This is a genomic window from Streptomyces adustus (assembly GCF_009377175.1).
GTDB lineage: Bacteria > Actinomycetota > Actinomycetes > Streptomycetales > Streptomycetaceae > Streptomyces > Streptomyces adustus.
Genome location: NZ_VJZD01000063.1, coordinates 1 through 40,433, shown reverse-complemented (window position 1 = coordinate 40,433; position 40,433 = coordinate 1). Strand labels below are relative to the sequence as shown.

At 72.0% G+C, this 40,433-nt stretch carries 31 protein-coding genes, 1 tRNA gene and 1 pseudogene; 16 read left to right on the top strand and 17 right to left on the bottom strand.

The genetic code is table 11. The features are described from left to right. The 3 genes and pseudogenes from FNH09_RS17930 to fxsA all read right to left on the bottom strand — a co-directional run. Window positions 1-1,685, bottom strand: a pseudogene (locus FNH09_RS17930) (FxSxx-COOH system tetratricopeptide repeat protein); the annotation flags it as partial. Between the two features lie 22 nt (window positions 1,686-1,707). Further along, window positions 1,708-1,872, bottom strand: a complete 165-nt coding sequence (locus FNH09_RS46715; RefSeq protein ID WP_156110822.1) for a hypothetical protein — start codon at window positions 1,870-1,872, stop codon at window positions 1,708-1,710. A 126-nt stretch (window positions 1,873-1,998) separates the two neighbouring features. Beyond that, window positions 1,999-2,217 (bottom strand): FxSxx-COOH cyclophane-containing RiPP peptide, encoded by a 219-nt coding sequence (fxsA, locus tag FNH09_RS17925; RefSeq protein WP_152889053.1) that lies wholly within the window; start codon window positions 2,215-2,217, stop codon window positions 1,999-2,001. A 279-nt stretch (window positions 2,218-2,496) separates the two neighbouring features. On the opposite strand from fxsA, the gene FNH09_RS17920 reads away from it, so the two are divergent. Continuing rightward, window positions 2,497-3,744: an FxsB family cyclophane-forming radical SAM/SPASM peptide maturase gene (locus FNH09_RS17920; RefSeq protein ID WP_152889051.1), complete on the top strand. Its 1,248-nt coding sequence runs from the start codon at window positions 2,497-2,499 to the stop codon at window positions 3,742-3,744. Further along, on the top strand, window positions 3,741-5,108 hold the full coding sequence (locus tag FNH09_RS17915) for an HEXXH motif domain-containing protein (RefSeq protein WP_152889049.1): 1,368 nt from the start codon (window positions 3,741-3,743) through the stop codon (window positions 5,106-5,108). The genes FNH09_RS17920 and FNH09_RS17915 overlap by 4 nt, the downstream gene beginning before the upstream one ends. A 66-nt stretch (window positions 5,109-5,174) precedes the next feature. Here FNH09_RS17915 and FNH09_RS17910 read toward each other — a convergent pair whose 3' ends face one another. From FNH09_RS17910 to sucC, 5 genes are all read right to left on the bottom strand, one after another. Then, window positions 5,175-5,969, bottom strand: coding sequence for a GDSL-type esterase/lipase family protein (locus FNH09_RS17910; RefSeq protein ID WP_162468737.1), 795 nt, complete (start codon window positions 5,967-5,969; stop codon window positions 5,175-5,177). 243 nt (window positions 5,970-6,212) lie between these two features. Then, window positions 6,213-6,297 (bottom strand) — tRNA-Leu (locus FNH09_RS17905). Between the two features lie 198 nt (window positions 6,298-6,495). Beyond that, window positions 6,496-8,163, bottom strand: a complete 1,668-nt coding sequence (locus FNH09_RS17900; RefSeq protein WP_238426747.1) for an aldehyde dehydrogenase family protein — start codon at window positions 8,161-8,163, stop codon at window positions 6,496-6,498. A gap of 246 nt (window positions 8,164-8,409) precedes the next feature. Beyond that, entirely contained in the window at window positions 8,410-9,351 is a 942-nt protein-coding gene (sucD, locus tag FNH09_RS17890; RefSeq protein ID WP_152889045.1) for a succinate--CoA ligase subunit alpha, read from the bottom strand. A 14-nt stretch (window positions 9,352-9,365) separates the two neighbouring features. Then, window positions 9,366-10,496, bottom strand: coding sequence for an ADP-forming succinate--CoA ligase subunit beta (gene sucC / locus FNH09_RS17885; protein ID WP_152889043.1), 1,131 nt, complete (start codon window positions 10,494-10,496; stop codon window positions 9,366-9,368). 334 nt (window positions 10,497-10,830) lie between these two features. On the opposite strand from sucC, the gene FNH09_RS17880 reads away from it, so the two are divergent. The 5 genes from FNH09_RS17880 to FNH09_RS17860 all read left to right on the top strand — a co-directional run bounded on the left by FNH09_RS17880 (window position 10,831) and on the right by FNH09_RS17860 (window position 18,818). Continuing rightward, a complete protein-coding gene (locus FNH09_RS17880) occupies window positions 10,831-12,516 on the top strand; it encodes a thiamine pyrophosphate-binding protein (RefSeq protein ID WP_152889041.1) in 1,686 nt (561 codons plus the stop codon). Between the two features lie 11 nt (window positions 12,517-12,527). Continuing rightward, window positions 12,528-13,760, top strand: coding sequence for a formyl-CoA transferase (gene frc / locus FNH09_RS17875; protein ID WP_152889039.1), 1,233 nt, complete (start codon window positions 12,528-12,530; stop codon window positions 13,758-13,760). Between the two features lie 4 nt (window positions 13,761-13,764). Continuing rightward, window positions 13,765-15,915 carry an acetate--CoA ligase family protein gene (locus tag FNH09_RS17870; protein ID WP_152889059.1) on the top strand — a complete coding sequence of 717 codons (2,151 nt, stop codon included), beginning with the start codon at window positions 13,765-13,767 and terminating at the stop codon, window positions 15,913-15,915. A gap of 118 nt (window positions 15,916-16,033) precedes the next feature. Beyond that, entirely contained in the window at window positions 16,034-17,422 is a 1,389-nt protein-coding gene (locus FNH09_RS17865; RefSeq protein WP_152889037.1) for an OFA family MFS transporter, read from the top strand. A 1-nt stretch (window position 17,423) separates the two neighbouring features. Then, on the top strand, window positions 17,424-18,818 hold the full coding sequence (locus FNH09_RS17860) for an OFA family MFS transporter (protein ID WP_152889035.1): 1,395 nt from the start codon (window positions 17,424-17,426) through the stop codon (window positions 18,816-18,818). 88 nt (window positions 18,819-18,906) lie between these two features. Here the strand turns inward: FNH09_RS17860 and FNH09_RS17855 are convergent, their stop codons facing one another. From FNH09_RS17855 to FNH09_RS17845, 4 genes are all read right to left on the bottom strand, one after another. Next, a complete protein-coding gene (locus FNH09_RS17855; RefSeq protein ID WP_152889033.1) occupies window positions 18,907-19,584 on the bottom strand; it encodes a GntR family transcriptional regulator in 678 nt (225 codons plus the stop codon). 236 nt (window positions 19,585-19,820) lie between these two features. Beyond that, the gene (locus FNH09_RS17850; RefSeq protein WP_152889031.1) at window positions 19,821-20,768 is read right to left on the bottom strand and encodes a beta-ketoacyl-ACP synthase III; all 948 of its coding nucleotides are present in this window, start codon (window positions 20,766-20,768) and stop codon (window positions 19,821-19,823) included. Between the two features lie 164 nt (window positions 20,769-20,932). Further along, window positions 20,933-21,070, bottom strand: a complete 138-nt coding sequence (locus FNH09_RS47665) for an MFS transporter small subunit (RefSeq protein WP_202919685.1) — start codon at window positions 21,068-21,070, stop codon at window positions 20,933-20,935. Further along, window positions 21,036-22,406, bottom strand: a complete 1,371-nt coding sequence (locus tag FNH09_RS17845; RefSeq protein ID WP_152889029.1) for an OFA family MFS transporter — start codon at window positions 22,404-22,406, stop codon at window positions 21,036-21,038. The genes FNH09_RS47665 and FNH09_RS17845 overlap by 35 nt, the downstream gene beginning before the upstream one ends. 222 nt (window positions 22,407-22,628) lie before the next feature. Between FNH09_RS17845 and FNH09_RS17840 the strand changes: the two genes are divergently transcribed. Genes FNH09_RS17840 through fdhD form a run of 5 tightly spaced genes read left to right on the top strand, consistent with a single transcriptional unit; the run spans window position 22,629 to window position 29,068 of the window. Continuing rightward, window positions 22,629-23,600 (top strand): 2-dehydropantoate 2-reductase, encoded by a 972-nt coding sequence (locus tag FNH09_RS17840; protein ID WP_162468736.1) that lies wholly within the window; start codon window positions 22,629-22,631, stop codon window positions 23,598-23,600. Next, complete coding sequence (locus FNH09_RS17835; RefSeq protein WP_152889027.1) at window positions 23,597-25,510, top strand: molybdopterin oxidoreductase family protein; 1,914 nt, start codon at window positions 23,597-23,599, stop codon at window positions 25,508-25,510. The genes FNH09_RS17840 and FNH09_RS17835 overlap by 4 nt, the downstream gene beginning before the upstream one ends. Before the next feature lie 9 nt (window positions 25,511-25,519). Beyond that, complete coding sequence (locus FNH09_RS17830) at window positions 25,520-27,355, top strand: NADH-ubiquinone oxidoreductase-F iron-sulfur binding region domain-containing protein (RefSeq protein ID WP_162468735.1); 1,836 nt, start codon at window positions 25,520-25,522, stop codon at window positions 27,353-27,355. Beyond that, window positions 27,352-28,212 carry a 2Fe-2S iron-sulfur cluster-binding protein gene (locus FNH09_RS17825; protein ID WP_152889025.1) on the top strand — a complete coding sequence of 287 codons (861 nt, stop codon included), beginning with the start codon at window positions 27,352-27,354 and terminating at the stop codon, window positions 28,210-28,212. Before FNH09_RS17830 ends, FNH09_RS17825 begins: the two co-directional genes overlap by 4 nt. Window positions 28,213-28,219: 7 nt before the next feature. Then, a complete protein-coding gene (gene fdhD, locus FNH09_RS17820; RefSeq protein WP_152889023.1) occupies window positions 28,220-29,068 on the top strand; it encodes a formate dehydrogenase accessory sulfurtransferase FdhD in 849 nt (282 codons plus the stop codon). Window positions 29,069-29,182: 114 nt separating this feature from the next. On the opposite strand, the gene FNH09_RS17815 is transcribed toward fdhD, so the two are convergent. After that, window positions 29,183-29,623, bottom strand: a complete 441-nt coding sequence (locus FNH09_RS17815; RefSeq protein ID WP_152889020.1) for a MarR family winged helix-turn-helix transcriptional regulator — start codon at window positions 29,621-29,623, stop codon at window positions 29,183-29,185. Window positions 29,624-29,932: 309 nt separating this feature from the next. Between FNH09_RS17815 and FNH09_RS17810 the strand changes: the two genes are divergently transcribed. Next, window positions 29,933-31,816: a sialidase family protein gene (locus tag FNH09_RS17810; protein WP_152889018.1), complete on the top strand. Its 1,884-nt coding sequence runs from the start codon at window positions 29,933-29,935 to the stop codon at window positions 31,814-31,816. A 137-nt stretch (window positions 31,817-31,953) separates the two neighbouring features. Here the strand turns inward: FNH09_RS17810 and FNH09_RS17805 are convergent, their stop codons facing one another. Continuing rightward, complete coding sequence (locus FNH09_RS17805; RefSeq protein WP_202919688.1) at window positions 31,954-32,964, bottom strand: bile acid:sodium symporter family protein; 1,011 nt, start codon at window positions 32,962-32,964, stop codon at window positions 31,954-31,956. Between the two features lie 169 nt (window positions 32,965-33,133). Between FNH09_RS17805 and FNH09_RS17800 the strand changes: the two genes are divergently transcribed. From FNH09_RS17800 to FNH09_RS17790, 3 genes are all read left to right on the top strand, one after another. Then, a complete protein-coding gene (locus FNH09_RS17800) occupies window positions 33,134-34,045 on the top strand; it encodes a LysR substrate-binding domain-containing protein (RefSeq protein WP_162468734.1) in 912 nt (303 codons plus the stop codon). A 439-nt stretch (window positions 34,046-34,484) separates the two neighbouring features. After that, window positions 34,485-36,311 (top strand): AMP-dependent synthetase/ligase, encoded by a 1,827-nt coding sequence (locus FNH09_RS17795; RefSeq protein WP_152889014.1) that lies wholly within the window; start codon window positions 34,485-34,487, stop codon window positions 36,309-36,311. A gap of 108 nt (window positions 36,312-36,419) precedes the next feature. Then, entirely contained in the window at window positions 36,420-37,256 is an 837-nt protein-coding gene (locus FNH09_RS17790) for an aldo/keto reductase (RefSeq protein ID WP_162468733.1), read from the top strand. Between the two features lie 18 nt (window positions 37,257-37,274). On the opposite strand, the gene FNH09_RS17785 is transcribed toward FNH09_RS17790, so the two are convergent. From FNH09_RS17785 to FNH09_RS17775, 3 genes are all read right to left on the bottom strand, one after another. After that, complete coding sequence (locus tag FNH09_RS17785) at window positions 37,275-37,976, bottom strand: SDR family oxidoreductase (protein ID WP_152889010.1); 702 nt, start codon at window positions 37,974-37,976, stop codon at window positions 37,275-37,277. Between the two features lie 122 nt (window positions 37,977-38,098). Then, window positions 38,099-38,989, bottom strand: a complete 891-nt coding sequence (locus FNH09_RS17780; protein WP_152889008.1) for a class I SAM-dependent methyltransferase — start codon at window positions 38,987-38,989, stop codon at window positions 38,099-38,101. Window positions 38,990-39,141: 152 nt separating this feature from the next. After that, the coding region (locus FNH09_RS17775; protein ID WP_152889006.1) for a glycoside hydrolase family 6 protein at window positions 39,142-40,433 on the bottom strand (1,292 nt) is incomplete at its 5' end.

The following is a 40,433-nucleotide window of genomic DNA, read 5'->3' as shown; positions in this document are numbered from 1 at the left end:
GGTTCGGGGCCGGTGAGGGCGTGGGGGCCGGCGGCGGACGGATCGGCCGGAGTCCCGCGCGGCGAATCGTCCGCATGCTCGGCGGCCGGGCCGGGGACAGAGGTCTCGGCGCCCGGCTCGGGCCGCGGTGGCTGCCGGCTGGTGATCAGGACGTGTCCGCGCTCGTGCGGTACGGGCAGCAGCCCGTGCAGGGAGGTGGGGTCGGTGACTCCGTCGTAGACGAGCAGCCAGCTGCCCAGTTCGTCGTCGGGGCGCGACAGTCGGGTCAGCAGCCGGGAGACACCGGCGTCGTCGCCGCCGGTGGCGAGCCGCTCCTCGGTGCTGCCCAGGCGGACGGCCAGCCGGGCGAGGCCGCGCTCGACGCGCTGCCGTTCCCAGGAGCGCACCCACCACACCACGTCGTAGCCGGCGCCGTAGCGGTGGCACAGCTCGTGCGCGGCCTCGCTCTTGCCCCAGCCACTGGGCCCGTGCAGCACCAGGCAGGCCCCGTCGGCGCCGGCGTCGCGCAGCGAGGAGTCGATCCGGGCGAGCAGTTCGCCGCGGTCGACGGAGCCGACGCCGCGCGCGGCGACGTTGGTGGTCTCCGGCAGGCGTGGGAAACGCGCCGCGGCACGGGGGGCGGCGTGCTCGGCTGCACCGAGTCCGAGACCGGTGTACAGCAGCCGCAGCGCTTCTTCCTCGGTGGTGCCGCGCAGGTCGATCCGCTCGTGGTGGGCGGCCTCGGTGTGCGGGAACGGCTCGTCGACCAGCACGATGCGCACGTCCGTGTGGGAGAGCGCCCCGATCTGGGCGAGGAGCGTGTCGTCGGCGTCGTCGGGCGACACGAACAGCAGGGCGCCGCCGGGGTCGGGGCGTTCACCCGTGTAGGTGTCGGCGCGCCGCAGTTCGGTGCGCACGCCCTGCGCGGCGAGCCGGTCGCGCAGCCAGGCCGCCCAGGGCGCGTGCCGGGTGGAGTGCACGACGGTGACATCGGTCAGCCGTTCGGTACGGCGGTCGCGCAGCCAGTCGGCGAGCCGCTCGTAGTAGGGGCGCAGCCCGGTGACGGTCCCGGCGTCCTCGGCCTCGACGGCGAGGCTGCGGCTGTCCTGGTACATCGGGTTGTACGGAATCTCCAGGAAGGGGATGTCGCCGCCGCCGAGGTTGCGGGCGATCGGGCCGAACTTGCGGCGCACCCGCTCGCGCGCGTTGCGCAGCCGGTCGTGGACGGCGACGTCGCTCTTGAGGCCGAGGGTCAGCAGTCGTGCGGCGCGGCCGCCGGTCCGGCGCACCGTCAGGACCTCGGCGAGGGCGGCGGCTCCGTCGATGGACCAGGCGGTCATCGCGAAGCAGACGACGAGCGCGTCGGCGTACGCGGCCGGCCGGGTCGCCTCCACCGCCTCCGGCGTGTCGGGGACCGGCGCCTCGATCAGGACATGGTCGTAGGACGCGGCGACGGGGTCGGCGGCGAGGGCCAGGAGCGCGGGGCCGCCGACCCTGACCGCCCGGACCATGCCCGGTTCGGGCGGGAGCAGCGGGACGGAGGGGCCGTCGGCGGTGCGGCGGCCGTTGACGAGCAGGACGCTGCGGTTGGCCTCGGCGAGGATGTCGGCGGCGTTGCGCAGGGTGGTGCTCAGACCGAGGTTCTCCGAGGTCGCGAGGAAGACGGCGAAAGGACCTGGGCGGTCGAGGGGGTTGACGTCTGACATGACCTCTCCGCTCGGCGCGGCGCTACAGGGACGGCGGCAGGAACGACAGGTACGGCAGGTACGACGGCAGGTACGGCAGATACGGCAGGTACGACGGCAGATACGGCAGATACGGCAGGTACGACGGCAGGTACGGCAGATACGGCAGATACGGCAGATACGGCAGATACGGCGGGTACGAAGGCAAGAGCGACTGGTGCGGCGGCGGATGGAACAGCGTGGACGGTGGCCGAAGCGGACGGAACCAATCGGAAATGCCAACAAAACGGACACGCGTGGATGTCAGTATAGGGCTGCTCCACACACCGGGCGGTCATGCGGTTTCTTTGTGCCCGGTGACGAACGGATCGCCCTCGGCGCAGCCCGCCTTCACCCGGCGCACCACCGCGCCGAGCACGGAGTCCGGCAGGGCGGCGAGGTCGTCGGGCGCGAGCGCGGCCAGGTCCAGCACGACGGACTCCACGTCGGGCACCGGTGCGGCGCCCCCGCCGGCCCCGGCCTCACCGGGGGTGACGCCTTCGGCTGCTGCCATGGTGTCCGCTCCATGAGGTCTCGTGGACCGCCGCGGCGGTCCTCCGGGCGCCGGCCGCTCCGGCTGGCTACGGGAATGCCTTTTCAGCGTAACGCCGAGGCCCGCTCCGGCGGCAGCGGCCGGGGCGGGCCGGAGGGCAACAACTGCGCTCCGCAGGAGCCCCGTTGACTCATTCGTGATGTTGACGCTGACCGCACCGCGAACGAATACTGGTCGAACAGAGTGCGCCGCCGACCGTGCCGGGCCTGGTCCGCGGCGTACGCCTTCGGGGGGAAGCGGATGAGTCGACCGCCACTGCTCCATGCCGAGCCGCCCTGGCCGAGGGACGCCGACGTGGCGGCCTCGCGGGCCGCGGGCTGGGTGCCGTATCCGTTCCACTCCTTCGTCCTGAAGGTGCACAGCCGCTGCGACCTCGCCTGCGACTACTGCTACATGTACCGCTCGCACGACCAGAGTTGGCGCGCCCAGCCGCGCAGCATGACCCCGGCGACGCTGGCCCGCACCGCCGAACGCATCGCCGCCCACCTGTCCGCGCACGGCACGACGGAGGCGGGTGTGGTGCTGCACGGCGGCGAGCCACTGCTCGTCGGGGACGCCGAACTCGCCCGCACCGTAAGAGTGTTGCGCGAGACGCTCGGTGAGGGAATACGCCTGCACCTGTCGTTGCAGACGAACGGGATCCGACTCACCCGGCAACGTCTCGACCTGTGCGGCGAGTTGGGACTGCGCATCGGCGTGAGCACCGACGGGGGGCGGGCCGCGCACGACCGGCACCGGCGCGGCGCGGACGGCCGCGGCAGCCACGGCCGGGTCCGAGCGGCACTGCGGCTGCTCGCCGAGGACACCTACCGCCCGCTGTTCGGCGCGCTGTTGTGCACGATCGACCTGCGCAACGACCCGGTGCGCACCTACGAGGACCTCCTCGCCCACCGGCCGCCCGCCGTCGACTTCCTTCTCCCGCTGGGCAACTGGCACACCCCTCCCCCGGGACTGGATCCCACCGGGCGGCGCACCCCGTACGCGGACTGGCTGTGGGCCGTCTTCGAGCGCTGGTACGGCGCCCCGGTCGAGGAGACCCGGGTGCGGATCCTGGACGACCTGCTCGCGCTGCTGCTCGGCGCCACCCCGCAGACGGAGTCGCTCGGTCTGTCCCCGGTGCGCTACGCGGTGGTGGAGACGGACGGCTCCCTCGCCCAGGACGACACCCTGCGCACCGCGTACGAGGGCGCCACCCGCACCGGGCTCGACGTCCGGCACCACTCCTTCGACGACCTCCTGCGCCATCCGGGCGTCGCGGCGCGCCAGTGGGGGGCCGCCGGACTGTGCGCCCGGTGCCGGGCCTGCCCGCTGCACCGCGTGTGCGGCGGCGGCCACTACGCGACGCGTTACCGGCGCGACACGGGATTCGCCAACCCGAGCGTGTACTGCGCCGAACTGACCGAACTGATCGGCCGCGTGAGGCACCGGCTGCGGACCGACCTGGCGGCCACCGGCACCTCGTGCGCGCCCGGCGCGGGAGCGGCATGACGCCGTCGCCGCACCGGATGCCGGGCGCGCTGTTCGACGCGGTCGCCGCGGGTGGCGGCGGAGCCGAGGCCCTGCGGTTCCTGGCCCGCGCCGAACACGGCCGCCGTCTGGCCGGCGCGTACGCGGTCACGACCGCGGCCCGGGAGGCCGGTGGCCCGGTGGCCGAGGAGGCGGCACGCGCCTGGGAGCTGTTCGCCGCCGCCACCCGTGCCGATCCCGGGGCGACGGCGGCCGTGCTGACCCACCCGGCGGCCGGGCCCGCCCTGTTCGGGCTGCTCACTCGACTGACCCGGCGGCAGGAGCGGGCGCGGCCGTCGCTCCGGGTGCCGATGGGCCGGTACACGGCGCTGGCCGCGGCCGCGACGGTACGCGCGGGGCTGGCGGCGCGGGTGGAGTGGCCGGTGGAGGGGGCCTGGGTGGCCCTGCCCTCGCTCGGGCGGGCCCACTTCCCGGCCGCCCGTTCCGGCGGGCGGGCCGTCGCGTGCGTCGACACGGCCGGCCGGGCCCTGCTCTCCCTGACCGGCCGGTCGCCCGGCGACCCTCCGGTGCCGGTACCGGCGTCCCCCTACCGCAGCGCGGGCCGCTGGCACGGCGCGTACCCGCTGGAGACCCTGGCCCCGGACACCCCGCTGCTGCTGGACATCCTGGACCAGCCCGGCTTCCCGAACGCGGTGCACCGCCCCGACGGCCTGGACGCCGACGAGCTCCGCCGCTGGGTGACGGCGGCCCGGGAGGCGTGCGCGCTGCTCCGGGCGGACCACCCGGAACTGTACGAGGAACTGGCCGCGGGTCCACGCCAGTTGGTGCCGCTGACCGCACCGGGCCAGGGGACCGTCAGCGGCAGCAGCGCGGAGACGTTCGGGTGCGTGGCGATGTCCCGGCCGACGACGGCGACGGGATTCGCGGTGACGATGACGCACGAGATGCAGCACAACAAGTTCGCCGCCCTGCTGCACCTGTTCGACCTGCTGGAGCCCGGCCCGGAGGGCTTCTACGCCCCCTGGCGCCCCGACCCTCGCCCGCTGCTCGGCCTGTTCCACGGGGCCTACGCCCATCTGGGCGTGGCCCGTTTCTGGGCCCGGCAGGGTGAGTCGGAACCGGACCCCGGGCTGCGTGCGGAGGCTCAAGTGCAGTTCGCGCGCTGGCGGTTGGCGGCCCGGGAGGCGACGCTGGTGACTCTGGGCTCGGGTCGGCTCACCCCGCTGGGGCGGCGGTTCGCCGACCGTATGCTCGACACCCTGGACGGCCTGTGCCGCCTGCCGGTCCCCGCCGCCGCCCGCCGCCGCGCCGAGGCGACGGCCCGCGCGCACCGAGCCGCGTGGCGGGAGCGGAACGGGAACCCGCGCCGGACCCTGTCGGCCTGAGGCGTACGGCCCGGGAGAACGGCGGATGCCGGGGAGGCGGGCCGGGGCGGCCCGCCTCGGCGGGGGTCAGCTGTTGGCGTTGAGGACGGGGTAGTAGCCGCTGGAGTGACCGGTGGCGGTGGGGTGGTAGGACTCCCAGCTCGGCGAGACCACCAGGGAGTGCAGATAGTCGTCGCCGGAGCACAGTTCATGGTTGTTGAAGGTGCCACGTACGTCGCCGAAGACGAAGCCGTGCGCGGCGGCACGGGCGGCGATGACGCTGTCGATGACGTCGGAGGCCTCGTCGATCTTGCGGTGCTTGGTGTCGCTGAGACCGACGCAGAAGACGTTGAGCGTATACATGTGCGGGTAGCCGAGAACGACCACCTTGGCGTTGGGGGCCTTGGCGCGGATGGCGTTGTAGGTGGCGTCCAGGCGGGCGGGGAGGGTGTTCTGGGCGTAGGTCTCGGCCTGGGCGACCCGGTTGACGCAGGTGGTGTCCGAACCGGTCACGCAGGTGGTCATGACGTCGGCGAAGCCCGCGTCATTGCCGCCGATGGTGAGGGAGACGAGGCCCGTGGCGGAGTTCAGCGGGCCGAGCTGGTTGTTCGTCACGTCCGTGGTGACCGCACCCGAGCAGGAGGTGTCGGCGAACGAGGACGGTGCGTGGGCGTTCTTCCACAGGTAGGGGTAGGCGCTGAGGCTGCGGTGGCAGTCTCCGCTCGAACTGTCGTAGTTCCCTGCGCCGTTGCCGGCCGAGTAGGAGTCGCCCAGTGCGACGTAGGCCGGTCCGGCAGCTTGTGCCGGACCGGTCAGCACCAGGCTGAACATGATCGCGAGGGCGAGTGTGGCCAGGACGGAAAGCGATCTGACGCGTCTCACGAGACCTCCCTGAGCGGGAAAGCTGGCCCTCATTTGGTACAGCAGGCAACCAACTCAGGGAAGTGTCCATGACAAAACTGGTTGCCTCTTTAACATCACGTTTCGCGCCATGAAGAGGGGGGCAACCGTGCCGAAACAAAGAGGACGCGGCCGTGGCGGCGAATGCGCGCGGAAAGCCACGCGAACACAAAGAGGACCGCGACCGTCAGGCCGAGGTCCTCGTTGGTGTATCGATCTTGCGAGTGTCCGAGGGGGGACTTGAACCCCCACGCCCGATAAAGGGCACTAGCACCTCAAGCTAGCGCGTCTGCCATTCCGCCACCCGGACAAGGTGTCTGCCGCCTTGCGGGGCGTGTTCCCCGCGGCGACATGGACAACAATACCAAGGTTTCGGAGTGCGTTTCACCTGCGTATCCGTACTGCGGAGCGGCCCCGGACCGCGTGGGCGGACGGTCGGTGACCTGGTCACCCCGGGTGTCCTGGCGGGCACCCGGGGTGAGGGCGGGGCCGGGTCGGCCGAGGCGGGTCAGGGCATGAGGTGGTGGTCCGGGAAGTTGCCCGGCAGCCGTTCGTCCGCCGGGCCCTGGGTCACCGCTCGCACCAGCAGCTCGCCGCCGACGAACGCGCCGCGCCAGGACGCGCCGAAGCCGCCGAACAGCTCGTCGCGGTCACCTCGGGAGCGGGGCTTGCCGTGTCCCACCTTGAAGGCGCGGATCTGCGGCGCCAGCCGGTCGTAGGTGGCCCGGTCGTCCGTGGCCAGTGTGGCGACCAGCGCCCCGTTGGAGGCGTTCATCGCGGCGAGCAGCTCCGCCTCCGTGTCGACCAGGACGATGGTGTCGACCGGGCCGAAGGGTTCCGCGTGATGCAGCGGGGAGGACGGGGGCGGGTTGAGGAGGGTGACCGGCTGGACGTAGGCGGAGGTGTCCTGACCGGGCAGGAAGCGGGCGTCCGCCGGGTTGCCGCGGTGCAGCGGGATCGCGCCGCGGTCGACGGCCTCGGCCACCTGGTCCGTCAGCTCCTTGGCCTTGGCCGCGTTGATCACTGGGCCGAAGTCCAGCGCGGGGAAGGGGTCGTCGGGCCGGTCGACGGCGAGCGGGTGGCCGACCCTGAGCGTGCGGACCGCCGGGAGGTACGCGGCGAGGAACGCGTCGAACAGCTCGCGCTGGACGACGAAGCGCGGGTAGGCCGTGCAGCGCTGCTTGCCGTAGTCGAAGAGTTTGGGGACGACGGCCGTCAGCGCGTCCCAGTCCGAGTGGTTCCAGATGCCCCAGGTGTTCAGTCCCTCCTGTTCGAGAATGTGCCGTTTGCCGAGGTCGGCGACCGCCGTGGCCACCGCGGCACCGGTGTCGCGGCCGCCGACGAAGGAGACGCAGCCGATCTCCGGCGCCCGCACCAGCGCCTCCGACAACTCGCCCCCGCCGCCGCTGACCAGGGTGACGGGGACGCCCTCGCGGGCCGCCAGCGCGCAGGCCAGGGTCAGACAGGCGACCCCGCCGTCGGTCGGGGTCTTGGCGACGACCGCGTTGCCCGCCAACGCCTGGACCAGCAGGGCGTGGACGAGCACGCTCATCGGGTAGTTCCAGCTCGCGATGTTGGAGACCGGGCCCTCCAGCGGCACCCGGCCGGCGATCATCGGCTCGATGCCGTCGACGTACCAGCGCACCCCGTCGACGGCCCGGTCGACGTCGGCCTGGGCGAGCCGCCAGGGTTTGCCGATCTCCCAGACGAGGAGCAGGGCGAGGAGTTCACGGTGCTCGGCGAGGGCGTCGAGGGTGGCGGCGACGCGGGCCCGCCGTTCGTCGAGCGGTACGTGCCGCCAGGCCCGGTGCTGGTCGAGCGAGGCCCGTACGGCCTGCCGGGCGGTGTCCCGGTCCAGGCGCGGCGCGCCCGCGATCGGGCTGCCGTCGACCGGGCTGGTGGCGGGCAGGGGCCTGCCGTCCGCCCGCCAGCCGGCCTGCCAGAGGTTGAGGACACGGTCGTCCCTGAAGGCCTCGGGGGCGACGGCCAGACAGCGCCGCCAGGCCTCGGACCAGGACGTTCCGGCCTTGAGGGTGAGGGTCCGGGGGCCGGAAGCCCTCCGGGGGCCGGAAGCCCCACTGTCCGGGGCCAGGTCCGGGTTCGGGTTCGGGTTCGGGTTCGAGTTCGGGTTCGGGTTCGGGTTCGGGTTCAGGTTCGGGTCGAGGGTGGGTGCCATGGTCGGACTCCGCTCTCGGTGCACAGTCGGGGGCGGGAGATGGACGGCTCATGCCGCGCACGGTTCGCACCACCGCACGGGCGTCGTATACGTACGACCGCCGCGCGGACGGACGTCGTATACAGGGGCGGGCGCTTGGGGTCTCGTACCTGCGAACGTCTCGTACCGACGAACGTCGGGTACGGACGAGCGTCCCGTACGGACGGACGCAGGGACAGCGGCCCGGCGAGTGACAGTCACCTCACCTCAGCCATGAGTGACATCACGGCCGGGATCGGGTCCGGCGAGCGTGGCCAGGACGAGCCGGGCCGTGTCCGTCGGGGTGTCCCCCACCTGCACGCCGGCCGCCTCCAGAGCCCGCTTCTTCGCCTGCGCCGTACCGGACGAACCGGAGACGATCGCGCCCGCGTGCCCCATCGTCCGCCCCTCGGGCGCGGTGAAGCCCGCGATGTAGCCGACGACGGGCTTGGTGACATGGGCGCGGATGTACGCGGCGGCGCGTTCCTCCGCGTCGCCGCCGATCTCGCCGATGAGGACGATCAGGTCGGTGTCGGGGTCGTCCTGGAACGCGGCCAGGCAGTCGATGTGCGTGGTGCCGACGACGGGGTCGCCGCCGATGCCGACGCAGGTCGAGAAGCCGACGTCGCGCAGTTCGTACATGAGCTGGTAGGTCAGGGTGCCGGACTTGGACACCAGGCCGATCCGGCCGGGCTCGGCGATGTCCGCGGGGATGATGCCCGCGCCGGACTGGCCGGGGGTGATCAGGCCGGGGCAGTTGGGGCCGATGATCCTGGTTCCCCGCCGCCTTGCGTGGGCGGTGAAGGCGACGGTGTCGTGCACCGGGACGCCCTCGGTGATGACGACGGCGAGGCCGATGCCGGCGTCGGCGGCCTCGACGACGGCCGCCTTGGTGAAGGGGGGCGGGACGAAGACGACGGTGACGTCGGCGCCGGTCGCCGCCATGCCCTCGCGGACCGAGCCGAAGACGGGAACCGCGACGGTGGCGCCCGCCCGGCCGTTCGGGCCGCGGGGGACGTCGAAGTCGACGGTGCGGCCCGCCTTGCGCGGGTTGACGCCGCCGACCACGTTCGTGCCGGCCGCGAGCATCCGCCGGGTGTGCTTCGTCCCCTCGCCGCCGGTCATCCCCTGGACGAGGACCCTGCTGTCCTTGGTGAGGTATATGGCCATGTCGTCCCGTCTCCTCAGGCGTCGGTGGCGAGTTGCGCGGCACGGCGGGCCGCGCCGTCCATGGTGGTGGCCTGTTCGACCCCGGGGTGGGCGCGCCGGTCGAGGACGGCGCGGCCGCGGGCGGCGTTGTTCCCGTCCAGGCGGACCACGAGCGGTTTGGTCAGCCGGACGCTCTCCAGGGCCTGCACGATGCCTTCGGCGACCGCGTCGCAGGCGGTGATGCCGCCGAAGACGTTGACCAGGACGGACTTGACCGCCGGGTCGGCGAGGACGACGGAGAGCCCGTCGGCCATGACGCGGGCGGACGCGCCGCCGCCGATGTCGAGGAAGTTCGCGGGGCGGGCGCCGCAGCCCGCGACCACGTCGAGCGTCGACATGACGAGCCCCGCGCCGTTGCCGATGACGCCGACCTCGCCGTCCAGCCTGACGTAGTTGAGGCCCTTCGCGGCGGCCGCCGCCTCCAGCGGGTCGCCGGGCGCGGGGGTGTCGGCGCCCCAGCGTTCCTGCCGGAAGCGGGCGTTGTCGTCGAGGGTGACCTTGCCGTCGAGGGCGAGGACGCGGCCCTGCCGGGTGCGGACGAGCGGGTTGACCTCGACGAGGAGGGCGTCCTCGGCGACCAGTACCCGCCAGAGCCGGACCAGCGTGTCGACGGTCCCCGGCGGCAGGCCGGCCGCCTCGGCGATCTCGCCGGCCTTCGCGGAGGTGACGCCCTCGGCCGGGTCGACGGGTACGCGGGCCACCGCCTCGGGCCGGGACGCGGCGACCTCCTCGATGTCCGTGCCGCCCTCGGCGGAGGCGATCGCGAGGAAGCCGCCGGCCGTGCGGTCCAGTACGTAGGAGACGTAGTACTCGGTGTCGATGTCGACGGGCTGGGCCAGCATCACGGTGTCGACCCGGTGGCCCTTGATGTCCATGCCGAGGATCTGCCGGGCGGTCAGTTCGGCGGCGGCCGGGTCCGCGGCGAGCTTCACTCCGCCTGCCTTGCCTCGTCCGCCGGTCCTGACCTGGGCCTTGACGACGGCCCGGCCGCCCAGCCGGCGGGCGATCGCGCGTGCCTCCTTCGGCGAGTCGGTGACCTCGGCCCGTGGCACCGGGATGCCGTGTTCCTCGAAGAGCTGCCGTGCCTGGTGTTCGTACAGGTCCATCTCGGCTCCTGTCTGCTGAGTCCTGCGGGTCGCCCCGGGCGCGCCGGTCCGGGCTTCGGGCTCCGGCCGCACGCCGGGGTCCCGGGCCCGGCCCGGGAGCCCAGCCGGTGATTGCGGGCCCGCACCCGGCCCCAGTCGGCGGGCCCCGGTCGGCGCCCCGGTCGACGGCCCCGGGCCCGGCCCGGCGTGGCTCCGGGCCCCGGCCCGAAAAGTGCCGCACGCCCCTGGACACCGCCCAGCGGATGCGGGATAACAAGCTTCATACAGTATTCGTCGACTGTATGCAATGTACCGCGAGAGCGTTCCCACCCCTACGAAGGGACAGGACTTCGCCATGCCCGACGACACGCAGGACGACGTGATCTCCGGCGGCCATCTCGTTGCCAAAGCACTCAAGGCCGAGGGGGTCGACCGCATCTACACGCTGTGCGGCGGCCACATCATCGACATCTACGACGGCTGCGTCGACGAGGGCATAGAAGTCGTCGACGTACGCCATGAGCAGGTCGCGGCCCACGCCGCCGACGGCTACGCACGCATCACCGGCAGGCCCGGCTGCGCGGTCGTCACCGCGGGCCCCGGTACGACCGACGCGGTCACCGGTGTCGCCAACGCCTTCCGCGCCGAGTCCCCCATGCTGCTGATCGGCGGCCAGGGAGCCCTCACCCAGCACCGGATGGGCTCCCTCCAGGACCTGCCGCACGTCGACATGATGACGCCCATCACCAAGTTCGCGGCGACCGTGCCGGACACCGCACGCGCCGCGGACATGGTGTCGATGGCGTTCCGCGAGTGCTACCACGGCGCCCCCGGCCCCTCCTTCCTGGAGATCCCGCGCGACGTCCTCGACGCGAAGGTGCCGGTGGAGAAGGCACGGGTGCCCGAGCCGGGGCACTACCGGGCCTCGACCCGCTCCGCGGGCGACCCGGAGGCGATCGAGAAGCTCGCCGACCTGCTGGTGCACGCCGAGAAACCGGCGATCCTGCTCGGCAGCCAGGTGTGGACGACCCGCGGCACCGAGGCGGCCGTCGAGCTGGTGCGCGCCCTGAACATCCCCGCGTACATGAACGGCGCCGGCCGTGGCACGCTGCCGCCCGGCGACCCGCACCACTTCCAGCTCTCCCGCCGGTACGCGTTCTCCCACGCCGACGTCATCGTGATCGTCGGCACGCCCTTCGACTTCCGCATGGGCTACGGCAAGCGGCTGTCCCCGCGGGCGACCGTCGTGCAGATCGACCTCGACTACCGCACCGTCGGCAAGAACCGGGACATCGACCTCGGGATCGTCGGTGACGCGGGGCTGGTGCTGAGGTCGGTGGCGGAGGCCGCGTCCGGGCGGGTCGACGGGGGCGCCGCCAAGCGCAAGGAGTGGCTGGACGAGCTGCGGGCGGCCGAGCGGACCGCGCTGGACAAGCGGCTGCCGAGCCTGCGCTCGGACGCCTCGCCGATCCACCCGTACCGGCTGGTGAACGAGATCAACGACTTCCTCACCGAGGACTCCATCTACATCGGCGACGGCGGCGACATCGTCACCTTCTCCGGGCAGGTCGTACAGCCCAAGTCCCCGGGCCACTGGATGGATCCGGGACCGCTGGGCACCCTCGGCGTCGGCGTGCCCTTCGTCCTCGCCGCCAAGCAGGCACGGCCCGACAAGGAGGTCGTGGCCCTGTTCGGCGACGGCGCGTTCTCCCTGACCGGCTGGGACTTCGAGACCCTCGTACGGTACGACCTCCCGTTCGTCGGCATCGTCGGCAACAACTCCTCCATGAACCAGATCCGTTACGGCCAGGCCCAGAAGTACGGCCCGGAGCGCGAGCGGGTCGGCAACACCCTGGGCGACGTCCGCTACGACGAGTTCGCCCGGATGCTGGGCGGCCACGGCGAGGAGGTCCGCGACCCCGCCGACATCGCGCCCGCGCTGCGCCGGGCCCGCGAGTCCGGCAAGCCTTCGCTGATCAACGTCTGGGTCGACCCGGACGCGTACGCCCCCGGAACCATGAACCAGACGATGTACAAGTGAGGTGAACGCCCATGACCGCAAGGGCACTTGAGGGCATCCGCGTCCTCGACATGACCCACGTACAGTCCGGGCCCTCCGCGACCCAGCTGCTCGCCTGGCTGGGGGCCGACGTCGTCAAGCTGGAGGCGCCGACCGGGGACATCACCCGGGGCCAGCTGCGCGACCTCCCGGACGTCGACTCCCTCTACTTCACGATGCTCAACTGCAACAAGCGGAGCATCACCCTCAACACCAAGACCGAGCGCGGCCGGGACATCCTCACCGAGCTGATCCGGCGCTCCGACGTCATGGTCGAGAACTTCGGACCGGGCGCGGTGGACCGGATGGGCTTCACCTGGGACCGCATCAAGGAGATCAATCCACGGATCGTCTACGCCTCCATCAAGGGCTTCGGCGACGGCCCGTACACCGATTTCAAGGCGTACGAGGTCGTCGCGCAGGCCATGGGCGGGTCGATGTCGACCACCGGTTTCGAGGACGGGCCGCCGCTGGCGACGGGAGCCCAGATCGGGGACTCGGGGACGGGTGTGCACTGCGTGGCGGGGATCCTCGCGGCCCTGTACCAGCGGGAGCGCACCGGGCGCGGCCAGCGGGTGAACGTGGCCATGCAGCACGCCGTGCTCAACCTGTGCCGGGTGAAGCTGCGGGACCAGCAGCGCCTGGCCCACGGACCGCTCGCCGAATATCCCAACGACGACTTCGGCCCGGAGGTTCCCCGGTCCGGGAACGCCTCCGGCGGCGGTCAGCCCGGCTGGGCGGTCAAGTGCGCGCCGGGCGGCCCGAACGACTACGTGTACGTCATCGTGCAGCCCGTGGGCTGGCGGCCGCTGACCGCTCTGATCGGCCGGCCCGAGCTGGCCGACGACCCCGAGTGGGCGACCCCGCAGGCCCGGCTGCCCAAGCTGACCAAGATGTTCCAGCTGATCGAGGAGTGGTCCTCGACCCTGCCCAAGTGGGAGGTGCTGGAGCGGCTCAACGCCCACAACGTCCCGTGCGGGCCGATCCTGTCCACCAGGGAGATCATCGAGGACGACTCGCTGATCGCCGACGAGATGGTGGTCACCGTCGCGCACCCCGAGCGCGGCGAGTTCGTGACCGTGGGCAGCCCGCTGAAGCTCTCCGACTCCCCCGTGGAGGTGCGCACTTCACCGCTGCTCGGGGAGCACAACGCAGAGGTGTACATCGGCGAGCTCGGGCTCGGCGACGAGGAGTTGCGTCTGCTCAAGTCGAACGGGGTGATCTGACGTGATGGCCGAGGACCGGCTGCTGAGGGTGCGCACGCTCCTGGACGCCGTACGGGCCGAGGGGCGGACCGCGCTCACCGCGCCCGAGGGCAAGGTGATCGCGGACGCGTACGGGATCGCCGTACCGGGCGAGGAGCTGGCGGGTGACGTGGACGAGGCGGTGGCGTGTGCCGCGCGCTTCGGCGGGCCGGTGGTGATGAAGATCGTCTCCCCGGACATCCCGCACAAGACCGACGCGGGCGGGGTGGTCGTCGGGGTCGAGGGCGCGAGCGAGGTCCGGGCCGCGTTCCACCGCATCGTCGGCAACGCGCGGGCGTACGACCCGCGGGCGCGGATCGTGGGCGTTCAGGTGCAGGAACTGCTGCCGCCCGGGCAGGAGGTCATCGTCGGCGCGGTGACCGATCCCACGTTCGGGAAGGTGGTGGCGTTCGGGCTCGGCGGGGTGCTCGTCGAGGTGCTCAGGGACGTCACGTTCCGGCTGGCCCCGGTGGCCGCGGACGAGGCGCTGGCCATGCTGGACTCGATCCGTGCGGCGGAGGTGCTGCGCGGGGTGCGCGGCGCGCCGCCGGTGGACCGGTGGGCGCTGGCCGAGCAGATCCGCCGGGTGTCCCAACTGGTCGACGAGTTCCCCGAGATCGCCGAGGTGGACCTCAATCCGGTGATCGCGACCGCGGAGGGGGCGGTCGCCGCCGACATCCGGGTCGTCCTCGCCGAGTCGCAGCCGCCGCCGCGCCGCCGGTACACCCGAGACGAGATCCTGACCAGCATGCGCAGGCTGATGCAGCCGGGCTCGATCGCCGTGATCGGCGCCTCCGCCGAGTCCGGGAAGATCGGCAACTCGGTGATGCGCAACCTGGTCGACGGCGGCTTCGCCGGGGAGATCCACCCGGTCAATCCCCGGGCCGACGACATTCTGGGCCGCAAGGCGTACAGGAGCGTCACCGACGTGCCCGGCGAGGTGGACGTGGCGGTCTTCGCGATCCCCGCCCGGTTCGTGGCGGCGGCGCTGGAGGAGGTCGGCCGCAAGCGGATCCCCAACGCCGTGCTGATCCCCTCCGGATTCGCGGAGACCGGTGAACAGGGGCTCCAGGACGAGCTCGTGGCGATCGCGCAGCGGCACGGGGTCCGGCTGCTCGGCCCGAACATCTACGGCTACTACTCGACGTGGCAGGACCTGTGCGCCACGTTCTGCACCCCGTACGACGTCAAGGGCGGGGTGGCGCTGACCTCGCAGTCCGGTGGCATCGGGATGGCCGTCCTGGGGTTCGCCCGCACCACGAAGACGGGTGTGTCGGCGATCGTCGGTCTGGGCAACAAGGCGGATCTGGACGAGGACGACCTGCTGACCTGGTTCGGCGAGGACCCGCACACCGAGTGCGTCGCGATGCACCTGGAGGACCTCAAGGACGGGCGGGCCTTCGTGGCGGCGGCGCGCGAGACCATCGTCAAGAAGCCCGTCGTCGTCCTCAAGGCGGGGCGTACGGCGGCCGGCGCGCGGGCGGCCGGCTCGCACACGGGTGCGCTGGCGGGCGACGACGCCGTGTACGACGACATCCTGCGGCAGGCGGGGGTCATCCGGGCGCCGGGGCTCAACGAGATGCTGGAGTACGCGCGCGGGCTGCCGGTGCTGCCCACCCCGCGGGGCGAGAACATCGTGATCATCACGGGGGCTGGCGGCAGCGGTGTGCTGCTGTCGGACGCGGTCAGCGACAACGGGCTGTCGCTGATGGAGATCCCACCCGATCTGGACGCGTCCTTCCGGGCGTTCATCCCGCCGTTCGGGGCCGCGGGCAATCCGGTGGACATCACCGGGGGCGAGCCGCCGTCGACGTACGAGGCGACGATCCGGCTGGGCCTTGAGGACCCGCGCATCCACGCCCTGGTCCTCGGCTACTGGCACACCATCGTCACTCCGCCGATGGTGTTCGCCGAGCTCACCGCGCGCGTGGTGGCCGAGTTCCGGGAGCGCGGGATCGAGAAGCCGGTGGTGGCCTCGCTGGCCGGGGACGTCGAGGTCGAGGCGGCCTGCCAGTACCTGTACGAGCGGGGGGTCGTGGCGTATCCGTACACGACCGAGAAGCCGGTGGCCGTGCTGGGCGCGAAGTACCGGTGGGCGCGGGCGGCGGGCCTGTTGGGGGGGCGAGTCATGAGGTGACCGGACGCGGGGGCGGCCGACGGTGCGCGTCGGCCGCCCCCGGGGACCCGTGCGCGCACGAAACGCATTGGACAGGGGGCGCTGGCCAGAGCTTTCGACGCAAGGGGTGCTGAGTGACATGACAACCACCGACTACCCGGCCTCCGTCCCCTATCGGGAGGTGACGGACCGCAACGGCCGCGTGTACCGCATCGGCGAGACCGATGTCGACATCATGGGCCGCAAGCGCACATGGATGGTCGTCCTGCCCTGGGTGGGCATGATGGGCATCAGCTCCGCCGAGTACGCGTTCACGTCGGCGGAGGACACGCTCCACGAGGCGCATCTGTGGAGCAGCGGGCACATCTTCTGGCTGATGGGCGTCTGGATATTCTTCCAGGCCGCCGTGGCCTTCCCGGCCGGGCAGCTGCGCGAGAGCGGCCGGCTCCCGGCGCGTACGGCGATGCTGATCGGCGCGGTCGGCACGATGACCGGCTATCTGTCGCTGGCGTACGCGCCGAACGTGCTCGTCGCCTACTTCGGCTTCGGCATGTGCAGCGGTATCGGCGCCGGTCTGGTCTACGCGACCTGCGTGAACATGGTCGGCAAGTGGTATCCGGAGCGCAAGGGCGGCAAGACGGGCTTCGTCAACGGCGGTTTCGCGTACGGGTCCGTGCCCTTCGTCTTCCTGTTCACCTCGTACATGGACCTGGGCAACTACGAGACCGTGCTGGCGCTGGTGGGTGTCGGGCTGTGCCTGGTGGTGGCGTCGGCCGGCTGGTTCTTCCGGGACCCGCCGAAGAACTGGTGGCCCGCCACGGTCGACCCGCTGCGGGCGACCGACGACCCGAAGATCCGCCGGGCGCTGGAGAAGAACCCGCCGGCGGTCCGGCAGTACACCCCGAAGGAGGCGGCCCGTACCCCTGTCCTGTGGATGATGTGGTTCTGTCTGCTGTGCACGGCCGGCATCAACATCTTCGGCATCGCCTTCCAGGTGCCGTTCGGCAAGGACATGGGTTTCGCGGGCGGCATCGTCGCCACGGCGATGTCCTTGAAGGCCATCGTCAACGGCACCGGCCGGGGCGTGATCGGCTGGATATCCGACCGCTACGGACGCCGCAGCACGCTGGTCATCGTCTGTGTCGTGCTGGGCACCGCGCAGTTCGGCGTGCTGGTCTCCGGCCAGCTGGGCAGCATGCCGTTCTTCCTGTTCTGCTCCATGGTCTCCGGCTTCGGCGGCGGGGCGATCTTCCCGCTGTTCGCGGCCATGACGGCCGACTACTTCGGTGAGAACAACAACGCCACCAACTACGGGATGGTCTACAGCTCCAAGCTGATCTCCGGGCTCGTCGGCTCGGGCGTCGGCGCCATCGTGGTCGACGCGTGGGACTACCACGGCGCGTTCGTCCTCGCGGGCTCGATCGGGCTGGCCTCCGCGGTGCTGGCGCTCTTCCTGAAGGCTCCCGGCCGACCCAAGGCCCGGAGCATCGTCCCCAACCCGCAACCGCTCGGCGAGGAGATGGCGTGAGATGACTGCGGATCCCATCGCTACGAACAGCGCGTCGGCCGAGCCCGGCGCCGCGCACCGCCCCTACCGTGAGGTGACCGACTCCCGCGGCCGCGTCTACCGGGTCGGCGAGACCGACCGGGACATCCTCGGCCACTCCCGCAAGCTCATGGTGTATCTGCCGTGGATCGCCATGATGGCCATCAGCGTCTTCGAGTACGCCTACGGCTCGGCGGAGGACACCCTCTCGCACGCCCACGGCTGGACCCAGAGCAACACCTTCTGGATCCTGAGCGTCTGGGTGTTCTTCCAGGCCGGCATCGCCTTCCCGGCGGGCTGGCTGCGCGAGCGGGGCATCCTGACCGCGCGCCGGGCCATGCACCTGGGCTCCGGCATGTGTCTCGTGGGGTTCCTGGCCCTGTCCCACCTGAGCAACGTCCTGCTGGCGATCCTGGGCTTCGGCGTCGTCGGCGGCATGGGCGCCGGGCTGGTCTACGCGACCTGCATCAACATGGTCGGCAAGTGGTTCCCCGAACGCCGGGGCGCGCGCACGGGGTTCGTCAACGGCGGCTTCGCGTACGGTTCGCTGCCGTTCATCTTCATCTTCAACTACGCGTTCGATACCGGGAACTACCACCGGGTGCTGGACCTGATCGGCTGTTACATCATGATCGTGGTGTTCGGGTGCGCGTTCCTCTTCAAGGACCCGCCGAAGAACTGGTGGCCGGCCGACATCGACCCGCCGACCCTCGCCGGTGACGGCGAGAACGCGGTACGGACGTCCAAGAACCCTCCGGCTGCACGGCAGTTCACCCCCAAGGAGGCCGTCAGGTCCGGCATGCTCCCGCTGATGTGGATCTCGATCGTGCTGACCGCCGGGGTGTCGATCTTCGGGATCTCCTTCCAGGTCGACTTCGCCAAGGAGGTCGGCTTCGGCCCGCTGGTCGCCGCCTCGTCGATGGGCGTGATGGCGGTCATCAACGGCGTCGGACGCGGGGTCGTCGGCTGGCTGTCCGACCGGTGGGGCCGCAAGTCGACCCTGGTGTTCGTCATCGTCGTGCTGGGCCTGGCCCAGTTCGGCGTGATCCTGGCGGGCAACCTGAGGAGCGAGTGGCTGTTCCTGTTCTTCGCCTTCCTGTCCGGGTTCGGCGGCGGCGCGTTCTACCCGATGTTCGCGGCGCTGACGCCGGACTACTTCGGCGAGAACTACAACGCCACCAACTACGGCCTGGTGTACAGCGGGAAGCTCATCAGCGGCCTGTTCGGCGGCGGCCTGGGCTCCATGGTGGTCGCGGCCTGGGGCTACAACGGCGCGTACGCGCTGGCCGGCGGGATCTCGATGGTCGCGGCGGCGATCGCGCTGCTGCTGCGACAGCCGGGCCACAACACCCCGCCCGCACCACAGCCCGCGGGCTGACGACGGCGTACGGCCGTCGGAGAACCGCATGGCGCGAGGTGGCTCGCCCCTGTTTCCCGGGGAGGGCCACCTCTCGCGCGGCCGGGCCTCAGGACCTGGTGCGGGCGTGGTACGAGGTCCTGGTGTGTTCCGTGTGTTCGCGCATCAGCCGGGTGGCCTCCTGCTCGTCGCGGTCGGTGATCGCCGCGATCAGGTCCCGGTGCTCGATCCACGACTGCTGTCCGCGTCGACGGGCGACGGGCGTGTAGTACCAGCGCACCCGCCGGTCGACCTGGGCCGCGAGTTCGGCGAGGACCGCGTTGCCCGCCAGTTCCATGATCTTGGCGTGGAAGCGGGCGTTGAGGGTCACGGCGGCGTCCACGTCGTCGTCGGCGACGGCCTGGAGCCCCTGCGCCAACAGCTCCTCCAGCGCCTCGATGCCCGCGCTGGTGGCGTTGGCCGCGGCGAGACGGGCCGCCTCGGCCTCCAGCAGCGTACGCACGGTGAGGAGTTGGTCGGCCTCCTGCTCCGTGGGCTCGTGCACGAACGCGCCCTGCGCGGGGCGCAGATCGACCCAGCCCTCGGTGTTGAGCCGTTGCAGCGCCTCGCGCACCGGCTGCCGGGAGACCCCGAGGTGCCCGGCGAGCTCGCTCTCGACGAGGTGCTGGCCGGGCTGGAGGGCCCGGGTGGTGATGAGTTCGAGCAGTGCCTCGTAGACGCGGTCACGCAGCGGACCGGGGCGTTCGAGCCTGGGCACGGCCCCCTGCGGCAGTCCTGTCGACAACATCGCGGTCCCCCTCCTCGGCGGGCCGTGCACAGCGGTCGGAGCGCCGGCCTGGATTGGCTTTCGTCTACAGTCTACGGCGCTCGACGCCCGAAGGGACGGCGAGATGGCGTCATCGCACACCGCTGTCGCACCGAGCCGTCACAGCACGTAGTCGGACCGCGCAGTCGCATCAGGCAGTCGCACCACGCGACCGTACGAGGCCGCCGCGCCGTGTCACGGCGTCCGCCGCGGGCGGCTCACGGGCAGCGCACGACCTGGCCGGCGTACGAGAGGTTCCCGCCGAAGCCGAACAGCAGGACCGGGTCCCCGGTGCGGATCTCGCCGCGTTCCACCAGCTTGGAGAAGGCCAGCGGGATGCTCGCCGCGGAGGTGTTGCCGGACTCGCGGACGTCCCGGGCCACGACGGCGTTCACCGCGCCGATCTTCCCCGCGAGCGGCTCGATGATGCGCAGGTTCGCCTGGTGCAGGACGACGGCCGCGAGGTCCTCGGGGGTGAGTCCGGCCCGCTCGCAGGCCTGCCGGGCGAGCGGCGGCAGCTGGGTGGTCGCCCACCGGTAGACGCTCTGGCCCTCCTGCGCGAAGCGCGCGGGCTGTCCCTCGATGCGCACGGCGTGCCCCATCTCGGGCACCGACCCCCACAGCACGGGCGCGATCCCCGGCTCCTCGCCCTCGGCGCACGCCTCGACCACGGCGGCCCCCGCCCCGTCCCCGACGAGCACGCAGGTCGTGCGGTCCGTCCAGTCGGTGACCTCGGTCATCTTGTCGGCGCCGATGACCAGGGCGCGGGTGGCGGCGCCCGCGCGGACGGTGTGGTCGGCGGTGGCCAGGGCGTGGGTGAAACCGGCGCAGACCACGTTGACGTCCATCGCGGCGGGCGAGGGGATGCCCAGCCGGGCGGCGACCCGGGCGGCCATGTTCGGGGAGCGGTCCACGGCCGTCGACGTGGCGACCAGGACCAGGTCGATGTCGCCGGGGGCCAGCCCGGCGGCCGCGAGCGCCTTGGCGGCGGCCTGCGCGGCCAGCTCGTCGACGGGTTCGTCGGGGCCCGCGATGTGCCGGGTCAGGATGCCCACCCGGGACCGGATCCACTCGTCACTGGTGTCGACCATGCCCGCCAGTTCCTCGTTGGTGAGCACCCTGGCGGGCTGGTAATGGCCGACGGCGGCGATGCGCGAGCCGTGCATGGGAGGGTCCCCTCGTTGCCGTGAGTAGCGGGATCCACCAGTCTGATGAGTGACTCACGGGTACGAGGACAGGTGATGCCACAGGAAACGCGCGTCCGGGTTGTCGGCTTCCGTCAGACCGTAAACGCCGCAACCCCGGCAACCCGGTCCCGCGCGCCGTGGCGTCAGCCGGTGAACAGCTGTGTGGCCCGCTGGACGAGTTCGTACAGCCCGTAGGCGAGCGGCGCGCCCACCCAGAGCCAGGCGAAGGCGATCAGCCCCCGCCGGTCAGGCGGACTCTGGCTGCTGTCGCTGTCGGACATCGGCGTCCTTTCCGGGTACGGGGAGGTGGTGGCGGGGGTGGACGGGCCGGACGAGTTCGTTGGCCACGAACCCGATCGCGAGCAGCCCGATCATGATGAAGAAGGAGAGCGAGTACAGGGCGGAGCCGTGCTTCCCGGCCTCCTCCTGGCGGTCGGCGATCCAGTTGACGATCAGCGGACCGAGGACGCCGGCGGTGGACCAGGCGGTGAGCAGCCGGCCGTGCACGGCGCCGACCTGGTGGCTGCCGAACAGGTCCTTGAGATACGCGGGGATCGTGGCGAAGCCGCCGCCGTAGAAGGAGAGGATCACCAGCGCGCACCCGACGAACAGCGGTTTCGAGGTGTCGCCCAGCAGCGCGATCAGGGCGTACATCAGGGCGCCGACACCGAGGTAGACGCGGTAGACGTTCTTGCGCCCGATCAGGTCGGAGGTCGACGACCAGCCGATGCGGCCGGCCATGTTGGCCGCCGACAGCAGCGCGACGAAGCCGGCGGCGGCCGTCGCGGACACCGGGGTGGAGCTGTCGGCGAAGAAGTCCGTGATCATCGGGGCGGCCTTCTCCAGGATGCCGATCCCGGCCGTGACGTTCATGCACAGAATCACCCAGAGGCACCAGAACTGCGGGGTGCGCACGGCGCTGCGCGCCGACACCTGCACCCCCTCGACGGCACCGGCCCTCCCGGCCACGGCCGGCGCCCCGCCGCCACCGGGCGCCGCCGCGCCCTGCCCCGTACCGCGCGGCACCCGCACCAGCAGCACGCCGAGCAGCATGAACACGGCGTACGACAGCCCGTGCACGAGGAACGCGAGCGCGATCCCGGAGCTGTCGGTGCCGAACGACTCCAGCATCTGCGCCGACCACGGCGAGGCGATGAGCGCGCCGCCGCCGAAGCCCATGATGGCGATGCCGGTCGCCATGCCGGGGCGGTCGGGGAACCACTTGATCAGGGTGGAGACGGGCGAGATGTAGCCGATGCCGAGGCCGATCCCGCCGACGAAGCCGTAGCCGAGGACGATCAGCCAGTACTGCTCGCTCGCCGCACCGAGGGCGGAGATCAGGAAGCCGGACGAGAAGCAGATCAGGGCCACGGTCATCGCCCAGCGTGGCCCCCTGCGCTCCACCAGGGTGCCGCCGAACGCGGCGGACAGGCCGAGCATCACGATGGCGAGCTGGAAGGGCAGGGCGCTCTGGGTGCCGCTGAGGCCGAGCGCGGATTCGAGGGGCGGCTTGAACACGCTCCAGGCGTAGGCCTGGCCGATGGACAGATGCACGGAGAGGGCGGCGGGCGGAACCAGCCAGCGGCTCCAGCCAGCGGGCGCGACGGGAGGACTCATGATCCCGGACGGTAGGCAGGGGCACGGGAGTTGAGAAGCGGTCGGGTCGACCGTATGCGGTGAACGGTATCCAGGCTGCGCCGAGCGGTCGGGACAGAGCACGACGCGACCCCTTGTCGAGGCATCCTCCATACTGTAGACAATATTTCGTCGACATAGTGTGCGGCGTCGACGTCTTCCCCACCTCCGCGGTACTCCCTCGACCGAACGGAGCGTTCCGAAGTGAAAGTCGCAGTCCTCGGCGCCGGTGCGATCGGCGCCTACGTCGGTGCCGCGCTCCACCGCGCCGGCGCCGACGTGCACCTCATCGCCCGTGGACCGCATCTGGCGGCCATGAGGCGGCACGGCGTCCAAGTGCTCAGCCCGCGCGGCGACTTCACCGCCCGCACGCACGCCACCGACGACCCGGCCGAAGTCGGCCCGGCCGACTACGTCTTCCTCGGCCTCAAGGCCAACTCGTACGCGGCGTGCGGGCCGCTGATCGAGCCGCTGCTGCACGGCACCACGGCGGTCGTGGCCGCCCAGAACGGGATCCCCTGGTGGTACTTCCACCGGCACGGCGGCCGCTACGACGGCCACCGCGTCGAGAGCGTGGACCCGGCAGGCGCGGTCAGTGCGGTGCTCGCGCCCGAACGGGCCGTCGGCTGCGTGGTCTACGCGGCGACCGAGCTCGAAGCCCCCGGTGTCGTACGGCATCTGGAAGGCACCCGGTTCTCGATCGGCGAGCCGGACCGGAGCGTCTCGGCACGCTGTCTGGCCTTCTCCGAGACCATGCGGGCGGGCGGGCTGAAGTGCCCGGTCGAGCCGGACCTGCGCAACGACATCTGGCTCAAGCTGCTCGGCAACATCTCCTTCAACCCGATCAGCGCGCTCGCCCGCGCCACCATGCGGCAGATGTGCCGGCACGGCGGCACCCGCGAGGTCATCGAGACGATGATGCGCGAGACGCTCTCGGTCGCCCGCGCGCTCGGCTGCGAGGTCGGCGTCTCCATCGAACGCCGGCTCGCGGGCGCGGAACGCGTCGGCGACCACCGCACCTCCACGCTCCAGGACCTGGAGCGCGGCAAACCGCTGGAGCTCGACGTGCTGCTCGCCGCCGTCGTCGAGCTGGCGGAGATCACCGGCGTGCCGGTGCCCACCTTGCGCACCGTGCACGCCATCTCGGACCTGCTCGCGCTGAGGAGCGCCGCATGAGGAAACGGCAGCAGAAGACCTACACCCGGCTGACCCACCCCCTGGTCCGGGACTCCCGTGACGCGCCCTTCCGGCAGGCGAGCTGGGAGGAGGCCCTGGACCGGACGGCCCGCGGCCTGGACCGCAACCGCGACGCGTTCGGGATGTTCTCCTGCGCCCGCGCGACCAACGAGATGAACTACGTGGCCCAGAAGTTCGCCCGGGTCGTCATGGGCACCAACAACGTCGACTCCTGCAACCGCACCTGTCACGCCCCGAGCGTGGCGGGCCTGTCGGCCGCCTTCGGCTCCGGCGGCGGCACGTCCTCGTACGAGGAGATCGAGCACACCGACGTCATCGTGATGTGGGGCTCCAACGCCCGCTTCGCGCACCCGATCTTCTTCCAGCACGTGCTGAAGGGGATCCGCAACGGCGCCCGGATGTACACCGTCGACCCGCGCCGCACCTCCACCGCCGAGTGGGCGGAGAGCTGGCTCGGGCTGAACGTCGGCACGGACATCCCGATGGCGCACGCGATCGGCCGGGAGATCATCCACGCGGGGCTGGCCAACGAGGCGTTCATCGAGCGGGCGACGACCGGCTTCGAGGAGTACAAGGCGCTCGTCGAGCCCTGGACGCTGTCGCTTGCGGAGAAAGTGACGGGCGTACCGGCCGCCGCAATAAGGGAGTTGGCGCACGCCTACGCCCGCGCCGAGCGCGCCCAGCTGTGCTGGACCCTCGGCATCACCGAGCACCACAACGGCACCGACAACGTCCGCGCCCTGATCAACCTCTCCCTGATCACCGGTCAGGTCGGCCGCTGGGGAGCCGGGTTGCAGCCGCTGCGCGGCCAGAACAACGTGCAGGGCGGCGGCGACATGGGCGCCATCCCCAACCGCCTGCCCGGCTTCCAGGACATCCTCGACCCGGACACCCGACTGAAGTTCGAGTCGGCCTGGAACACGGTGATCCAGCCGCACTACGGGCTGAACCTCACCGAGATGTTCGAGGCGATGGAGGAGGGCACGCTCAAGGCGGTCTACTGCATCGGCGAGAACCCCGCCCAGTCGGAGGCCGACAGCGAGCAGGCCGAACGGCGGCTGCGCGCCCTGGACTTCCTCGTCGTACAGGACATCTTCCTGACCCGCACGGCCGAGCTGGCGGACGTCGTACTGCCCGCCACGGCGGGCTGGGCGGAGACCGAGGGCACGACCACCAACAGCGAGCGGCGGGTCCAGCGGGTGCGCCGGGCCGTCACCCCGCCCGGCGAGGCCCGCGAGGACATCGACATCCTCTGCGACCTGGCGGTCCGGCTCGGCCACGACTGGAAGTACGCCGACTCCGAGGCGGTGTGGAACGAGCTGCGCTCGGTCTCCCCGGACCACTACGGGATGACGTACGACCGGCTCGTCGAGCACCAGGGCATCCAGTGGCCCTGCCCCAGCACCGACCGGCTCGAACCGACTTATCTGCACGGCCGGTTGTGGGAGAAGGACCCGGCGAGGCGCGGGATGGCGGCCCCGTTCGGGCTGGTGCGGCACGATCCGCCGGTCGACCTCACCGACGAGGAGTACCCGATCCGGCTGACCACCGGGCGGCGGCTCGACTCGTACAACACCGGTGTGCAGAGCGGGGGCTTCGCCTCCCCGCTGCGGCGCGGCGAATACGTGGAGCTGTGCCCGGAGGACGCCGAGCGGCACGGGGTCGTGGTCGGCGAGGAGGTCAAGGTGTCCTCGCGGCGCGGCGCGGTCGTCGCGCCGGTGTGGATCGACCCCGCGCTGCGCCCCGGGCTGGCCTTCATGACCATGCACTTTCCCGACGAGGTGGACACCAACCGGCTGACGATCGAGGCGAACTGCCCGATCGCGGGGACGGCGGAGTTCAAGGCGTCGGCGATCCGGATCGAGAAGCTCCCGGTTGCGACCCAGTGAGGTGACGTGGTGGACCTGCACTTCGGCGACGGCAAACCCACGGACGAGGAGCGGGCGGCCGTCGACGCCCTGCTCGGCCCTCCGGAGTCCTCGTGGGAGGGCGCGGACCGCTCCGACGGCGACCTGAGGTGGGCGCGCGGCGGCCGCACCGCCCGGGACCGCCGTGACCTGCTGCTGCCGGGGCTGCACGCGATCAACGACCGGGTCGGCTGGATCAGCGAGGGCGCCCTCGGCTATCTGTGCCGGCGGCTGACGGTGCCGCCGGCGGAGGCGTACGGGGTCGCCACCTTCTACGCGATGTTCTCGGTGCGGCCGCGGCCCGCGACCGTGCTCCAGGTGTGCACGGACCTGGCGTGCGCGGGCGCCGGGGCGTCGGAGCTGTGCGCGGGCGTCGAGGCCGGGCTGGGTCCGGGCAGCGGGGTGGGCGTCGAGCGCAGCCCCTGTCTGGGTCTGTGCGAACGGGCTCCGGCGGTGCTCGCGGTGCGGGCGGGGGATCCGGTGCGCACCGCGGTGTCGGCGCCGGCGACGGTCGAAAGTGCCGTCCTCGCGGCGAGCGCGCCGGACGCGGCCCCCGAGGAGGCGCCGGTGGCGGCGGCCGTCCCCCAGGCCGGGGGCGAGGCCGGGAACGCGGCGCTGACGCTGCTGCGCCGGGTCGGCGTGGTGGACCCCACCGACCTGGACGACTACCGCGCGCACGGCGGCTACTCGGCCCTGCGCCGGGCCTTCGCGATCGGGCCCGCCGCGGTCATCCGCGAGGTCACCGAATCCGGCCTGGTCGGGCGCGGCGGCGCCGCCTTCCCCACCGGCCGCAAGTGGCAGGCCACGGCGTCCCAGCCCGCCCGTCCGCACTACCTGGTGTGCAACGCGGACGAATCCGAGCCGGGCACCTTCAAGGACCGGGTGCTCATGGAGGGCGACCCGTACGCGCTCGTGGAGGCGATGACCGTCGCGGCGTACGCGGTCGGCGCCGAGCGGGGGTATCTGTACCTGCGCGGCGAGTATCCGCGGGCGCTGCGCCGGGTGCGGCACGCCGTCGACCGGGCTCGCGCCCGCGGTCTGCTCGGCGACGACATCCTCGGCCAGGGCTTCGCCTTCGACATCGAGATCCGGCGGGGCGCGGGCGCGTACATCTGCGGCGAGGAGACCGCGCTGTTCAACTCGATCGAGGGCTACCGGGGCGAGCCGCGCTCCAAACCGCCGTTCCCCGTGGAGCAGGGTCTGTTCGGCCGGCCGACGGTCGAGAACAACGTCGAGACGCTGGTCAACGTACTGCCGATCCTGAACCTGGGCGCGCAGGCCTACGCGGCGATCGGCACCGGGGGCTCCACCGGGCCGAAGCTGTTCTGCGTGTCGGGCAGCGTGGCGCGCCCGGGCGTCTACGAACTGCCCTTCGGCGCCACCCTCGGCGAGCTGCTCGCCCTGGCGGGGGTGCGCGCGGGGCTGCGGGCGGTGCTGCTCGGCGGTGCGGCCGGTGGTTTCGTACGGCCGGACGAGCTGGACCTCCCGCTCACCTTCGAGGGCACCCGTCAGGCGGGCACGACGCTCGGCTCGGGGGTCGTGATGGCCTTCGACGACACGGTCCCGCTGCCGCGCCTGCTGCTGCGGATCGCGGAGTTCTTCCGCGACGAGTCGTGCGGGCAGTGCGTGCCGTGCCGGGTCGGGACCGTGCGCCAGCAGGAGGCCCTGCACCGGATCGCCGAGCGCACAGGCGCGGCCGCCGCCGGTGACATCGCGCTGCTGCGGGAGGTCGGCCGGGCCATGCGGGACGCCTCGATCTGCGGTCTGGGACAGACCGCGTGGAACGCCGTGGAATCCGCCATCGACCGTCTGGGGGCGTACGAATGACCGTGACACCGCTGGGGATCCCCCGCCGGCTGCTGGAGTTCACCCTCGACGGGGAGCCGGTGCGGGCGCCCGAGGGCTCGACCCTGCTGGACGCCTGCCGGGCGGCCGGGAAGGACGTGCCGACGCTCTGCCAGGGCGACACCCTCACCCCGAAGAACGCCTGCCGGGTCTGCGTCGTGGAGGTGGCCGGCTCGCGCACCCTGGTGCCGGCCTGCTCGCGCAAGGCGGAGCCGGGGATGGAGGTGCGCACCGACAGCGAGCGCGCCCGGCACAGCCGGAAGATCGTCCTGGAGCTGCTCGCCTCCTCGGTCGACCTGTCGACGACCCCGCGGGCGGCCGAGTGGATCGAGGACTACGGGGCGCGGCCGGACCGCTTCGGCCCCGACGCGGCCCGGCTGGGCGAGGAACCGAGGGTCGACAACGAGCTGTACGTGCGCGACTACGACAAGTGCATCCTGTGCTACAAGTGCGTGGACGCCTGCGGCGACCAGTGGCAGAACACTTTCGCCATCTCTGTCTCCGGCCGCGGATTCGACGCCCGGATCGCGGTCGAGCACGACGCGCCGCTCACCGACTCCGCCTGTGTGTACTGCGGCAACTGCATCGAGGTGTGCCCCACGGGGGCCCTGTCCTTCAAGTCCGAGTTCGACATGCGGGCGGCGGGTACCTGGGACGAGTCGGCGCAGACCGCGACGACGACGGTGTGCGCGTACTGCGGTGTGGGCTGCAACCTGACCCTGCACGTGCAGGACAATGAGATCGTCAAGGTCACCTCGCCGCACGACAACCCGGTGACCCACGGCAACCTCTGCATCAAGGGCCGTTTCGGCTACCAGCACGTACAGAACCGGGGCTGATCAGGACATGGGACGAGTCACGGAACGACGCAAGGTGATCCGTATCCGGGACGGGGTGGTCTCCAGCCGGCCCGACACGCTCGTCGCCGAGGAACCGCTGGAGATCAGGCTCAACGGCAGGCCGCTGGCCATCACCATGCGCACACCGGGGGACGACTTCGCGCTGGCCGCGGGGTTCCTGGTGAGCGAGGGCGTGCTGGCCGCCGCGTCCGACCTCCAGAACATCGTGTACTGCGCGGGGGCCACGGCCGACGGTTCCAACACCTACAACGTGGTGGACGTGCGGACGGCGCCGGAGGTGGTCCTGCCCGACATCACCCTGGAGCGCAACGTCTACACGACGTCGTCGTGCGGGCTGTGCGGCAAGGCGAGCCTGGACGCGGTGCGTACGACGGCCCGTTTCCCGATCGCCGACACTCCCCCGGTCCGGGTGGACCCCGGTCTGCTCGCGAGCCTCCCCGACCGGCTGCGCGCGGCCCAGCGGGTGTTCGACCGGACCGGGGGTCTGCACGCGGCGGCCCTGTTCACCGAGGACGGGGAGCTGGTCGACATCCGCGAGGACGTGGGTCGGCACAACGCCGTCGACAAGCTGGTCGGCCGCGCCCTCCAGAGCGGTGATCTGCCGTTGTCGCGTTCGATACTGCTGGTCTCGGGCCGGGCCTCCTTCGAGCTGGCGCAGAAGGCGGTGATGGCGGGGATACCGATGCTGGCGGCGGTCTCGGCGCCGTCGTCGCTGGCGGTGGACCTGGCCGCGGAGACCGGCCTGACCCTGGTGGGTTTCCTGCGGGGCAGCTCCATGAACGTGTACGCGGGCGAGGACCGGATCGCCCTGCGGGCCGCGGCCGCCCAGGGCTGACCCGGCTCCCCGCGGCACGGCGGCGGGGCCCCGGCCGGCGGGGAGCGCCCCCTGCGCCGCAGGGGCCCCGCCTCGGACCGGCTCGGCCCCGGTCACCTCACCGTCGTGCCGTCATCACTCGTCCGGGCCGTCGGCCACGCGGACCAGCAGGGCGGTGAACCGGTCGCGTTCGGCCGGTGGAAGGGGCGCGAGCAGTACCTCGTTCGCCGCCCGTGCCGCGTCCTCGCAGCGCAGCAGCAGCTCCTCACCCCGCGGGGTGAGCGACACGGCGTTCTTGCGGCGGTCCCTCGGATCCGGCTCGCGGACGATCAGGCCCTGCGCCTGGAGGTCGTTGAGGACGCCCACCAGGTCCTTGGGGTCGAGTCCGACACCGCGGCCCAGGTCCGCCTGGGCGACCGGGGCGAGGTCCCGGACGGCCGACAGCACCACGTGGTGCCACATCTTCACGCCCTCGGCCGCGAGCGCCTCGGCGACCAGCGCCCGGCCGCGGGCGGCGGCGCGGCCGAGGATCCAGCTGGGCAGGGCGCGGATCACGGGGATCGGGGCTTCGGACATGAACGCAGCCTAGCCACGATTCATTGGACTTCCCAATGATACGACGATACCGTTGGCGCTCCCAACGATATCATTGGGGACCCCAACGATATCCGGTGGCCGAATACGTACAAAAGTCGCCCCGATCCCCTGACGCACGCTCCTTGTCGGGCCCCGAAGGCCCCAACTAACGTCTGCTGCACGCCCCTTGGACATGGGATGTCCAGACCTCCGGTCGTCCGGACCTCCGGTCGTCCGGACCTCCAGATGTCCAGACCTTCGGACGTCCGGACCGCCGGATGTCGAGACGCACGAAGGGCAGGTCGCACCATGCCGTCAAGTCTTCGTACCCGCCTGAGATCCACCCTCGTCACGGCGTCGACCACCGTCGCGCTGCTCGGGCTGCCGGGCCCCGCGCACGCCCGGCCGGCGGCGGCCGACCCGGAGTTCGGGCAGCAGGTGCTGTTCAAGGCGTCCCAGGACCCCGGGTACGCCTGCTTCCGGATCCCGGCGATCGTCACCACCACGGACGGCACACTGCTGGCGTTCGCCGAAGGACGGGTCCTCAACTGCGGTGACGCGGCCGACATAGACATCGTGCTCAAGCGCTCCACCGACGGCGGGCGCACCTGGGGCCCGCTCCAGGTCGTCAACGAGGGCGGCGGCGACACCCACGGCAATCCCGCGCCGATCGTGGACCGCGAGACCGGCCGCATCCTGCTGGCGGAGACCTACAACACCGGACGTACGGACAGCGCCGGCTGCGCCGTCCCCTGCGACCGCACCCCGCATCTCCAGTACAGCGACGACGACGGTCTGACCTGGTCCGCGCCGCGCGACCTGAGCTCCGAGATCCTGCCCGCGAACTGGAACTCCTGGTACGCGACCGGCCCGGTGCACGGCATCCAGCTCACCCGCGGCCGGCACGCCGGCCGGCTCGTCCTCGGCGTCAACACCGAGACCTGGAACGGCAGCCGGGTCACCGCCGACCACGCGGCACTCGTCGTCAGCGACGACGGCGGCGAGCACTGGCGCCCCGGCGCCGTCGACTCCTGGCCGGTCGCCGAGGACGGCACCTTCCGCCAGAAGCCCTCAGAACTGACCCTCACCGAGCTGATCGACGGTGCCGTGCTGGTCAGCGGCCGGGAGCAGGACGGCACCGATCTCGGCCACCGCACCCAGGCGGTCAGCCGCGACGGAGGCGACAGCTTCACCGCCCCGTTCCACGACCTGCCCGACCTCTACGCGCCCCAGGTGCAGTGCTCGACCCTCCGGCTGGGCCTGCGCCTGCTGCTGGCCTGCCCCGGCGACCCCGACCGCCGCCGCGGGATGATGATCCGCTCCTCCTGGGACGGTGGCCGCACCTGGGACAGCCTGGACCGCGGCACCACCGTCACCACGGACTTCTCCGGCTACTCCGATCTCACCCGGGTCGACCGGGACACCGTCGGCCTGCTGTACGAGGGCGGCGCCGTCGACGCCCGCGACGAGATCCGCTTCGCCCGCTTCACCGAGGACTGGCTCGTGCCGCGCCGCGGCCCGGACCCGACCACCATCGACCTCGCCCCGGGCGCCGCACCCGCGACCGTGCTCGGCGGCGCCCGGGTGAGCGACGGGATGCGCGGCGGCGCGCTGTCGTTCGACGGCGCCGACGACGGCGTACGGCTGCCCTACAGCGACCGGCTCCCGCTCGGCACGAAGGACTTCACCGCCTCCCTGTGGTTCCGCTCCACCGCCGCCACCGGTGAGCAGCCGCTGCTGTGGATGGGGGGCGTGGGGACCACCCAGCCGCAGGTCTGGCTGCGCGCGGAGCCCGCGAGCGACCGGGTGCGCGCCCTGATCACCGTGCGGGACGGGGCGATGGCCGTACGGTCCGCGGCCGTGAGCGTCACCGGCGCCTTCGACGACGGCCGCTGGCACCGGGTGACGCTGCGCCGCGGCGGCGGCCGGCTGACGCTCTTCGTCGACGACGCACAGTCGGCCGTGGCCGACGTGACCGGTTCGGTGAGCCGGAACTCGCCGTTCGGCGTGCACCTCGGCCAGCGCATGGACGGCCGGGAGTTCTTCACCGGCGCGCTCGACGACGTCCGGGTCCGGGACCGTGCGCTGAGCGACGCGGAGATCGCCGACGCCGCGTCCGCGGACACCCCGACCACCGACCTGGCGCACACCGTGCTGTGGCTGCCGTTGGACCGGGTGCGGGAGGCCGGCTGAGCACGGCGGACGGTGCGGGGCCGCGGTGGGCGCGACGGACCGCGGGAGCACGGCGGGCCCCGGCGCGCGCGGGCCCCGGCGCGAGCGGGCCCCGGCGCGAGCGGGCCCCGGCGCGAGCGGGCCCCGGCGCGAGCGGGTCAGCGCGCGCGGGTCGCCGTGACGGTGCCGGTCCGCGCCGGGGCGGCGGGCGCGGCGGCGTCGGCCGGTTCCGGGTCGTGCGCCCGGCGCTTGGCGATCACCGCGCACACCATCAGCTGCATCTGGTGGAAGAGCATCAGCGGCAGCACCGCGAGCGAGGCGTGCGCGCCGAACAGCACGCTCGCCATCGGCAGCCCGGAGGCCAGGGACTTCTTCGACCCGGCGAACTGGATGGCGATGCGGTCCTCGCGGCCGAAGCGCAGCGCCTTCGTGCCGTACCAGGTCAGCGCGAGCATCACGGCGAGCAGGACGGCCTCGACCAGCAGCAGCCCGCCGAGCCGGACCGGGCTGACCTGGTGCCAGATGCCCTGGACCATGCCCTCGCTGAACGCGGTGTAGACGACGAGGAGGATGGATCCGCGGTCCACGTAGCCGAGCGCCTTGCGGTGCCGGAGGACGAACCCGCCGATCACGGGGCGCAGCAGCTGCCCGGCGAGGAACGGCACCAGCAGCTGGAGCACGATCTTGACGAGGGAGTCGGCGGAGAACCCGCCGCCGCTGCCGCCGAGCAGCGCGGCCGCGAGCAGCGGGGTGAGGACGATGCCCGCGAGCGAGGAGAAGGAACCCGCGCAGATCGCGGCGGGCACGTTGCCGCGGGCCATCGAGGTGAAGGCGATCGACGACTGGATGGTGGAGGGGACCAGGGTGAGGAACAGCAGTCCCTGGTAGAGCGAGTGGGTCAGCAGCACCGGGACGAGTCCGCGGGCGGCCAGGCCCAGCAGCGGGAAGGCCACGAAGGTGCAGAGCAGGACGGTGCCGTGCAGGCGCCAGTGCCGCAGCCCTTCGAGCGCCTCGCGGGTGGACAGCCGGGCCCCGTAGAGGAAGAAGAGGAAGGCGATCGCGGCCGTGGAGGCACCGGAGGCGACCTCGGCGGCCGCTCCGCGCGCGGGCAGGAGCGCGGCGAGGCCCACCGTCCCGAGCAGCAGCAGGATGTACGGGTCGATCGGCATCCGACTCGGCCGGCGCAGGCGTTTCACGGTGCTCCACTTGCTCGTGCGTTGCGGTCCGGGGCCGCTCAGGAGACCCCCCTCCATCGTCCTCTTCCGCTCCGTGATCGGGAATCCGTCATACCACTCTGACTGTCATCGCGTGCCGTGATAGCCGGGTACGGTGGCGGGTGTGTACGACCCCTCTCAACTGCGTACCTTCCTCGCGGTGGCGCAGACGCTGAGTTTCACGCAGGCCGCCGGGCGGCTCGGGCTGCGCCAGTCGACCGTCAGCCAGCACGTACGGCGGCTGGAGGACGCCACCGGCCGGACGCTGTTCACCCGGGACACCCACTCGGTGGAGCTGACGGAGGACGGTGAGGCGATGCTCGGCTTCGCGCGCCGGATCCTGGAGGTGCACGAGCAGGCGACGACGTTCTTCGCCGGCACCCGGCTGCGCGGCCGGCTGCGCTTCGGCGCGTCGGAGGACTTCGTGCTGACCCGGCTCCCGGAGATCCTGGAGGGCTTTCGGCACGACCATCCGGAGGTCGACCTGGAACTGACCGTGGAGCTGTCCGGCACGCTGCACGAGCAGCTGACCGCCGGGAAGCTCGACCTGGTGCTGGCCAAGCGGCGCCCGGGGGACCCGCGCGGCGAGCTGGTGTGGCGCGACGAACTGGTGTGGATCGGCGCGCAGCGGCTGCGCCTGGACCCCGACCGTCCGGTGCCGCTGATCGTCTACCCGCCGCCGGGGATCACCCGGGCCCTCGCCTTCGAGGCACTTCAGCGTCAGGGGCGGGCCTGGCGCGTCGCGTGCACCAGCGGCAGCCTCAACGGGCTGATCGCGGCGGCCCGGGCGGGGCTGGGCGTGATGGCGCACTCGCGGGGGCTGATCCCGCCGGGCCTGGTGCCGGTGCCGGAGCGGGCGGGCCTGCCGGAACTGGGCCGCGTCGAGTTCGTCCTGGTGCACGGCCGGCGGCGGACGGCGGCGCAGGGCGCGGCGGACGCGCTGGCCGCGGCGGTCCTCGGCGGCGGGGACCGGCTGCACCGCCGCTGGCGCGGGCCGGGCGAGCCCCGTCCCGGCGCGACGGCGGCGGATACGTGAGCTGCTCGACCCGGCGCAGGAACGGCGTCGTCTCCACGTGCCGGACCGTTCCTAAGGACTGAGCGGGAGTGAGTCCTGCCGCCAGGACCGTGGCTGCTCAGCCGTCTCCGGCACCGCCGCATCCGCCTGCGACACCCGCAGCCGGGCCCGGACCGCAACCCCCGTGGGGCCGGGCACCACAAACGACGCCGCCACCTCCGGCACCGGGCCCGGCGGGCTCCCCGAGGGTCGTTCAACGTCGTACAGATTCAGTGGAGATTACGGTCGCGAAACTTACTCAACCGTCAGGTTTGTGTCCGGTCCTACCCGCTATCGACTCTTTTATCCTCCCCCGGGACAGCCGGAGACCGCCTTCGTCCGGCTTCCCACCCCCTCCCGACCTGGCGTTCGGTGGGGTAGCTTTCACGGCGCTGTGCGGGGCTAGAGCGGGGAGCGGGGTTTGCGCGAGTTCACCAACCCTCCGTCGGCGTCGGCACCGCCGGTCGGCGGCCTGGCCGACGTCGTATACCGGTATGCCGAGGAAGACCCTCTGCACATCGCGCTCGGCCGCAAGGACGAGCAGGGCCAGTGGCAGGACGTGACCTCCGCGGAGTTCCGCGACGAGGTGCTCGCCCTCGCCAAGGGACTGCTGGCCGAGGGCGTCCGCTTCGGCGACCGGGTCGCCATCATGTCCCGCACCCGCTACGAGTGGACCCAGCTCGACTTCGCGCTGTGGTCGATCGGCGCCGAGGTCGTGCCGATCTACCCGACCTCCTCGGCCGAGCAGTGCTTCTGGATGCTGTACGACGCCGAGGTGGCGGCGGCGATCGTGGAGCACGAGGACCACGCGATGACGATCGCCACCGTCATCGACCGACTGCCGCGGCTGCGCCGGCTGTGGCAGCTCGACGACGGCTGCGTACCGGAGCTGTACGAGGCCGGCGCCCATATCGACGACGAGGTGGTGCACCGGCACCGGGAGGCGGTCACCCCCGAGTCGACCGCCACCGTCATCTACACCTCGGGCACCACGGGCCGCCCCAAGGGCTGCGTCCTCTCGCACGGCAACTTCATGTTCGAGGCGGACACGGTGATCGCCCGCTGGGAGCCGGTGTTCCACTCCAAGAGGGGCGACGAGGCGGCGACCCTGCTGTTCCTGCCGCTCGCGCACGTCTTCGGCCGGATGGTGGAGATCGCCGCGATCCGCGGCCGGGTCCGTTTCGGCCACCAGCCGCAGCTCCATGCGTCCGCGCTGCTGCCCGACCTGGCCGCCTTCCGGCCGACCTTCATCCTCGCCGTGCCGTACATCTTCGAGAAGGTGTTCAACGCGGCCCGCCGCAAGGCGGAGAAGGACGGCAAGGCCGGCCCGTTCGAGAAGGCCGTCGAGGTGGCGGTGAAGTACGCCGAGGCTCTGGAGAACAAGGCCTGGGGCCTGGGGCCCGGCCCGTCGGCGGCGCTGCGCGTGCAGCACCAGTTCTTCGACAAGGTCGTCTACGCCAAGGTGCGCGCCGCGATGGGCGGCCGCATCCGCAACGCGATGTCGGGCGGTTCCGCGATGGACCGGCGCCTCGGCCTGTTCTTCGCGGGCGCGGGGGTGCAGATCTACGAGGGCTACGGGCTCACCGAGTCGACCGCCGCCGCGACCGCCAACCCGCCCGAGCAGACCCGGTACGGCACCGTCGGCCAGGCCGTCCCGGGCGTGACCGTGCACATCGCGGACGACGGCGAGATCTGGCTGAACGGCGCCAACGTCTTCCAGGGCTACCTCAACAATCCCAAGGCCACCGACGAGTCCCTGCACGACGGCTGGCTGGCCACCGGCGACCTGGGCTCCCTGGACGAGGACGGCTACCTCACCATCACCGGGCGCAAGAAGGAGATCCTGGTGACCTCGGGCGGCAAGAGCGTCTCCCCCGGGGTGCTGGAGGAACGCGTCCGCGACCACCCGCTGGTCAACCAGTGCATCGTCGTCGGCAACGACCGCCCCTACATCGCGGCCCTGGTCACCCTCGACGAGGAGGCCGTGGAGCACTGGCTCCAGATGAGCGGCAGAGCGCTGCCGTCCCCGGCCGAGCTGGTGCGCGACACGGCCCTGGAGACCGAGGTGCGGCGGGCGGTGGTCGCGGCGAACACCCTCGTCTCGCAGGCCGAGTCGATCCGCACCTTCCGGATCCTGGCCCAGCCGTTCACCGAGGAGCACGGACTGCTCACCCCGTCGCTGAAGCTGAAGCGCAAGGCGATCGAGAAGGCCTACGCCGAAGAGGTCGAGGCCCTTTACCACGCCTGAGCCGTTCCCCGGCGGTTCGGACGGATTCCCTCGTCAGGAATGCATCACGGCCCGTGATCGTTGACGATGGGAGTACCACTTGACGGACAACCGAAGGATCAAGAGCTCGTGAGCAGCAAGGTCCCCCCGATCATCCTCAACAACGGCGTCGAGATGCCCCAGCTGGGCTTCGGGGTCTGGCAGGTGCCGGACGCCGAGGCGGAGCAGGCGGTCGCCATCGCGCTGGAGGCCGGGTACCGCAGCATCGACACAGCGGCGATCTACGGCAACGAAGAGGGCACCGGCAAGGCCATCGCGGCGGCCGGCATCCCCCGCGAGGACGTCTTCGTCACCACCAAGCTCTGGAACAGCGACCAGGGGTACGACGCGACGCTGCGCGCGTTCGACACCTCCCTGGGCAAGCTGGGGCTGGACTACCTCGACCTGTACCTCATCCACTGGCCGCTGCCGTCCCGGGACACGTACGTCGACACCTACAAGGCGCTCGAGAAGCTCTACTCGGACGGCCGGGTGCGGGCCATCGGCGTCTCCAACTTCCTGCCGGAGTACCTGGAGCGGCTGATCTCGGAGACCTCGGTCATCCCCGCGGTCAACCAGATCGAACTGCACCCCTATCTCCAGCAGCACGCGCCGCGCGAGTTCCACGCGCAGCAGGGCATCGCCACCGAGGCCTGGTCGCCGCTGGGCCAGGGCAAGGGGCTGCTGGAGGTCCCGGCGATCGTCGCCATCGCCCAGAAGCACAACCGCACCCCGGCCCAGGTCGTGCTGCGCTGGCACCTCCAGCTCGGCAACGTCGTGATCCCGAAGTCCGTGACGCCGTCCCGGATCAAGGAGAACATCGACGTGTTCGACTTCAGCCTGGACACCGAGGACCTCGCGGCGATCAGCGCGCTGAACGAGGACCGCCGGATCGGTCCCGACCCGGCGGTCTTCGACATCGGCTGACCTGGCCCGTGGGTCAAGTCAGTTGGGCTGTCCGAGCGGCCGTACGACGACGGTGTTCACATCGACCCCGTGCGGCTGCCGGACGGCCCAGACGACCGAGTCGGCGATCTGGTCGGCGGTGAGCAGGTTCCCGGGCGGCAGCGAGCCGTTGCCGTCCCAGAACGGGGTCTCCACCCGGCCGGGCGCGACCAGGGTCACGCCGACGCCGAACTCCGTGACCTGCCGCCGGGTGTTCTCCGCGAGGCCGGTCACCGCCCACTTCGTCGCGCCGTAGAGGTTGCCCGGCGTGGGCACGAACCCGGCGACGCTGCCGATCAGCACGATCCGGCCCCGGGTCTCCTTCAGCGCGTCGATCGAGGCCCTGATCAGCAGGGCGGGCCCCAGCACATTGGTGAGGACCATCTCGGCCCAGCCGGCGGGGTCGCCGTCCGCGACCGCGTCGTGGGTGGCGATGCCGGCGTTGGCGACGACGGTGTCCAGCCGGCCCCAGGTCTTGACCGTGGTCTCGACGGCCCCCTGGATCTGCGCGTAGTCCGCCGCGTCCCCGACCAGGGTCAACAAGCCCTCGGGGCGGCCCAGTTCCTCGGCGAACGCGGTCAGCCGCCGTTCGCCGCGGCCGGTGACGGCCACCCGCTGCCCGTCGTCCAGCAGCCGCCGCGCGACCGCGGCGCCGATGCCGCTGCCGCCTCCGGTGATGAGCGTGACCGCAGAGTCGGTCATGGTCGTTACCCCCTACGTCTCGGTGAACGACGGGGAGTCCATCACTTGAAGCGCTCTCGAAGTCAAGGGCGGCCGCCACCGACGGCGCGCGGCGACCGCCCCGCCGAGCTCCGCAGGTGTCGCTACGCGGGCCGCACCGCCGTGTACACGGTGTGCGCCGCCAGTACGAACACGTCCGGCCGGCGGTGCACGCCCGCCTCGTCGTCCGGGTCGAGCAGCCGGTCGAGGACGGTCAGGTCCTCGGTGTCGATCTCCTCGGCGCAGGCCTCGCGCAGCCAGGACAGGGACGTGGCCACATAGGCGCGTGCCTGCTCGGACGCGGGCGCGGGCAGGTCCAGCAGGAAGGTACGGGTGCCGGTGTGCTTCAGGCCCGCGGCGGCCAGCAGCGCGGGCCAGTCCTCGCACCCGGCGACGGACCCCGGCAGACCGGCGCGCATCCGAGCGAACCACGCCGCCTGCGCCCCGTCCAGCCGCGACTGGAGTCCGGGGCGGCCAAGGCCCAGGTCACGCGGCAGGTAGCGGGCGGGCAGCCCGCCCTCCATCAGCGCCAGCGTGCCGCCCGGTGCCAGCCGGTCGGCGAAGGCGATGAGGGCGGCGCCCTGGTCGCCGATGTGGTGCAGGCTGCGGGCCGCCCACAGCAGGTCGACGGGTCCGTCCGACTCGGCCAGTACGGACGGGAGTTCACCGGCCAGGGTGCCGAAGCGGTCGGCGAGACCGAGTCCGGCCGCGCGCTGCCCGGCCCGCTCCAGCAGCGGGGCGGCTGCGTCCACGGCGAGCACCCGCGCGCCCGGGAACGTCCGGGCGAGGCGGCAGGAGACGACTCCGGGCCCGCTGCCCGCGTCGACGATCAGAGCGGGCTCGGCCACCTGTTCCCCGAGCCAGGTCAGGACCTGGGTGTACAGCGGCGCGAACAGTTCCGCCTGGGCCTCCAGCGGTTCGGCCATCTCGGCCCAGTCCACGTCGGAGCCGGGTGCGTCCTCGCCGTGACCGTGGTGATGGTGGTGATGCGCCATGGAGGTCAGCCTCTCGTCCGGTTGCCGTCGGCGTGCTCCGACACACCGCGCGACGGCCACCTCCGTCGCCGGGACGGCACCGGCAGGGGCGGGAAACCGCCACCGGGGCCGGCCCCTGGAGGGGGTCGGCCCCGGCGGAGCGCGTCAGTGCTCTACAGCGCCGGGTAGGCGTTCTGCATCAGCTGCTGGAACTGGGCGGAGAACCAGTGCCCGGACAGCGGCGCGTTCGGCAGGGCACCCGACATGCTGTTGCCGTTGCGGGCGTTGCCCGTGTAGGTCGGGTCGCACATCCGGTCGAAGCCCTTGCCCTCGTCGTTCGCGATGGCGCTGCTGGAGCCGTCGGACTCACCCGGCGGCTTCATCCACACGTACGCGTCGATCCCGGCCGCCGGGGCCGCCTTCGGCCGCTCTCCGAGACCGGCACCGGACTGGTTGCACCAGTTGCCGATGTGGATGCGGCGGTCGTAGCGGCCACCGTCGACGTAGGTGTCCACGCTGGTCGTGGCGCCGGGTCCGGCGGGCCGGGCGGTGCCGCCCCAGCCGTTCCTGGAGGTGTCGATCAGCATGCCGATACCGGAGTTGAAGCCCACCGAGACCAACTGGGTGCGGAACGCCTGCGCGTACGACAGCTCGTCCACGTACCGGTTCCAGTCGACCCACTTCGACTGGCGCACGGAGGTGCCGTTGACGGTGTCGTTGATGGTGAAGTTGTTCTCCTTCAGGGCGCTGTAGTTGGCCGTGTTGGTGATGAAGCCGTGCACGTCGGCGACGGTGGCACCCTCGGCGTTGGCGGCCTGGTAGAAGAGCTGGGCGGACGGCGCGAAGTTGTCGTCCCAGCCGAGCCAGCCGTGGTGGCCGGCGTCGATGTAGTTGTAGACGTTGGGGATCGCGCCGAGCTTGTTCAGCGCGTAGCCGACGCCCTTCACGTAGTTGCCGTTGGCGAGCATGGTGTCGCAGGCGGCCGTGGCGGTGGCCCGGCTGCCGGTGTTGGTGACGAGGTTGGGCAGCGAGTCGATCTCGATGGTGGTGACGATCCGCAGCGAGGCGTACTTCGAGTCGGCCAGGATCGCCGCGATCGGGTCGATGAACTGCGTCTTGTACTTGTCGATCTCCGTCGGGCCGAGTTCGCCGTTGGAGGCCAGGGCCGCGCAGTCACGTCCGGGCAGGTCGTAGATGACCAGCTGGACGACCTCCTCGCCGGTGCCCTTCTGGGCGAGCGCGGCGTCGAGGTGGGCCCGCAGACCCATGCTCCCGCCGGTGCCCGCGATGGCGGCGATGCGGTCCAGCCAGACGCCGGTGGGCTGGTTGGAGATCCGGCTGCCGCCGGTCTCCGCCGCGGCCTTCGCCGACCACTCGGGGTTCACGTACACCTTGGCGCCGACGTAGGGGTTGTCGACCTTGCCGGACGGATCGGTGCCCCCGCCGCCCCCGCCGCCTCCGGTCG

Excerpts from the sequence above, each read along its gene's own strand:
- sucD (WP_152889045.1), bottom strand. The coding sequence starts at position 9,351 with ATGGCCATATACCTCACCAAGGACAGCAGGGTCCTCGTCCAGGGGATG.
- FNH09_RS17825 (WP_152889025.1), top strand. The coding sequence starts at position 27,352 with ATGACCGTGACACCGCTGGGGATCCCCCGCCGGCTGCTGGAGTTCACC.
- FNH09_RS17920 (WP_152889051.1), top strand. The coding sequence starts at position 2,497 with ATGAGTCGACCGCCACTGCTCCATGCCGAGCCGCCCTGGCCGAGGGAC.
- FNH09_RS17855 (WP_152889033.1), bottom strand. The coding sequence starts at position 19,584 with ATGTTGTCGACAGGACTGCCGCAGGGGGCCGTGCCCAGGCTCGAACGC.
- FNH09_RS17850 (WP_152889031.1), bottom strand. The coding sequence starts at position 20,768 with ATGCACGGCTCGCGCATCGCCGCCGTCGGCCATTACCAGCCCGCCAGG.
- FNH09_RS17880 (WP_152889041.1), top strand. The coding sequence starts at position 10,831 with ATGCCCGACGACACGCAGGACGACGTGATCTCCGGCGGCCATCTCGTT.
- fdhD (WP_152889023.1), top strand. The coding sequence starts at position 28,220 with ATGGGACGAGTCACGGAACGACGCAAGGTGATCCGTATCCGGGACGGG.
- FNH09_RS17915 (WP_152889049.1), top strand. The coding sequence starts at position 3,741 with ATGACGCCGTCGCCGCACCGGATGCCGGGCGCGCTGTTCGACGCGGTC.
- FNH09_RS17785 (WP_152889010.1), bottom strand. The coding sequence starts at position 37,976 with ATGACCGACTCTGCGGTCACGCTCATCACCGGAGGCGGCAGCGGCATC.
- FNH09_RS17865 (WP_152889037.1), top strand. The coding sequence starts at position 16,034 with ATGACAACCACCGACTACCCGGCCTCCGTCCCCTATCGGGAGGTGACG.
- FNH09_RS17835 (WP_152889027.1), top strand. The coding sequence starts at position 23,597 with ATGAGGAAACGGCAGCAGAAGACCTACACCCGGCTGACCCACCCCCTG.
- FNH09_RS17900 (WP_238426747.1), bottom strand. The coding sequence starts at position 8,163 with ATGGCACCCACCCTCGACCCGAACCTGAACCCGAACCCGAACCCGAAC.
- FNH09_RS17810 (WP_152889018.1), top strand. The coding sequence starts at position 29,933 with ATGCCGTCAAGTCTTCGTACCCGCCTGAGATCCACCCTCGTCACGGCG.
- fxsA (WP_152889053.1), bottom strand. The coding sequence starts at position 2,217 with ATGGCAGCAGCCGAAGGCGTCACCCCCGGTGAGGCCGGGGCCGGCGGG.
- FNH09_RS17805 (WP_202919688.1), bottom strand. The coding sequence starts at position 32,964 with ATGCCGATCGACCCGTACATCCTGCTGCTGCTCGGGACGGTGGGCCTC.
- FNH09_RS17870 (WP_152889059.1), top strand. The coding sequence starts at position 13,765 with ATGGCCGAGGACCGGCTGCTGAGGGTGCGCACGCTCCTGGACGCCGTA.
- FNH09_RS47665 (WP_202919685.1), bottom strand. The coding sequence starts at position 21,070 with ATGTCCGACAGCGACAGCAGCCAGAGTCCGCCTGACCGGCGGGGGCTG.
- FNH09_RS17860 (WP_152889035.1), top strand. The coding sequence starts at position 17,424 with ATGACTGCGGATCCCATCGCTACGAACAGCGCGTCGGCCGAGCCCGGC.
- sucC (WP_152889043.1), bottom strand. The coding sequence starts at position 10,496 with ATGGACCTGTACGAACACCAGGCACGGCAGCTCTTCGAGGAACACGGC.
- FNH09_RS17780 (WP_152889008.1), bottom strand. The coding sequence starts at position 38,989 with ATGGCGCATCACCACCATCACCACGGTCACGGCGAGGACGCACCCGGC.
- FNH09_RS17845 (WP_152889029.1), bottom strand. The coding sequence starts at position 22,406 with ATGAGTCCTCCCGTCGCGCCCGCTGGCTGGAGCCGCTGGCTGGTTCCG.
- frc (WP_152889039.1), top strand. The coding sequence starts at position 12,528 with ATGACCGCAAGGGCACTTGAGGGCATCCGCGTCCTCGACATGACCCAC.
- FNH09_RS17815 (WP_152889020.1), bottom strand. The coding sequence starts at position 29,623 with ATGTCCGAAGCCCCGATCCCCGTGATCCGCGCCCTGCCCAGCTGGATC.